Below are 56,923 nucleotides of genomic sequence, written 5' to 3' on the forward strand. Positions count from 1 at the left end.
TTCCGGCCCGGGCCACCGGGTCACGCTGTCCGAATCCAGGCCGCCTGAGCGGCCAGGAGGGGGCGTTGCGCCTGAAACGAGGCGCTTTCTGAAAGGCGGTTTCACATGCAAACAAGCAGACGCATTCTTTTGCAAGGACTGATGGCCGGACTGGCCTGCGCCAGCCCCGGCTTGCGGGCCCAGGACAAGGCCCTGCGTCTGGTGGTGCCCTTTGGTACCGGAGGCGGCTCGGACAACCTGGCCCGCATCCTGCAGCCCAGGCTGGCGGACCTGCTGAAGCAAACCGTCATCGTCGACAACCGCCCGGGGGCCGGCGGCGCTGTCGGAGCGGCCTACGTGGCCAAATCGGCCCCAGACGGACAGACCCTGCTGTTGGCAGATGCCAGTGTGCTCACCATCAGCCCGGCGTTGTTTCCCAAGCTGCCCTACGGCAGCAACGATCTGCAGCCCGTCATCAACCTGGCGCAGTTTCCACTGGTGCTGGTAGCCCCGACCCGCCTGCCCGCCCAATCGCTGGCCGATCTGCTGGCGCTGGACAAGGCCCGGCCCGGCTCGCTGTCGATTGCTTCATCAGGCAACGGCGCCACGCCGCATCTCGCGGCCGAGCTGCTGAAGCTGGCCACGGGCCTGCAACTCAACCACATTCCGTACAAGGGCTCGGGCCCGGCCATCAACGACACCGTGGGCGGCCAAGTGAGCCTGGTGTTCACCGGCTACGCCACCGTGGCCAGTCTGATCAAGGCAGGCAAGCTCAAGCCCCTGGCCGTCACCTCACCCCAGCGCATGGCCGAACTGCCGCAGGTGCCCACCGTGGCCGAGGCTGGCTTTGCCGGCTTCGAGGCCTGGATCTCACAAGGCGTTTTCACGGCCGCGGGCACACCGGCCGACACCCTGCGCCGGATCAACCAGGCCGTGGCAGGCGTTCTGCGCCAGCCCGAGGTGCGCGAGCTGCTGCGCCAGCAAGGCCTGGAGCCACTGGACAACAGCCCTCAGGACTACGCCCTCTGGCTCCAACAGCAAAGCACCCAGTGGGGCCGTGTGATCCGCGAGGCCGGCGTGAAACCCGATGCCTGAGCCCTGCCCCACCCTGCCAGCCTGCATGCCCATTTCCCCCAACCACAACGGAGACCTTTGAAATGAAAAAAACCTTTGTCGCCCTGGCGGCCATGAGCGCCTGCGGCCTCAGCCTGGCCCAGTCCTCGGTCACGCTGTTCGGCGTGCTCGACCTCGCCTACGAAAACGTCAAGACCAACGCCGGCCGCGTCTCCGGCGTCTCCCCCTCCGGCAACAGCGCCAGCCGCCTCGGCTTTCGCGGTGTCGAAGACCTCGGCGGTGGCCTGAGCGCCGGCTTCTGGCTCGAAGGCGCCATCAACCCCGCCAGCGGCATCGGCAGCAGCGGCACCACCTCCAACAACCAAAAATCCGACATCGCCGCCGGCGGCCTCACCTTCAACCGCCGCTCCACCGTCAGCCTCGCCGGATCCTTCGGCGAGCTGCGCATCGGCCGCGACACCACCCCCAGCTGGCAGAACTACCTCAACGCCGACCCCTTCGCCGCCGCCGGCGTCGGCACCCTCATCCTCGACTACACCGGCTCCGCCGCCACCAACACCTTTGTGCGCGCCTCCAACTCGGTGGGCTACTTCCTGCCCGCCAACCTCGGCGGCATCTACGGCCAGGCCATGCTCGCCTTCGGCAACCAGCCCAGCAACGCCACCATCAACACCATCGACACCTCCAGCAACGGCCGCTACGCCGGCGCACGCCTGGGCTACCGCCAAGGCCCGCTCGATGTCGCCGCCGCCTACACCCGCACCACCTTTGCCGGCCTCACCCAGTCCTTGGGCAACAACGGCCTGGCCGGCCCCGGCACCTCGGGCGCAGCGGCCCCCCTGGCCGGTGACATGGCCGACACCAGCATCTACGGCGCCTACGACTTTGGCCCTGCCAAGGTCATGGGCATCGTGGCTCAGCAAAAGCTCTCCAACGTGGCCACCACCGGCAACGACCTCAGCACCAAGGGCTGGAGCCTGGGCGTGAACGCCCCCGTGGGGGCCTTCAACGTGCTGGCCTCCCTTGGCCAGGTCAAGCTCGGCTCGGCCAAGGCCCAGAAGTTCGCCATCGGCGGCATCTACAACCTCTCCAAGCGCACCGCCGCCTACGCCACCCTGGCCCGCGTCAGCAACTCCGGCGGCGCCTCCATGGCCGCCAACTCCTACGGCTCCGGCGCCCTCGGCCCCGTCACCGGCGCCAACAACGTCAATGGCAACTCCACCGGCTTTGACATCGGCCTGCGCCTGGCGTTCTGACCCCTGGCCAGCACCGAGGGTGCTGTTGACCGCCCTTCGAGGGCGGCTGGCAGCTTCATTCATTCCATCCAAGGTTTGAGCCTCGCCGCCGGCGGGGCTCTTTTTTTAGCGTCTTTTCACCCCTCATCTCAGCACATCCCTGGCTGGCTTGAAAGTTCAAATACGGCTAATCTCGGCGAAGCTGCATGCCTCAGCTTCGGGCGAAGATCCGGACTGATCCATGCATCCCGCCAATCAACGCCTTAAGGGAGGTGTTACATGTCGCCCCGATTGCCCCATGTGAATGGCCCTGGACCGGGCCCCGAAGCATGCTGCGTTTGACCATGACCCCTCACCCGGAACTGCAAGGGGGGTTCAATGCCAAGGTATTGCTGGCCTTTGCCGCTGCCGCCCTGGTGGTCACCGCCCTCTTGGGACTGACCTGGAAGTTGGCCCGTGATGCGGCCATTGCCACCCAGAGCGTGCACCACACCCAGGAGGTGCTGAATTCGCTGGCCATCACCCGTGGCGACATGCTGCAGGTCGAGCTGAGCACGCAGAACTTCCGAATGACGGGCGACAACAGCTATCTGCTTGAGAGAGAAAAGGCCTCCCGCTCACGCGAAGCGGCCCTGGGCAGCCTGGCCCAACTCACCACCGACAACCCCGAGCAACAGAACCGCTGGCAGCAACTGCGCGAGGTGGTGGACCAGCGCATCGCCATTGCCCGCCAGGTCGAGTTGCTGCGCAAGACCCAGGGCGTCGAGGCGGCCACGGCCTATGTGGCCCAGGCGCCCTTGCGCGAAACCCGAGACAAGGTCTATGGTCTGCTGGACCAGATGCGCGACGAAGAACTGCGCCTGCTCAGTGCCCGGGACACCGAGCAACTGCGCAGCCGCCAATGGCTGTTGGGCGGGGGCTTGCTGGTATCGGCCCTGCTGTTGGGCTTGCTGGCGGCCACCTACAAATTGATCCAGCGTCAGTTGCAACAGCTGGCGCGCAATCGCGAGGCCCTGGCAGAGCGCGAGGAAGACCTGGCCATCACCCTTCGGTCCATCGGTGACGGTGTTCTGGCCACCGATCTCAAGGGCTGCATCACGCGCCTCAACCCCGTGGCAGAGCGACTGACCGGGTGGAGCGAAGCCGAGGCCCGCGGCCGCCCGGCCGAAGAGGTGTTCGTGATCGTCCACGAGAGCACCCGTGCGTCTGTCGAGGTGCCGATTGTCCGCGTGCTACAGACCGGCCAGCAACAGGATCTGGCCAACCACACCAGCCTGATCGCCCGTGATGGCAGCGAATGCCCCATTGCCGACAGCGCGGCACCGATCCGCGATGCCGCGGGCAAGATGCGCGGCACGGTGCTGGTGTTTCGCGACGTGACCCAACAGTACAAGGCCGAATTGCAGATCGAACGCCAGAACGCCTTGCTGGAACAGCATGTGCGGGAGCGAACCCAGCAATTGCATGAAAGCGAAGAACACCTGCGCAGCGTGATGGCGGCGGTCCCGGCCTTGATCGGCTATGTCGACGCCCAGCAACGCTACGTGTATGTCAACGATCTATACCGGCGCCGGTTCGCACCCGAGCGGGCCGACATCACCGGATGCAGCGTGATCGAGATCCTGGGCCCGGATCGCTATGCCATCGCCGCACCCATGATTCAAAAGGCGCTGCAAGGCCAGGCACAGAGCTTTGACTGGCAGCCTGAACCCGACCTGTGGCACGCGGTGAATTATTTCCCGAAGCGCGACGAGCAGGGCCATGTGCTGGGCTATTACCTGCTGGGCAGCGACATCACCGAGCGCAAACGCAGCGAGGCCGCCATCCAGGACCTGAACGCCGAGTTGGCCCAACGCGTGCAAGAGCTGGAGCACCTGGGCCGGGCACTGCGCACCCTGAGCGCCGTCAACCGGACCATGCTGCGCGCCAATACGGAGGACGAGTTGCTGCAACACATGTGCCAAGCGATCGTCAGCACCGGCGGCTATGGCATGGCCGCCGTGTGGTATCGGCTCGACGACGCAGCCCAGACCTTGAAGCTGATGGCCCAAAGCGGCAACCAGCATGGCCTCGAATTCCTGAGCCGTCTGCCCCTGACCTGGGCCGATACCGAAAATGGGCAGGGGGCCACGGCCCAATCGGTGCGAACCGGCCAGACCACCGTGATCGCCAATGTGCTGGATAGCCCGGGCTACGTGCCCTGGCTGGAGTACCTGGACGGCAACCGATCCGCCCTGGCCTGCCCCTTGCGCGTCGGCCAGAAGGTCATTGGCGCACTGGCGCTCTATGACCGTGAACCCAACACCTTCAACCCCGACGAGGTGAGGTTGCTCAGTGAATCGGCCGACGATCTGGCCTTTGGCATCGCCACGCTGCGCAGCCAGGTCGAGCAGGCGCAGATCGAACAGGCCATGCAGCACCTGACCCGCCACGATGCCCTGACAGGCCTGCCCAACGAGACCCAGTTCACCGAAAGCCTCAGCATGGCGCTGGCGTTGGCGGAGCATCAGGGCCCGTCCAAGTTTGCGGTCTTGCAGATCAACATCGAGCGCATCGGCGAAATCAACGACGCCCTTGGCTTCAGTTTTGGCGATCAGCTGTTGTGCGAATTCGGCCAGAGACTGAGTCAGAGTGTGCCGCCTGACGCCAGTGTGGCCCGCCTGCGCGGCGACGAATTCGCCATCCTGCTGCCCGATGGCAATGCCCAGGCCGCGCGGGCTCAGGTGGAGAGACTGAACGCCGCCCTGACCCGCCCCATGCCCCTGGACGACATCGAGATCGACATTTCGGCCCGCACCGGCATCGCGCTGTACCCCCAACACGGGACGACCCCGCACGATCTGTATCGGCACATGGACATTGCCTTGCAGATGGCGCGCAAGAAAGGGCTGCGGCAGGTGATCTTCGACCCGGCCAAAGGCGCCCGGCAGCCGCATCAGCTCAACCTGGCCGGCCAACTTCGCCGCGCCATCGAGGGCGGCGATCTGCTGCTGCACTTGCAGCCCAAGATCGACATGCGCAGTGGCGCCGTCTGCGGTGCCGAAGGCCTGGTGCGTTGGCAGCACAGCCAGCGCGGCCTGGTGCCCCCCATGGAGTTCATCGGCCTGGCCGAGCAGACCGGCCTGATCACCCCCCTGACCGATTGGGTGATCGAGGCCGCTCTGCGCCTGAACCACCACTGGGCCCTGCAGGGTTGCGCGGTGCCCATCGCCGTCAACCTCTCGGCCCGCAATCTGCGCGATGAGAACCTGCTGACACGGCTGCGCCATCTGCGCAGCACCTGGAACGGTGCGCCCCACCTGCTGGAGATGGAAATCACCGAATCCGCGGTGATGGAAGACGCCGAGTACGCGCTGGGCGTCTTGCAAAGCCTGCGTGCCGAGGGCATTGCCCTGTACATCGATGACTTTGGCACCGGCTATTCAGCGCTCAGTTACCTGCAGAAGCTGCCGGTCGACTACATCAAGATCGACCAGTCTTTTGTGCGCGACATGTGCAACAACAAGGATTCGGCCGCCATCGTGCGCTCGACCATCGATCTGGTGCACGACCTGGGCCGCAAGACCGTGGCCGAGGGCGTCGAAACCCAGGCCCACTGGGACCAACTGGCCAGCCTGGGTTGCGATTTTGCCCAGGGCTACCTCATGGCCCGGCCGATGCCGCCGGAAGCCTTTCAGGCCTGGCGGCAGGCCCATGAAGGCACCCATCAGGCCAAGAACCCACACCCCAAGGATTGAAACGCCACCTCGCCCCCGATCGGGCAGGCGCCCCTCTAGGCAACGATCAGTGCTTTGGATAGGCAGGGTGACGCGGCCCCGGAATCAATGCCCCAGGGCTTTGTGCGGACAGCAGGCGCTGCGTTGTCATTCCGGCAATGGGGAAGCTCTGATCCAGGGCAGTGGCCATCACCTGCTTGACCAGCGCCGTGATCAACATCCCGGCAATGCCGCCACTGCTTTGAGATTGCTCTTCGGAAGATGCCCGCGCCACACCACTCCAAAGCACCTCGCCCGTTCGAAGGTCGACCAAGCGGCCCTCGGCCGCCACCACCGTGTTGCTGCCGATCACATAATATTTGGAGCCATACTCTTTCACATCGATGTACAGAACTGCGTCCGCTCCAAACACCTCTCTCAATTTTCCGATGTCAATTGCGTGAATATCATCAGCAATGGTCAGGCCTTGCGCTTTGAAATGCTCATCGACCAATGAGATTGGCAGCACATAAAAGCCGGCTTCTGCGACCGGCTGAGATGTTTGAGCGTAAACACCATAAGTCGCTTTGACATCAGGACTGCTGTTTTTAGGCGGCAGAATCAAGATCGTCTTGGGATCAGCAGCGCGAAATGCAGAGTAGTCTTTGGCTTGAGGTGCTGCGCACCCTACCAGCACCGTCGACCCAAGCAAAGCGGCATACAAGACATATTTATTTTTTGACATCGGAAGCCCCCACTTTCGATTGACCGATCAGACGATCGATGTAATTTTTTGACTCTGGAAAATTGTCTTTCTCCTTCTGCAAAGCCGACATCTGATCAGCATCACGACCGACCTGGCCATAGAGAACGGCCAGATGCGCCATGTAGCCCGGCGGCAGGGATTTCCCAGAATCCCGCACGATCTGGGCATGCTTCTCCATGACATCAATCTGGGCCTGAGGTGATTCACTTTTGAAATGTGAATACAGCTGAGATTCATAGGGCCCCCACTGGTACAAGGTAGGTGGCCCCGCACAAGCCGCCAACGCCATCGACACAGTGATCACCGAAAATAATGTATAGGACCGCATGGGCATCACCTTGTCGCTGGCATTTGGAATGCACCTGAATCAGCGGCAGCAGCCAACTTATCAACTGCCTGACGGATGGCCAGATCAAGAACTTTCCCGTTCAGGGTAGCGTCATAGCCTGCAGTGCCACCGAAACCGATCACCTCACGATTGGACAAAGAGAATTCACCCGCCCCCTGGGCCGAGTAAATCACCTCAGAGCTTGATGCATCGACCACATTCAAAACAACTTTGGCATATGCGATCTGCTCTTTGGCGCGACCCAAGATGCCAAAAAGCTGATGATCGCCAACCTCTTTGCGCCCAAACTCAGTCACATCGCCCGCGATCAAAAAGTCAGCCCCTTTTATTTTCTGGGCTTGACCTTTTATCTTGGCTTCCTGGCTCGATTCACTCATGTTTTCGCGATCGAGCACAGAAAATCGATTGGACTGCTGCAAGTGGGAAATCAATATTGTTTTGGACTGATTACCCAGACGATCCACACCATCGCTGAAGATCCCACGCTGGAATGGCGATCTATTTTCGAACTTGCCAACCGATATGGGCAACTTCTGGCCCGCAAAGTGACTCGACGCGGCAGCGACAGTCTTGGTCTCAAGCACCCTGGAATTTTCCGTTGCGCAACCTGCCATGCTTGCAAGCACACACGCACCAGCCAACAGAGGAATCCATTTCATATTCAACGCTCCTTGCACATCACGACCAACTTGACTTTCGAATCGTGAATAGAAAATAAATCTCTCTTTCTCGCGATCCAAAAATCGGCAGCTCGTGAGTACAGCATCGGCGCCCACTCTCCAGAACGGGAAATGTAAGAAACCCCGCAGCTCACGCCGGCCATGGACCTGAAGCGGCGCCCCCAAAAACGGATGATGAGCCCGTTCAAAACGCAGAACAGGCCGCTCAATCTGCAAGCCGCAAAATCCTGAAACAAAAATAGTTTCAGCCTGTATTGATCAAAATACTGATATGGCTTTTTGTTGCACTCTATCGGCCGCCAAGATAGCCCTTGGCATTGCCTGCGGCAGCGGCCACGCGCTTGCTCAAGACCATGTGCCAAACCCGCTTGGATGGGGCCTGCTGCGCAGCAAATTGGCCTTGATCGGCAGATCCGCCTGCTCAAGGCCAGACCAAGGCCATGCGCACTTCACTGCAGACGGCAATCACTGGCGCCACTGTTGACGTGGCCCGCCAACGACGTGCGCGCCTTGCTCAAGCGGCTTGCCGAGGTGCCAGCCACGGCATCGATGAACATCGCGGGTTTGGGCACCCGCTGTTCGGCATGCCCCCTTGCAGGGGCTGCCGGGGCGCCGCGCCAAGATCAAGCCGCCAGGCCTGACGCCTGGCCTCAACCCTGCGGCATGCCCCACGCATCCATGATCAGCTTGAGCGACACCAGCAGCAGGCCGACCTGCACCAGGCGGTAGAACCAGGCGTCCGCCAGGCGGCGGGTCAGCCAGGCGCCGGCCACTGTGCCGGCCAGCGCAAAAGGCAGCAGGGCTGCGGCCCCCCACAGCGCCTGGGCCGAGTAGGGGCGTAGAAACTGGTAGGGCACGATCTTGGCCAGATTGATGGCTGCAAACAACAGTGTGGCGGTGCCGGCAAACTGCGCCTTGGGCAGCTTCTGAGGCAACACATAAACCTGGAATGGCGGCGCTCCGGCGTGTGAAATGAAGCTGGTGAAGCCGGTCACCGTGCCCCAGAAGCACCCCTTGAACAGGTGGGCCGGCTGAGGTGGGGCATCGCTTTGCCGACGCAGCCAGGCATACAGGCAAAAACCCAGCCCCATCAAACCGATCAAGAAGGTGACCACCCGGTCTGACACCCAGGCCGCGGTGGCCCAGCCCAGCAAGACGCCGCCCAGCCCGGCCGGCACCAGGATGCGCAGATTGGGCGCGCTGAAGTCGCGCCGGTACAGCCACAGGCCCGCCATGTCAGACACCACATAGATCGGCAACAGCAGCACGGCGGCCTGCACGGGCGACATGGACAAGGCCATCAGGGGCACGGCCAGCATGCCAATGGCCGGCAGCCCCCCTTTGGACAGCCCCACCAGCAGGGCAGCCAAGGCAGCCACCCACGAGAAATGTTGCAGCAGTTCAGACACTCGGTACACCCGCAAAAACAAGTTCAGCCCCAACATCCCGCAGGCGCCACGGCAAGACATTGTGCCCCGGTCACCTACCAGCGCAGGCAGCACGCCCCATGAAACCTGCCCAGGCAAGGACATTGGGGAGTGCACCGGCGCGAAAGCCGCCGGCAAGGCACACTCCGGCCCCGCGATGAACGGAACCTTCCGACCGCCGCCGGGTCAAGCCCTCTGCCCCATGACACATCCGACCGAATCCCACCGCCTGATCCAGCTGCTGGAACGCATCGCCCAGGGCGAGCGCCTGGCCTTGACCGAACTGCACGATGCCACCGCCAACCGCCTGTATGTTCTGGCCTTGATGCTGGTGGCCACGCCGCCCTGGGCCGAGCAGGTGCTGCAAGCCTGTTACGTGCGGGTTTGGCAGCAGGCACGGCAGTACCGCCGCAACACCGGCCCGGCCATTGACTGGATGGCCATGCTGTTGCGCCAGTGCGCCCAGCACCTGCTGCAGGGGCGAGCCGGTGAGCAGGCCCGCCAGGCCCGGGCACTGGACCAGTTGCTGGAAGCCCCCCGCGACCCCGCCCCATCGGCGGCGCCGGCCGCCGCGCGATCGACCACCACGCTGCCCGCCCCGGAAAGCCGCGAGGCCGAGCCCAAAGCCCCCCCGAAACGCCCGCGCCGCCTTCGCCTGAGCCGCCCAGCCTGAGACTGTGCTGCAGCACGCCCCCCCGCAGTGGAAGGGGTTTGGCCTCTTTTGCCTGTTTTTTCACGGCATTCAGTGCATCGATTGCAATGGCTTGCACTCTTTGCACACCTTGCTTGATCCAGGTGCTGCCGCCTGCGGCTGGCCCGGCGCAGACGGGGCTATCATGGCCCTGGCCTGGGTGCCTGCACCCGCCACGGCCTGTGATGGATGCCTTGCCGCCCCCCTACTTTCCCCCGCCCAATTCAGGACCGGTGCCTGACTGGCACCTGATCACCCCGTGCCCAGTCTTGCCGAACTGCTTGTTCTGACCGCCTGCCTGCTGGCCATCGTGGCCCTGGTGCAGGTCGCCTCCGCCCGCATGGGCGCCCCCGAATCCACCTTGCTGTCGCTGGTCGGCATCACCTTGGGGGCCAGCTATGTGGCCATCGACTCGGTGGCCCCTGAGTTTGCTGCCTTCTTTTTTGCCCCCCTGATCAGCCCCGACTTTCCGGCCGAGGCCTATCTGTGGCTGTTTCTGCCGCCGCTGCTGTTTCAGGTGGCGCTGACCGTGGACGTGCGCAACATGCTGCAGGATGCCGCGCCCATCCTCTTGCTGGCCGTGGTGGCCGTGTTTGTGGCCACCGGGGCCATCGGCCTGGGCCTGGCACTGGTCGCGCCGCAAAGCCTGGTGGTGTGCCTGCTGCTGGGCGCCATCGTGGCCACCACCGACCCCTCGGCCGTGGTCGGCATCTTCCGTGACGTGGGCGCGCCCGGACGTCTGATCCGCCTGGTGGAGGGCGAAAGCCTGCTCAACGATGCCGCCGCCATTGCCCTGGCCGCCGTGCTCATGAGCATGCTGACCCGGCACGGGGCCTCGGTCAGTTGGGTAGACGGTCTGGCCAGCCTGGGCTATTCATTTGGCGGCGGGGTGGTGCTGGGCCTGGTGGTGGGCCGGGCCGTGGCCTTTGTGTTGCCGCTGATGAACAACATCGCCTCGGCCGAAACGGCTTTGACCATGGCGGTGCCCTACGCGCTGTACCTGCTGGGGGGCGAATGGCTGGATGTGTCGGGCGTGGTGGCGGTGGTCTGCGCCGGGCTGGTCATCAACGGCCTGGCCAAGACCCGGTTGGCGCCGCGCAATTGGGACCACGTGCAACTGGTGTGGGAACAGATCGCCGTGCTGGCCGGCGCCATCGTCTTTTTGCTGGCCGCGGTGCGGGTGCCCCATCTGTTGCAGGATGTGGCCTGGCACGACGTAGGGTACCTGCTCGCCACCGTGGTTGCCGCGTTTGTGGGGCGGCTGGCCGTGCTGTACCTGATGCTGCCCGCCCTCAGCAGGCTGCACTTGAGCGCCCCTATCTCTTCGGCCTACAAGCTGGCCATGGCCTGGGGTGGGCTTCGGGGCGCCGTCACCCTGGTACTGGCCATGGGCGTGGCCGAAAACACCGCCCTGCCCGCGGCCACCCGGCATTTTGTGTCGGTGATTGCCACCGGCTTTGTGCTGTTCAGCCTGCTGGTCAATGGCAGCTCGCTGCGCTGGGTGATCCGGCAACTGGGGCTGGACCGACTCTCCGCCCAGGATCAGGCCCTGCAGCAGCAGGCTATCAACCTGTCCACCGAAGAGGTCGAGGCCACGGTCAAACGCATCGCCGCCACCTTTCACTTTCAGCCCGAGGCTGCCGCCGAGGTCAACCAGCTGTACCGCAATGGCCTGGCCCTGGGCCAGGCCCCGCTGGCCACCGACCTGACCGAACGCGAGCGCCTCGCCATCGGCCTGACCACCTTGGCCACGCGCGAGCGTGACCTGATCCCCGAGTACGGCAACGGCATTTTGAGTGTGCGCAACCTTGACGCCATGATGAGCAACACCGGCCACATGATCGATGCCGCCCGCAACGAGGGGCGCCTGGGTTACAACCGCGCCGCACGCCGCATCCTGGAGCCACACATCAGCTACCAGTTGGCCCTGTGGCTGCACCGCCACCTGCACCTCGACCGCCCCCTGGCAGCCGCCCTGGCCGACCGCTTCGAGCTGCTGATCTGCCGCCGCGCCGTGCTGGAGCGCCTGCACCGCTACAACCAGAGCCGCCTCAAACCCCTGCTGGGCGAGCGCATGGCCGGCTTGCTCGACACCGTGCTGCTGGCCCGCAGCCAATCAGCCGAACAAGCCATCCAGGCCCTGCGCGACGCCCACCCCGACTTCACCCAGGCCCTGGAACGCCGCCTGCTGCTGCTGTTTGCCCTGCGCCAGGGCCGCACCGCCCTGGAAGCCATGGTGTCAGAAAGCATGATTTCCAAAGAGGTCTACACCTGGGTCGATCAGGAGCTGGGGCGTGCCTGGCAGTTGGGGGTGGCGCGACCGACGTTGAAGAGACGCCATGGGCCAGAAGCCACTCAGACGGGGGCCGAGGGGCCGCAAGGCTGAAGGGGACGTTGATTCGTGGGGGGATTGATTTGGGATGGGCTAGACTTTCCGCAAACGTCAGGCCTCAGCAACAAAGCCCTCACATCCGATCCCCATGCCATGGCCTCCTGAGTACCAGCGCGCCTCCATTGACTTCGAAAAATTCATGGTGACTGCGCGTGATCGCGCTGGTCTTGCGACGACGAACATGGCCTGGAACATGGTCGTAGGCGTACTCCATGCGTTCCGTCGTAGGCTTACGCTTCACCAAGCACTTCGCTTTGCAGATCAGTTACCACCAGCAATTCGTGGCCTCTTCATTGAAGGATGGAACCCTGGCGAGCAACCCGCAACGATTGGCAATCGGGATGACATCCTGAAAGAGGTTCGCTCGCTGCGTCACAAACACAACTTCTCGCCGGATAACGCCATTGAGGCCGTTGGCTTAGCATTGTTCTCGGTTGTTCCATCGGACGCTTTCGCCCGCGCGCTAGACGCCCTGCCACCCGAAATGCGCAAGCTTTGGAGTAGCGTTAGCTCGCACAACTGACCCCTGCCAGTCACTCCAGACGATGCCTCACCCCTTGCTCGGGCCGACTGCTCAGTTTCAATGGAGAACGGCAGTATTGGGGCGTCTGCAGAGGGCAGGTCAACGATAAAGGTCTTTCCCGTTTGATCGGGTACATCCGCGTTGGTGAATCCGCTCATGGCGCGAGCCTTGCCGAGAGGTTGTTGCGTCAATGATTAGCGATACCTGGTGCGGCACGCAAGAACTCCTCGTCGGTCACTTGGTCAACCAGGAACTTCGCAAGATTGCCTCTGGAGAGCTTCATGCTGAGTTTGGTCTTTCCATACCAACCCACATCCAAGCGGCCCTCGGCGGGGCCATCCTTGAGGTTCGGGATGCGGACCAGTGTCCAGTCCAGGTCTGAATTGGCGATCAATTCGCCGGTCGCCTTGATGTCCTCATACCCCTTGCGCGCGACTATCTTGAACAACAGCACGAATGCCTGGGTTTGGAAAGCAAAGCCATCCTTGGGATCACGATAAGCAGCGGTAGAAATCTGGACAAGGCGATGCACGCCCGCATGCTTCATCGCGGCGATGACGTGGCTTAAGCCGTTCATGACCGGTTTATCGCCTTGAACCTTGAGACTATTGGGGCCAAGGGCGCTGACGACCGCATCGGCGCCCAGGACGCATTTCGCAATGGCGCTTTGGTTTTGCAGGTCGCCGACCACAATTTCGATTCTTCCTGCGAACGATGCGAGTTTTTTCTCGTCGCGCGCATAGACCGTCAGGTGGTAACCCTGCTTCAAGGCTTCTTCGATGATGTGCCTTCCGGTCGGCCCCGTCGCACCGAACAGCGCGATTGATTTTTTTCCGGCCATTCGATTACGCGACCTTCGCCAATAAGGCTGTGATGGCCGTCTCGGTGCTGACGATCGCGGCCTTCACTGCCTCGGGGCCGAGAACCGTGCCTTCGACACGCACCACTTCGACGTCGGTCAGGCCGATGAAACCGAGCAGGTGCAGCAAATAGTTGGTCTGAAAGTCGAACGGTGCCCAGGAGCCCTCCGAGAACACGCCTCCCGCAGCGGTCACGAGATAGACCTTCTTGCCGGTGAGCAGCCCTTTCGGTCCGGTGTCGCCATAGCCGAATGTAACGCGTGGCCAGGTGACGTGATCGAACCACGCCTTGAGTTGTGAGGGCAGGCCGAAGTTGATCATGCCCGACCCGAGCACGATCACATCGGCAACTTTCAACTCATCGACCAACTCTTGCGCGACCTTCACAGCCTCGACTTGTTCCGGCGCGCGTTCTTCGGGCGAGGTGATCCGGCCTTGGATATAGGCCGGCGTGATGTGCGGCGGTGGATTCTCGGCGAGGTCGCGCACGGTCAGTGGGCCGCCCGAGCGGGCCCGGATGCCCTCGGCGATTTCGGTGGCAAAGCGAGTGGAAAGGCTGTCAGCCCCGCGCGGGCTGGAAGTGACAAGCAGGGTGTGGCTCATGGCGGCTCCTAGGTATAAATTAATAACTAAGTCATGTATTTATTCTGACTTACCAATTCATACAAAGGATGCTATGGTTTCCGCCGTTTCCTCACAAGAAGGCACACGCGTGTCACTTAGTCACACCGAATTGCTGGCCGATATGCCCGCACCTGACGCTGGCGGCTGTCTTGCTACCCGTGAAATCCTGGATCGCATCGGCGACAAGTGGAGCCTCTACATTGTCGCCATGCTGGCCAATGGCCCGCGGCGATTCAACGAGTTGAAGCGCAGCATCGACGGCATTTCCCAGCGGATGCTGACCCTGACATTGCGCGGGCTTGAACGCGATGGGCTGATCACGCGAACGATGTTTGCGACCATTCCTCCACGCGTTGATTACGAACTCACTGAAATGGGAAGAACGCTGTTGGAGCCTGTTATGGCACTGGTCAACTGGGCCAACAAGAACCAACTCGCCATTGCCGAGGCGCATCAACGTTTTGATGAGGAACCGGAGCCGGATCAGGTCTTGGTTCAGGGCGTTGTCTACCAGCGGCGATAAACGAGCCTGGACCGAAGGCTTGTGCAAACACAGCGGCAACATCCAAATGCCGGCTCGCGTTGGGGCCTCTGTCCCAATTCGGATCTTTCTTGGGGTGTCAAGGCGCAATACATTCACCGATCTATCCAAGCAAGAGTTGGTCACGACTGATCGAAAAAATCGCGTGCACCACACGCCGGTTGCCGGTCGCGGCCCCAGCAGCAGGTGATCGCAACCTGCCGCGGCACCGTCGATGCAGACTTCCACGTCGGCAGCACTTCGCGGATCAGCAGCACGGCGGCGGCTGGAGGAACGAAGGGGCGAACGAAGGGGCGAAAGAAGGGGCGTACGGTGACACGTCACGAGCCCGCAGTGCCCGAAAGCCCAGGCGGACTGCCGTACTTGTCGAGCGGGGCTTTGATCCCGAGGCTCAAGTTGCCGGCCGTCAGGCGTGACGGGGTGCATCCAGGGGTACGAGTCAGTCCCACTTCGGGGCCAGACCTGCCGGATCGACTTCGCGACCGTTGCGCTCCAGCGTGGCGATCCTCGCCATGTCGTCAGCGTCGAGTTGCAGATCACGGGCTCGCAGGTTGGAAGCAAGGTTCTCGCGTTGGGTCGACGACGGGATCACGGCATAGCCCAGCTGCAAGGCCCAGGCCAATGCGACCTGCGCGACGGTGGCGTGATGCTTGGCCGCGATGTCAACCAGCACCGGGTCGTTGAGCACCTTGCCATAAGCCAACGTCATGTATGAAGTCACAGCGATGCCTTGCGCCTCCAGGAAGGCGGTGAGCTTGCGGCTCTGCAAGTAGGGGCTCAGCTCGATCTGGTTGGTGGCGATCACACCGGGGCCCACTGTGGCGACAGCCTGCCGGGTCAGCTCGATGTTGAAATTCGAGATACCGATCTCACGCGTCAAACCCTGCTCCCTGGCCGCCATCAATGCGCCGAGGGTTTCAGCAAGCGGCACGGCGCCACCCGGGGAAGGCCAGTGGATCAAGGTGAGGTCCACGTAGTCCGTGCGCAGCTTGGCAAGGCTCTCATCCAGGCTGGTCAGGAGGCGTTGAGGGCCGAGGTTCTCGGTCCAGATCTTGGTGGTCAGGAACAGCTGCGAGCGCGCAACGCTGGACTCGGCGATCGCCAGGCCAAGCTCGGCCTCGTTGCCGTAGATCTGGGCGGTGTCAATCGCGCGGTAGCCAAGCTCCAGTGCGTTGCGCACCGAATCGATGACAGTCTGGCCGGTGAGGCGGAAGGTGCCAAGTCCGAAGTCGGGGATGCGGGGTTCGTTCATGAGGGTCCTTGGGTTCGAGGTTGTTGGGGGCGGTGCAGGTCAGTGCCCCGCCGGGCGGGCGCCATTGAAGCGCAGAGGCACGCCGCTGCGACGATCCAGCGCGCCGCTCCATGAGGTGAGTGCCAGCGACACCAGCACCACCAGCGCGCCGATCCAGGGCGTATGCATCAGCCCCAGATGGGTGACGATCAGGCCGCCGGCCCAGGCGGCGCCGGCAATGCCGAGGTTGAAGGCCGCGATGTTCAGGCCCGAGGCGACATCGACCGCCTGGGGGGCGACGCGCTCGGCCTGCTGCACCACGTAGACCTGCAGACCCGGCACGTTGCCGAAGGCGACCGCGCCCCACAGCAACACCGTCGTGACGGCCAGCCAGGGGTGCGGCGCGGTAAAGGTCAGCATCAGGAGCACGGCGGCGAGCAGCGCGAAGATGATCTGCAGTGCGGGAATCGCCCCCTTGCGGTCGGCCAGCTTGCCGCCCCACAAATTGCCGACGGCCACCGAGACGCCGTAGACCAGCATCACCCAACCGACCGCGCCCGGCGCGAAGCCTGAGATGTCCTGCAAGATCGGAGCGAGGAAGGTGAAAGGGATGAACGATCCCCCATAGCCGATCGCGGTCTTGGCGTAGACAAGCAGCAGGCGTGGCTCGGCAAGCACACGCGCCTGCTGGAGCAGCGACGCCGGCGGCGCATGGCGCAAGTGGCCGGGCACGAACAGGGCACTGCCGACAAAGGCGATCACGCCCAGCGAGGACACCGCAAGAAAGGTCGCGCGCCAACCGAAATGCTGGCCGATGAAGGTCCCCAGCGGCACCCCGGTGACCAGCGCGACCGTCAGTCCGGTGAACATGATGGCAATGGCGCTAGCGGCCTTCTCCTTGGACACCAGGCTGGTCGCCAGGGTCGAGCCGATAGAGAAGAACACACCGTGTGCCAGGCCGGTCAGCACGCGCGCCACGACCAAGGACTCGTAGCCCGGCGCTTGCCAGGCCATCAGGTTGCCGAGCGTGAACAAGGCCATCAGTGAAAGCAATAGCGCCTTGCGCGGCAGCTTGCCGGTCAGCGCGGTGAGCACCGGCGCGCCAATGGCGACGCCGAGCGCATAGAGGCTGACCAGCAAGCCGGCCGAAGGCAAGCCGACGCCGAGGTCGGCGGCGACGGTGGGAATCAGACCGACGATGACAAACTCAGTCGTTCCGATCGCAAAAGCGCTGAGGGTCAGCGCAAACAGGGCAAGTGGCATGGGGGGCTCCGGACAAAATGTCGAGGTCGCAGTGTCCCAACCTTATTGATTCCCAAAAAGCCGCTATCAGGCAGAATTCTCTTGACTAGGAGTCAAGAATGAAAATCAGCCTCGACGAACTGCTCGCCTTCACCACGGTGATCGACAGCGGCTCGATCACCGCCGCAGCCGAGCAACTCGAACAGACGGTTTCTGGCACCAGCCGCGCCTTGGGCCGGCTGGAGAGCAAGCTCGGCACCACGCTGTTGAGACGCACGACGCGCAAGCTCGAACTGACCGAGGAAGGGGTGGTGTTTCTGACGCATGCGCGCGCCATCCTTGGTGCCGTGGAGATGGCCGAAGACCAGATGGCCACGCGCCACCAGCGCCCGGCAGGGCGGTTGCGCGTCAACGCGGCTTCGCCCTTCATGCTGCACGTCGTCGTGCCGCTGATCGGGGAGTTCTGCGAGCGCTTCCCCGAGATCGAAATCGAACTGCACAGCAGCGACAGCATCATCGATCTGATCGAACAGCGCACCGACGTGGCCCTTCGCATCGGCCACCTGCGCGATTCCACCTTGCATGCTCGCCCGCTCGGCAGTTTCCGATTGCGTGTGCTGGCGACGCCCGCCTACCTCGAAGCGAATGGGCGCCCCAAGCGCGTGGCTGATTTGCGAAAGCACCGCCTGATCGGCTTCACGCAACCAGAGAGCCTCAACCATTGGCCCTTGCGCAGCAAACACGGGCAAGCCTACGAGGTCATGCCGAACATCAAGGCCTCAAGCGGCGAGACAGTGAGGCAGTTGGCGCTGGCCGGTCAGGGCATCGCCTGCCTGGCTGACTTCATGACCCGTGATGACCGCATGCGCGGTGACCTCGTCCAGTTGCTGGCAAAGGACACGGTTGAGGTCCTGCAGCCGGTGCATGCCGTGTATTACCGCAACACGCCACTCACGGCACGGATTCGATGCTTTCTCGACTACCTCGCGACGCGGATGCCCACGCCATCGGCACTCGAACAGGATGCCAGCTCATCGTTGCAGGCGCCGGCTGGCTCTTGCGTCAAGTCGTCATGCGGATGACCCCAACAACAGGGGGCAGCCGCTGATGGCCTCTCAGCGTTGTCGCCGGGTGGCGTCGCCCGCAAAGTGGCCGGCCTGAATGGTCACCCAATCAGCGTGGCAAAGCCCAAGGTCTTTGATGACCTCGGCGGGTAGACTGGGCTGGTCGAGGCGCCGTGGGCGCGGCTTCCAGCGGGCTTTGAGCGCGGCCCACGTGCCAGACCAGCGGGCCAAGGCTTGCGCGATCATGGTGCGGGCCCTGGGGCTTGGCGGGCTGGCAGGCGCTTGGCAAAACGCTGATTCAGTTCAGAATTCGGAATCGCTTGATCCGCATAGCTGAAGCGGCCCTGGTGCTGCATGTCTTCGATGGCGCGGCACATGGCGGCCAGCGCGGTTCGAGCCAGCGAGCCGCCGAGGCTGATGCGCCGCACACCGAGCTCGCTCAGCGCCTGGAGACCAAACTCGGGCGAGGCAAACCCCATCATCACGTTCACCGGTCGGTCGACCGATTGCGTCAAGGTGGCGATGTGCTGAAGTGAACGCATGCCCGGCGCAAACAAGACGTCGGCGCCCGCTTTGTCGTAGGCCTGCAGCCTGCAGAGCGCATCATCGAGGTCTGGGTGGGTACAGCAGACGAAGTTCTCAGCACGTGCCGTGAGTGTGAATGGAAAGCTCAGACTTCGAGCGGCCTCAGCCGCCGCCTGAATGCGCTCCACGGCCAATGACAGTGGGTACAAAGGCGCACCGGGGTGGCCGGTCGAGTCTTCGATCGAGCCCCCCACCACCCCGGCCTCGGCGGCACGGACAATGGTGCGGGCGACCTCCTCGGGCGAATGTCCGAAGCCGTTTTCCAGATCGGCACTGACGGGCAGGTGCGTCGCCGATGTCAGCGCCTTCAGATGTTGCAGCGTTCGCTCCAGGCCCACCTGGTTGTCAGGCAGACCGCATGAGAATGCCAGGCCTGCACCGGTGCTGGCCAGGGCCTGAAAGCCCATCTGCTCCAGCAGGATGGCCGAGCCGGCATCCCAGGGGTTGGGGGTGACAAAGGTCTGAGCTTGGGCATGCAAGGCCTTGAACCTGGCCGCCTTTTGGTATTGAGATGTCATGGCAGATCCTTGAAACGTCATGGGCAAAATGTGCTGAGCGCCGCCAGCTTGCGGGCCAGTTCGGGCACCGACCAGGCCTTGAACACCACAACCAGGGCACAGGCCAGGCCGCAAAGCTGAAGCACGCGGGCGGGCCTCATGCGGGCACCTCAGAAGCACTTGGCAGGGCCCGGTCATCGATCGGAAAGTGCAGGCAGGCCGCCGCCAGACCCAAAGCCATGCTGATCACCCACAGCGGCAGGTACGAGTGGGTGGCTTCGAAAACGTAACCACCCAACCAGACCCCGAAAAACGCACCGAGTTGATGACCGAAAAACACAAAGCCGAACAAGGTGCTGAGGTAGCGCAGGCCAAACACCTGCGAGATCAGCCCCGTGGTCAAAGGCACGGTGCCCAGCCATAAAAAGCCCATCACCGCACAAAACGCATACAGGCTCCAGGTGCTGAGGGGCAGCAGCACAAACAAGGCCATGGCGGCAGACCGGATCAGGTAGAGGCTGCTGAGCAGGTGCTTGCGCCGGCCCTGTCCGCCCAGCCAGCCGCACGCATAGGTACCGGCCACATTGGCCAGGGCAATGATGGCCAGGCCAGTGACGGCCTCCGACGCCCGCAAGCCCTGGTCCATCACATAGGCCGGCAGGTGCGAGGCGATGAAGGCCAGTTGAAAGCCGCAGGCCAGAAACCCGAGGCTGAGCAACCAGAACCCACGGTGCGAAAACGCCTCGGCCAGCGCGGCCTTCAGGCTTTGCTGCCGCTGGCCCCCGGCCTGAGGCCGGTCCTGGATGGGCAGCACACAGGGCAGCAGCATGACGCAGCCGGCTGCCAGGGCCGCCAAAGCCCCGGCCCATCCCAGGCTCTGGATCAAGCCCTGCGACAAGGGCACGAGCACAAACTGCCCCAAGCCGCCGACCGCGCCAGCCACACCCAAACCCCAACTGCGACTTTCCGCGGGCAGCATGCGGCTGAGCGCACCGTACACCACCCCGAAGGCCGTGCCAGACAAGCCCAGCCCCACCCCCAGACCAGCACAGAACAGGAAACCAGAGGGCGTCGCCGCCACCGACATGCCCAGCAAGCCCAGGGCATACAAGAAAAGCCCCCCCACCAGCACAGGGCGCGAACCATGTCGGTCCGCCCACATGCCGGTGAAAGGTTGCGCCAGGCCCCACAGCAGGTTTTGCAAGGCGATGGCCAAACCGAAATCTTCGCGCGACCAGCCCCGGTCCAGGGTGATGGGCAACAGAAAAATGCCTTGCGCGTGGCGCACCCCCAGCGACAAACCCATGATCAAGCCGGCGGACAAGACCAGGGGCCAAAGGCTGGAGGAGCTTGGCGATGAAAGTGGTTGACGAGACTGCATGTGTTTTTACATTCTTTTTGAGAATGTGAAAATGAAAGAACAGCCTCATTAAAATCTTCAAGCTTCTTCTATTCAAACGACTTCTAGTCCCCACTTACATTCATATTGAGAATGTCAAAACCCCTGGTCAGCTTGCCCTCCCTCGACGGTATCAAAGGCTTTGTCGCCGTGGGCCGGCGCATGAGCATCACCTTGGCGGCCCAAGACCTTTGTTTGACGCAATCTGCCGTCAGTCGCCAGATCCAGACGCTGGAAGAGGCCCTGGGCATGAAACTTCTGGAGCGCGGCCATCGCCGCATCGCCTTCACCCCGGAGGGTGAACGGCTGTTCCGCAGCGCCGATACGGCGGTGCAGCAGATTCAGGACGTGGTGGAAGCCCTTCAGCCAAGCCGAGGTGCCAAGCTGGTCACACTGACCACCACCGTGGGCTTTGCCGGGCTGTGGTTGCTGCCTCGGCTGGGCCGGTTCATCGAGGCCCATCCCGACATCGATGTGCGCATGTCGGCGGGCAATCGCCTGGCCGATCTGCAGGCCGAGGGGGTGGACCTGGCCATCCGCTACGGCAACCACCACTCGGTGCCGGCCGGTGCCCATCGCCTGTTCAGCGAGACGGTGGTGCCGGTTGCGCACCCCTCGCTGAGCGCGGGTGCGCTGATCAAGCCCGAGCAATTGGCCCAACAGGTGCTGCTGGAGTTCGACGGCCCCTACCGCCCCTGGCTGCAGTGGGGCGAGTGGCTGGCCGCACGAGGCTGGGCAGGAGTTCGGCCCAGAGGCATGCTGCGATTCAACCAATACGACCAGATCATCCATGCCACCGTGGCCGGGCAAGGCATTGCACTCGGTCGCCAACCGCTGGTGAATGACATGCTGGCCGATGGCCGTCTGGTGGAACTGCCCTGCCGCCCCCCCCTGACCGGGTCGGAGCCCCTGCAGGACGATGGCCACGCGTTCTGGTTGATCCAGGCCGACGCCCTGCCCCGCCCTGAAGTCAGGAAGGTGATCGATTGGGTACTGGCCCAGTCTGCAGGGCTGGCGAGCTAGCTCGCTACATTTGGCCAGGCTCGCCCCTGGCGTGTCTGCTCGCCCTTCAGGCCGGGGTGCAGTCGAGCGTGGCCCAACCAATCCAGGGCCAAGGGCCAGAGGCTGTGCTCAAAACGTTGGTGAAAGAACGCGAAATGCCCCACCCCCGCGGCACCCGCCTCGCCCAGGGCCCGGGGGTCAAGGTGCAGATGAACCCGCTCGCAACCCGAAAAATAGGCCAACAGGCGATCGATGGCGGCCACGGTTCCAAATTCGTCGTCGCTCAGGCTCAGTGCCAGCAGATCGGCCTGCAGGGCTGCAAACCGGCTGACCAGCGCTTGCCGCTCCGCCACACTCAGTGCCGCCTCGCCGCGGCGCCAAAGGTCTTCAAACCGCGGGGCTGGCGAGGTCCAGTCACGCACCACGCCCTTGGGCGTGTCTTCCAGCCAGCCAAGGCGCTTGCCTGGAAAGTAGCCGAACACCGCCGTCAATGCCGGCATCACCACATGCCATTTGAGCCACATGCGCCAGCGCTTGTCGCGGGCATAGTCCCGCCAGTGCGCGTACTGGGCCCCCACGGTGAACGCGCGCGAAACCAGCGCGCTGGAGGGCGCCAACCCGATCAGAAAGCCCCCCACGCTGTGACCCACCACCTGGATCGGCTGGCCCGCAAACCGGTGCCTTGCCCACTGCAGCACGGCCTCGAAATCCAGCCGCCCCCAGTCGATCCACCCGGCCCGAAAGCCGCGCAGACTGGGGGGACGCGACTCGCCAATGCCCCGGTAGTCGTAGGTCAGCACATCCCATCCGTGTTGATGCAGATACGCCGCAAACCGCGCGTAATACCGGCAACACACGGAGGTTGCAGGGTTGATCACCACCACAGGCCGCGGTGTGGTGCCGCAGGCGCTGCCGCCATGGCGCCAGCATTGGCCCTTCAGCCGATAGCCATCGCTTGCCGTGATCTCGATGGCCTGAGGCAAAGCGGTGCGTCTGGGGTGGTTCATCGTTCGATCCGGGACGGGTTCAGTGAAAAAGAGTCCATGGGTCGAATCTAGCGATGCAGAAAACGGCTTCAAGCGAAAAAATGGACGCCCACGCATGAGGCGCATGCATGGGTGACAGTGGCGCCTGGGCCTTGGGGACTGCAATGCCGACGCGACGTCGATGAAGGGGCTCAAAAGCCATCCAAACTCAGCCCAGGCGATCGCGCCCCGCCAATCCGGCCCATTTCAAAGACCCAGACCCGAGCGGATGCCCTGCGGCACTGCCGGTACTGGCTGCGGTGCGGCCAAGAGGCCGTGCCCTGGCAAGGCAGGCCTTCAAAGCCCCGTCAACGCGTCGCCCCAATCAAGCACCAGGGCCTCGATCTGGACCCGGTCCAGCCCAGGCTCCAGTTCGGCCGCCGTCGCAGGCTCGCCGGTCGGTACGGCACGGAGCCCGTGTGCCGTGTCGGCCCAGGCAAAGCGCGCCGTGCAGGCCGGACAACCCAAGTGGTCGCCCGCGCGCGCACTGCGTGTGCGGACAAGGGTGGGCCCACAGACCGGACAATGCTGCAACGGCATGGCCTCGTCGCTGTGGCCCACGATGGCGTCGAAAGCGCCGCGACGGCCCATCTGCACGAACGTGCTGCCCAGCGCCAGATCAAACTGCTGGCCGAGCTCGGATTCGATGATGTCCAGGGCTTTGGCGATGGACATGCCGGTGCGGTAGGGCCGAGTGCTGGTCATGGCATCGAAGGCATCGCAGATCCCCACCAGGCGGGCGTCGTGCGGGATCTCCGTATCGACCAGCCCCATGGGGTAGCCCCGGCCGTTGGGCATTTCGTGGTGGTGGTGAATCACCTCGACGACCAGCGCCGCCAGGGGATGGCCAGCCAACATGCGAGCTCCGACCCTGGGGTGCGTCTTGATCGTGGCGAACTCTTCATCGCTGAGTCGGCCCGGCTTGCGCAGGATGGCATCTGGAATGCCCACTTTGCCCAGGTCGTGCAAAAACCCGGCCACGGCGACGCGACTGGCCTCACGCGGCGTGCTGCCCGACGCCAGCGCCAGTGCATGGGCCATGCGAGCCACCCGCCAGAGGTGACCACCGGTATAAGGGTCACGCGCCTCGACCATCCAGGCAGAGACCAGGAGGCTGGCCAGCAAAGCCTGGCGCAGCGCCCCTGCTTCATGATTCGGTGCTTGCATTTCGGAATTTCTCATGTCTCGTCTGCGGGGGCGCCATGGCGCGAGCCAAAGCCATGGGCCGCCCCCTTCCCCGCTGCACGGGTCTTCAGCGCTGGGGATGTCGTGCCGCCCGGTCGCGGGGCGCCCGACGCCAAGAAGGTGCTTCGGGTCGCGATGGCGGGGTGCAAGGTGCCAGCGTGTGAGCCAGAAGCTCAGGCCGCCTGCCGGGCGCTGACCCGCGGAAAGTCAATGTCGGTCTGCGCCACGTTGTTGACGTAGTTGGTCAACACGTTGAGCGCGACGTTCAAGACAATCTCCAGCACAGCGGCTTCGTCGAAGCCGGCGGCACGCAGCGTGGCCAGGTCAGCGTCAGACACCTGGCCCCGCGTTTCGGCCACCCGGCGGGCAAAATGCAACGCGGCGGCGGCGCGCGCATCCTCAGAGCGGCCATCGCGGGCCGCGTCGATTTCGCCGGCACTGAGCTTGGCGACGTTCGTGCTCAGGTAGCTGTGCACCGACAGGCAGTAGTCGCAGCCATTGAACTCGGCGATGGCCAAGGCAATGCGCTCGCGCAGCGGATGGCTCAAATGGCCCTTGTTCAGGGCACCGTTGAGCGCCAGATAGCCCTCCAGCGCGGCAGGGCTGTGGCCCACCAGTTTCATCAGGTTGGGCACCACACCCAGTTGCTTTTCGACGGCGGCCAGCAGCGGCTTGCTGGCGGCGAGGGATTGGTCAACGGTAGGGATGCTGAGTCGGGACATGTTCAATCTCCAAAGTGGATCAAAGGGGTTTCAGGTTTCGCATCCGCTGCGTATTCAGCGAATGGATGAACTGTCGTTGAATCGGCAGACGATTAGAATCACATAAAAACCCAATTCACCATTACGAATGGAGGAACAATTGGATCGACTGCATCTCATCAATGTCTTTGTGGCGGTGGTTGATGTGGGTGGCTTTGCCGGGGCAGCCCGCAAGCTGGGCATTTCCCCTCCAGCCGTGACCCGGGCCATCGGCGAGCTGGAAACCCACTTGGGGGCCCGGCTGCTGACGCGCACGACGCGGGTTGTGCGGGTGACCGAGGCCGGGGCCCGTTATGTGGAGGACTGCAGGCGCATCCTGGCGGAACTGGCCGAGGCCGACGAGTCGGTCAGCGGCCTGCACGGGGCGCCCCGGGGGCGCCTGACGGTCACTGCGCCCATGTTGTTTGGCGCGCTGCATGTGACGCCCGTGGTGACTGAGTTTTTACAGCGCTACCCCGAGGTCACGGCCTCGTGCTGGTTTCTGGACCGGGTGGTGAACCTGACGGACGAAGGCGTGGATGTGGCCGTGCGCATTGGCGAACTGCCGGATTCCTCGCTGCAGGCGGTTCGGGTGGGCAGCGTGCGCCGCGTGATCTGTGGCGCCCCCAGCTACCTGGCAGAGCACGGTGAGCCGCAGCGGCCCGAAGACCTGCTTGGCCACACGCTGATTTCGGCAAATGCGGTCACGCCGGCACCCGAGTGGCGCTTCAAGGTGGCCGACGGGATCAGCGCAGTCAAGGTCACGCCACGCCTGCTGACCACCACCAACGATGCGGCCGTTGCAGCCACCGTGGGCGGGTTTGGCTTGACCCGATTGATGTCCTACCAGGTTGACGAGTTGGTACGCAAGGGACAACTGCGGCGGGTGCTGGAGCCATTTGAATTGGCGCCGCTTCCGGTGCACCTGGTGCACCGGGAGGGCCGCCATGCCTCACTCAAGGCACGGGCCTTCCTCGACCTGGCGCTGGAGAGGCTGCGCGAGCGCCTGGGCGCCCTCGCCTGAAGCGATGGCGGCAGGGCTCTCAGGCCGTCTTGCTGACGATCAGGTTGCAGACCTGCTCGTGAAGGTCTTGCAGATCTTGGGGTGCCTGCGAGAAGTTCATCTTCTGGTCCATGCGCATGCGCGCATCGGCCAGCGCGGCCTTGCTCGGGCGATCCCATTGGGGCCCGAGCAAGCCTTTCATGACGACGGTGGCATGGTGCTCGGCCTGCTCATCGCTGAGGGGCCTGCCCAGCAAGGCCGCGCCGCGCTTGAGTGTCTCGCCATGGATGGTGACAAAACAACCGAGCATCGCGTCGCGCGCTTCGACCGGGGTGATGGCGGCGTCAGAACGGGCCTTGCTGAGCATTTGCTTGATGTGCATGAGAGAACTCCTTGGGTTGAGGCGGGATGGGCAGGCCAGCCCCGGTGGCCTCGCACCGGGACTGAGGTAACAAAGGCGCGACGGCTCAGGTCTGGAGCGACGGAGCGGCCTGCAAGCTGGCCCGAAGGCGGGCCACTTCGCCTCGCAGTTGTTCGAGTTCGGTGCGCAAGGGCTGCACGGCCTGCTCGACCTCGGCCTCAGTGAAGCGCGGCGTGATGTGCTGCGGGCAGTTCCAGTCGAAGGCCTCGACAGCGATGACGACTGCCCGTTCGACCTGGGCGCGGTAAGACGGCAGCCTGAGCTGCGCCAGTACTGCGGGGGCTTCGGCCTCACTCAGCAAGCGCACGCGGCCAAGGATCTTCAGGCGCTGCCGGCTCGCGTAGTCCATCAGCATCAGCGAGACGCGCTCGTTGCCGCCCAGATTGCCCACGCTGATGTACTGCCGATTGCCGCGAAAGTCGCCATAGGCCAGGGTCTTGGCATCCAGCACCTTGAGAAAGCCAGCCGGGCCCCCTCTGAACTGCACGTAGGGCCAGCCAGTTTCGCTGACAGTGGCCTGGTAGAAGCCGTCACGCTCACGGATGAAGTCAGCCTCCAACTCGGTCAGCACGTCGCGCCTGTCGTCAGTGCGGTCCAGTTGGGCGTAAGCCGATCGGCTGCCCATGCGGGTCTGCATGGCACGCACCGCAGGCGTGAAGGCAAGATCAGAGTAGGCGCGGCTCATGGTTCGGTCCCTCAGGGTTGACGCCGTCGCGATGGGTGCAACAGGCGATGCAACTATCGTCGGGCCCCGCCAAAAACAGAACGCCTACCGGCCCGAATGCAGTGTTCCGCCGAGCGGAATGACGGCATCCGGGGTCCGGCCTACAGCCGCCACAACAGGCTGGCGGTCCAGCGGCTGAGGCGCCGGTACTGGCCCCAGAAGGTGTCCGGTTGCCCAGCAATGGCCACAGCCCCCAAGGTCAGCTCCAGCTGGTTGTTGAGGCGCCGCTGCGCCTCCAGCCGGATGAAGCGCTGGCGCTCACCCGGCTTCCAGCTGCCTTCCAGGCTCAGGCGCCAGGCCTCGGGGTCATCGGTCTGTTGCTGCGCACGGGCCAGCATCTGGTGGTTGAACAGCCGCCTGAAGTCCCACCACCCTTCGGGGATCTCGGGGGAGCGGCGCACGGCGTATTCGCCCTGCCACTGCAGAACCAGGTGCCAGTCCTCATTGCCCGGGCCATTCAGCGTCTGTTCAATGCCCGCCACCCATTGACTGAAGCTGTCGCTGCGCCGGGCCTGGTGCAGCCCCCACTCCAGACGCAGCAGAGACTGTGACCCCAACTCACGGACATGCCCCAGCGCCACGGCATTGAGCCGGTCTTGCAGCGGCTGCAAGGCGGGCAGACCAGCGTCGGTCTGCGCCCAGACCGCGGTGGGCGCATGGCTGTGGCCGTGGTAAAGAACCAGGCTGGTGTCGCCACCCAGCGCCTGCCCGGTCCAGCGCAAACCGAGCTGGGCCTGTTGCGCTGGGTGTTGCACCGGCAACAGGCTGATGCCCACGGGCAACGCGGGCGCCCAGACGCCGTCGGGCAGGCGCGAGGCCGTGGCCCCAGGGCTGAAGACCAGCTCCAACTGATGGCCAGCCTGGGCATGGCGCAGGCTCAACGAGGGCAGCGCGATCTTGCGCGAGCGGGTCGGGTCACGCCAGTCGCGGGGGTTCAGCAGGTCGCTGGGCGAAACCGTGTCGGTGACGCCCCAGTCGTGGACCTGTCGGCCCAAGGTCCATTGCCAGTGCCCCTGTCGATGCCGGTAAAAGGCCTGCCCCAGGCGAGCCTCCTGCACACCCCGGGCACGCCACAGGCCCTCCAGCTCCAGGTGCCATTGCTGCTCGTCGGCCTGCTTCCAGTTCAGGTGCTGTTGCCAGCGTGTCTCGGCTTCATCGCTTTCATGGCCCTGCCAGCCCAGACCGAGCCGGGTTTCACTGCGGGCATCGCTCGACCTTTGCCACGGCCCTGGGTCGGCGACAGCCGCAGCACCTGATGCGCCGGCCCAGACCCCCAGGGCCAGCCACCACACCGCTTGCTTGCTGAGGTTCATGTCAGTCGTTGCTCAGGTCGTCTGGGTTGAAGCGGTTGGCGATGGTACCGGGGTCAAATTGACGCTGGGTGATCTCGATCACCGTGCGGCGGTCCTCCTGCAGGTTGTCGATCACCACCTGCAGGGGGCGCCAGCGGCCCGATCCCTCCAGTTGCAGCTGCGGGTGGCGCTGCACCTTCAAGAGCCGGCCCTGGGTGTCGTGGTAGTCGATGCGCTCCACCGCCAAAGCGGGCGTCAGCTGGATGATCCGTTTGCCGTACGCGCTGAGCACGCCCGGCTTGGGACGGGCTTCGATGCGCCAGCCGGTAGGGTCGGCGGCCAGCAACTGGTAGTCAAAATCGGCCACCGCCTCACCCAGCAACTGGCGGTTGTCCTCGAACGTGAGGTCGGTACCGCCAAAGTAGCGGCTCTCGCGATCACCACTCAGGCGCCGGGCCTGGGTCCAGCTGGGCATGCGCAGCCACATCTGGGTGCCGTTGCCGGCGGCCTGGGCCTGCCTGACCACCAACAGGCCCAGGCCTTTGTCCAGCGCAGGTTCAGTGAATTGCACCCGAACCTTGTCGCCCTCGCTGGAGAACCGGGTCCACCGGACCAGGGATTTCAGTTCAGGCTGGCGCTGGGGCCGCTCCACACGCACCCGGATCTGCTCCAGCTCGGTCTGGACACCGCTGCGGTACAGACTCCAGCTGCGGGCGATCAACTGCGCGGGATCGGGGGGCGCCCCCCAGGCGCTCCAGGCCCCGCAGGCCAGCCCGGCGAGGCAAAAAAGGCTGAGAGCCCGCCGCCCGATGCAGCGCGGTGCTGGGTTGTGCATCATGTCAGGGCCTCCGGGGCCAGGGTGGTGTCTGCCTCCACGCAACTGCGCAGCACACCGGTCATGAGAAACAGCGCACCAAAGGCGCAGGCAAACAGAAGCACCATCATCATCAGGCCCAGTCGCTGGATGGGCAGGAAGGGCGAGCACAGCAAAAAGCTGAAACACACCGCGTTGAGTTGGGCATCGATCAGCGTGACCCGCCCGCGGTCATGCAAGGCGTAATGCAGGGCCGCATCCGGCGAATCACCCTGGCCCAGCCGGCTGGCAAAGTCATCCACCACATAGATGTCAAAGTCGATGGCGGCATTGATGCCCAGCGCCGTGGCACACGCGGTGGCCTGGTCCAAGGGGATCTGGCAAAGCGCCATCATCATCACCACCAGCGAATAGGCAAACACGAAGGGCAGGCTGATGGCCAGGGCGCTGCGCAACGGGGCCAGCGTCCGGGCGCCCACCGCGCGGCTTTTGCGCTGGGCGACCTGCCGCCAACCCAGCCAGATCAGGCACACGCCCAGCACCAGCGGGAACGACGTCAGGACGTTCAGAGGCTTGCCCTGGCTGATGTACTGGTCGGTCTGATGGTAGGTGTGCAAGCGGCCAAAGGGCAGCACCTGCAGGCCCGGAAAATCGTGTTCGGCCAGCGCCATCGTCGCATCGGCGAAATCACGCAAATCGCGCGAGTTGTCTGCCGCGTGGGCGGCATACAGCACCAGGCCCTGGTCCGACCAGAAGTAGCCGGCCAGCTTGTCGTCATCCAGATCCCAGCGGATCATCTGCAGCAGCTCGTGGGCCTGGGCCCGGTCGTGTGGCAAGGCCGCGTGCACGTCGGGGCTGCGCTCGGCCAGCTGGCCCAGCTTGTCGAGCACCGAGCGCACCGGCATCGCCCCCGGCAGGGCCGCCACCCGCTTCTGAAATTCAAAGGCCTGGGCCAGAAAGGCAGGGTCTTCGATGGCGGCCTGCCCGGCCTGGGCGTGGCGCGGCAGCACCAGGTAGGACAGGCGCGCGAAGCCCGCGCCACCGGGCCGGTTGAGCATGGCACGCGCACGGTCGACAATGGTGTGGGGCAGGTAGTCGATCGGCCGTTCCTGCACCTTGACCCAGGCGTTGGCGGGGTGCCCGACATCGTGCAACACGATGCCCAGTGCGCCGCCCAGGGCCAGCCCGGTCAGGACCAGCGAGGCCAACAGACTCTGCTGTGGTCGCAGGGCGGCGATCAAGCGCCAGGCGGCCCGGGGCGGCCCATCGATCACCTGCAGGTATCGCGCATGCAGGCGGCTCAGCCGACCCGACCGATGTGGTCCCAGCTCGTCGGGCAGCCCACCCACGCACAGATGCAAGGCCGGCAGCACATGGCCTGCCAGCAGGCGCTGCAAGGCAATGCCCAGAGCAGACAGCACGCCCACCTCCATGATGCCGCGAATGCCAATCTGGGGCAGCGTGGCAAAGTTCAGGAAGGCGATCAGGGCCACCACATTGAACTTGCCGCGCAAGCCTGCGCCCACCTGGCGCCACCGCTCGGCCGGCGGGGTGGCCGGGTGCTCGCGCCAGGCGTCGTTGTAGGCCTCGAAGGCGCGCACATTGAAAGAGATGCCCGACACGATCAAGGCTGACAACACCAACAGAAAATACACCCGCTCATGCACCGGCAGGCCCTGAAAGCGAAGCCCCAGCCAGTCCATCACCGGGATGGCGGCGCGCACCAGCACGAAGGACATGAGGATCAAGGCGCTGACCTGCAAGGCCTGGCGCCACGACCCGAGCGAGAACACCGCCGCCAGGGTTGCAATGAGCAGGCCCAGGGTCGAGTAGAACAGCACATCCGAGATCAGCGCGTAATGCATCAGGCCCCGGGCCACGGCCCACCCGCCCAGGCTGACGTTGGCATAGGCGGGGGCTGGCCGGATGTCCCCTTTGAACAGCATCCACTGCCAGGTGGGGGTGTCGCGCTGCTCAAGGTAGCGCGCGCAGCGCTCAAGAATGCCTTGCTCGCTGTAGTCGGGCGGCAAAAAGACCACGATCTGGGCGTGATCAAAGCCAGGGCCGATCAGCACCGGATACACCGAGCGGTCCTGCTGCACCTGCTGCTTCCAGGCGGCCAGGTCGAAATCGGCCGCAACATGGCCATGGAGGTCCAGCAGAGCCTGGGACAGGTGGGGGCGACTCTCCAGGGTGGCCCTGCCCTGCTGCGCATCGACCCGGTAGTCGGCGCTGTTGCTGGCCAGGCTCCAGACCACCCCCTCAGGAAACTGCGCGCGAAGCTCCTGGCTCATGCGGATGATCTGGCCCAGACCCTCAGCGCCGATGCCCTGCGGAAAATCCAGGACAAAGGACAGCGTGTCGCCCTGCGTGAGGTCGGGGTGGGCGGCCGCCTCGCGCTGCCAGCGCTCGTAGCGGTTGTCGCCATCCAGCAGCGCGTCCTGAACAATGCCAGCGCTTTGCACATGCAGGTTGAGCCAGGCCCCTGCCAGGGTGATCAGCAGCGCAAACGCAACCAGCCACCGCGCTCTTGTCGGGTTGAGCATCAGGTTCATGATCGGCGCCGGATTCAGGTGGAAGATGCCGCACCCAGGCCCGCGTCGCTCATGCACGCGCCGCCTGCGGGCATCTGCTCCAGCCCGAAGTCGGTCACCAGGCGACCGAAGCAATGGGGCGCTGGCAGACCCAGATCCAGGGACTGGAAGGCCTCGCGCACCAGGGCCATGTTGCCGTCTGTGACCTCGAACCAGTCACGGGTGAGCGCGCTGGGGTTGTGCTCCCGGTACACCGCGTGGAACAAGGACATGGCCTCGGCGAAGCAGCCAAAGACCGTGCCTTGCGACAGGTGAAGCTTGTTCCAGCTGAGTGGGCCCAGCACGTATTTCAGGTGGGGCGAGTGGCCATTGCCGGCGTCCTGGCGCACCACCTTGCCTGCACAACGGGCCAGTGTTTCCGCGTCCAGGTTGGCCGGTTCGGCCACATCCACCACCAGCAGACGCCGGTGGGGCCGGCGCAGGTGATCGACGGCGGCGGGGTCCAGCTTCGATTCTTCGCTGTGGGTGCAGGCCACCACCACATCGAAATGGCCGGCATGCTCAAGGTCACTGGTCACCTGGATACCCGTCTCGGCCCAGAACCGGGACAAAAGGCCGGCGTTGACCCCATAGCCCACCACATCGTGGCGTTGGCGCTGCAGCTCGCGCGAGACCGCCGAACCCAGGATGCCATAAGCCCCGATCACCAGAATGCGGGGCCGCAGCAGACCCGCCCGGCGAATCGCGCGGGCCACGTCGTGGCAAAGCAGGTGGGCCGTGCCGTTGTCGCCGATGGTGAAAAGCAGCTCCGGAAAGCGCTCGCGCAGCTCGGCACCGTCGCGACCGAACAGGCGCTTGGTCGAGGCGGCCAGCAGCACCACCCGGGCGCCCTGGTCTTGCGACCAGGCCACGGCATCGATGAAGACCTTCTTGGCGCGTTTGCGCTCCTCGCGGTCGACCATCTGCGCCGCGGTGAACGGGATTCCCCGCACCTGACCCGCCACATCCCCCAGGTAGATGCGGGGCCCGCTGGCATGGCGGTGCGCCGGCGAGCCGGCCGGAAAAAAGCGCCGTCGCTCGGCTTCGTCGCGGATGTTGGTGATGAAGGCCACATCGAGGCCGGGGCGGTCGGTCAACAGGCGCATGGCCTTGCGGTGGTCTGCGGCGGCAAGCGCTGCGCGCCAGAGTGTGCTGAGCATGGGCGGGGTTCCTCCGGGCCCGTCGATTCCCGTTGGGAATGTGTCGGCTGACCCATGGCGTCCATGCTAGAAAAGGCCCGAGGGCCTTCCCATACGGTACTGACCGTAGTTTTCAGCGCGGCCCGGGCAGCGGGCGCACGGGTGCGTCGGGCACCAGGATGCCAAAACAGCTGCCCTGCCTGAGGCGGGAGCTGACCCGCAGCACATAGCCGCTTCGCTCACACAGCGATCGCACGATGAACAACCCCAGGCCATGGCCTTCGGGGGCCGCATGGTGGCCCTGACGAAACGGCGCCTGCAGCCCCTGGATATCGGCGGGCAGCAGGCCCGGCCCCGTGTCGAGGACCTGGATCTCGAAGCCCCCCTGCCGGCGTCGCACCCCCAGCATCACGCGCCCCTTGGGCGGCGTGTAACGCAAGGCGTTGCTGATCAGATTGCCGAGAATGCGGCGCAGCACCGTGCGTGACGCATCGATGTCGACGCGATTGTCGACATAGCTCAGCTGCAGATCGCGCGCCCGGGCCTGATCGCGGTGGTCGCGCACCAGCTCGGCCAGCAGGGTGCCCAGTTCGATGCGCTCAGGCGGTTCGGGCAGGCCGTCACGGGTTTCCTCGATGATGCCGCGCAGCAGTGACTCGGCATAGTCCAGGCTGCGATGCAGGTGCTGTGCAATGCCTTCGGCCTGGCCTTGGTTTTGCAGGGCGCCGATGGCCAGGCGCAAAGCCCCCAGGGGCTGTGAAATATCGTGGCTGGCACTGGCCAGTTGCAGGCCCTGGCGCTGGGCGTGCTGCAGAGCGGTGCGGCGCTCAGTCTCGGCATGCAGCAGTTCATCGGCCTCGGCCATGCGACGCACCCGGGCTTCGGCCTGGTGCCGTTGGGCCAACCGCACCTGGTTGACCAGGGCGACCGAAAAGAACGTGCATTCCAGCAGCAGCCCCAACTTGGGGTAGTGGAAAAAGTTCACGCCGGGCAAGGGGTTGAGGCCCAGGATGCCCATGAGAAACAGCGCAAAGCCAAACAGGACCAGGCAGGCCGACCCGAGCAGGTACAGGCGCGCCCCAGGCAGGCGGTCGCGCAATGCCAGGGTCGCAGTGATCAAGGCCAGCACCCCATAGGCGCTGGCCCAGGCCATCAGCATGGGTTCGATCTGAGGGCGGTTGATCCAGGGCAGTGTGCAGGCCATCAGGATCAGCCCGCCCAGATGCACGATGTACAGGCGGGGGTAGCGTTCGCGCACCCTCAGAAAGTGCATGGCAAACAAAGCATGGCTGGCCAGGCAGAACAGCGCGAACAACGAGGGCGCCGCATTGTTCCAGCGGGGCGATTCTGGCCACAGGTAGGCAAAACCATAGCCGCTGGTTTGCGAGACCAGGCACATCTCGCTGAACACCAGTGCGGCGTAGGCCAGATAGGCCCGCGGCCCACCCACAAAGCGGTAGACAAACACCACGGCGAGCAGGGTCAGCATGATGCCCAGCACCATGCCGTGCAGCAGGTGCTCCAGGGTGTTCTGGCGCTGGGCTGTGGCCGGGTCCATCAGCTGCAGCTGCAGGCGTCCGTTGACGTGAAGCCTGTAATCCAGTTCGATGACCTGGTGCCCGGGCGCCAGCGTCAGCGGCAGCTGCCATTGGGGCTGCAGCAACGGGCGGTCGGCAAACCCCGCCGCCGGGCCCTGGTTCACCAAGGTTTGCTGGGTGGCGGCATCGCGCTGCGTGACCCGCAAGGCCAACACATCCGGCACCCCCAGATGCAGCACCGCGCTTTGCGGCTGGCTCTGATCGTTGTACAGCCACACCCGCTCGTGACGCAGGCCGTCTGTGGTGGGCAAGTCCTGCAGGCAGCCGGTCAGCATCAGCACCTGCGCGCCGATGGCTGGGCGGCATGCCGTCTGCGCGGGGCTGATCAGCCCCGAGGGGGCGACCTGGGCCCCGGTGGCCGACTTGTAGAATCCAGCACATCCCAAGATCAGCGCCGCGCTCAAGGCGAGCCAAGTCATTTGAATCCAACGTCGTGCCATGTCTGCAACCGTTCCCAAGACACTCCTGCTCGCCGATGACCACACCTTGTTCCGCGAGGGTTTGAAATTGTTGCTGGGCACCATGCCCGGCGTGCGCATTGTCGCGGAGACGGGCACGCTGACCGAGCTCAAGGCGCTGGTACAGCAACATCAGCCTGATCTTTTGCTGTTGGATTACCACATGCCCGGCGGCGACACCACCGCGCTGGCCATGTACTTGCGCCAGCGCCATCCTGCCATGCGCCTCGTGATGCTGACGGGCGCCGCCAGCCCCTGGGTGCTGGGGCAACTGGTGGATCTGGGCGCCGATGCCGTGCTGCTCAAAGAACTGGACGCCCGGACCCTGCAGCACTGCCTGGCCGAAGTTCTGGCCGGCCGACAGGTGTTGCCGCCCGAGGTCAAGGCCTTGATCGGGCAGCATGACGTCGACCTGACCCGGCGCGAAATGCAGATCCTGAAACTGGTTTACGACGGCTTGTCCAACGCGGCAATCGCCGATCTGCTGTCACTCTCGCCCAAGACGGTGGACAAACATCGAGAGAACCTGATGCGAAAAATGGGCGTCAGCAGCGCCGCGCAGCTGATTCGGAAAGTGCATGAGATGCAGCTGTTTGAATTGCAAGCTCAGCCGGCACCACTGGCTGGCAGCGGCGCGTGAGCTGGGGTGCGGGCCTGGACGATGTCCAAGGGATCTCGCCCATGATCAGGCCTGATCTCCTCCCACCCCACGCACTTCACTCACTTCACCCACTTCTCCCAACTGCACCGCCAGCGCCAGTGCCCCCCCGCAGCCGGCTCAGCCAGAAGGGAACTGCGCTGAAAGCCAGGCCAGCAAGGTTTCGTAGAGCAGTGGGGGATCCACGGGCTTGGCAATGAAGTCGCTCATGCCAGCGTCCAGGCAGCGGGCCTTGTCCTCTGCGAAGGCATTGGCGGTCATGGCCACGATGGGCGTGTGCTGGTAGCCAGGAATCTGCCTGATCTGGCGGGTGGCCTGCAGACCGTCCAGAACGGGCATCTGCATGTCCATCAAAATCAGGTCATAGGCCTTGGCCTGGGCCATTCGCACGGCGATCTCACCGTTTTCGGCCTGATCAGCCCGCAGGCCCACGTCACTGAGCAGCATGTCCGCAATATCGCGGTTGATGGGTTCGTCCTCCACCAGCAGGACGCTCTTGTGCGCGTGCTCATTCTTCACCAGTGTCTCGACCTCGCCGCTGGGCCGCGCATGCGCCTGGTACACCGCCTGCTCGTCCTTGCGCAAACGTGCCGTGAACCAGAAGGTGCTGCCCTGCCCCGGCACACTGCTGACGCCTGCCGAGCCTCCCATCAATTCAGCGATCTTCTTGGTGATGGCCAGGCCCAGACCTGTGCCGCCATACTTGCGGGACATCGAGCTGTCGGCCTGCTCAAAGGCGCCGAACAACTTGGGCGTGACCTCAGGCGTGATGCCAATGCCCGAGTCCTCGACCTCAAAGCGCAGGAGCACGGTAGCCGCATCCTCATGCACTGACCGGGCGCGAAACGTCACCCGGCCGCGCTCGGTGAATTTGATGGCATTCGACGCGTAGTTGAGCAAGGCCTGCTGCAAGCGGGTGGCGTCACCACGCAGCCTCTGCGACAGCCAGGTGTTGTCGATGCGCAGGTCCAGCCCCTTTTCCTTGGCCTTCTCACCCAGCATCGAGGCCACATTGCCAAGCAGGCTCTGCACATGGACAGCGCCATCCTCCAGGGTGAGCTTGCCCGCCTCGATCTTGGACAGGTCCAGCACATCGTTGATGACTTCCAGCAGGTGTTTGCCGGAGGCGTCAATGACCGCCAGTTTGGCGTCCTGCTCGGCGCTCACGCCCGTTCGGCGCAGCAAATAGACCATGCCGCAAATGGCATTCATCGGGGTGCGGATCTCATGGCTCATGTTGGCCAGGAAGGCACTCTTGGCCACATTGGCCGTTTCAGCGGCCTCTTTGGCCAGCATCAGATCGGCAGTCTGTTGATCGACAAGCTTTTGCAGATGGCCGCGATGCTGCTCCAGTTCGTTCTCGACATGGCGCCGCGCGGTGATGTCGTGCCCGATGCCCAACACACCGATCAATTGCCCCCCGACATCGCGCATGGGCACCTTGGTGGTTTCCAACAATTCACGATGGCCATCCGAGGCAAACGTGACCTCTTCTTCATTGACCGAGGCGCTGTTCCTCTCCATCGCGTTCTTGTCGTTGGCACGGAAGAAATTGGCCAACTCGGCGGGCACGAAATCGAAGTCGGTCTTGCCGAGAATGGCTTCTTCGCTGGCGCCGAAAAACGCCTCGAAACGGCGGTTGCAACGCAGGTAGACGCCCGCGGCGTCCTTCAGCCAAATCATGTCGGGCAGGGTGTCGATCAAGGTGCGGTACATGGCCCGCTCACGCTCCAGTGCCGCCTCGATGCGTTTGCGTTGCGTGATGTCTCGGGCGATCTTGGAGATACCGATCACCCGACCTTCGCTGTCATGAATCGGTGAAATGGTGACCGAAACATCAATCAGCGCGCCGTTCTGATGCAGCCGCACCGTTTCATGGTGATTGAACGAGTGATCCATGGCCAGCCGCTCCAGGATGTCGCGCTCTTCGTCGACCCGGTCGGGCGGAAAGATCCGCAAAAGCGATTGACCAATCATCTCGGCCGCGCTGTAACCAAAAATGGCCTCGGCCCCCGGGTTCCAACTCGTGACCTGCCCCTTCAGAGTCTTGCTGATGATGGCATCGTCGGAGGACTGGACGATCTGGCCAAAATGCTGCAAAGCAAGCTCTGACTTCTTGATCGCGGTGATATCGACGAAGGTCTCCAGGAACAGCGCCGAAGTGCTGGAGGGCAGGGGTGAGCCCGCCAGCAGGACGGTCATCGTCTCGCCCATTCGGGTGTGGACTTCCGCTTCAATGGGCTCAAACCGGCCGGCTCCGGCCTGCGAAGCCGCCAGGTGCGATTGCCAACGCGCCTGCACCCGGCGGCGGTACTCGGGGTCAGGAAAGGCGTTCTCCAGCCAGTGCTGGACCGTGGGGATGTCTGCACAGTCGTAACCAAAGGTCTGAACAAACGACTGGTTCAGGTAGGTGATCTGATGCTGGGCATCAATCAAGGCCATGGGAATGGGCGCGGCATCAATCACGCCCTTGAACTGAGCGCCTGACTCACGCAACTCATTTTGCAGTCGAACATGGTCGGTGATGTCTTGCACGGTGCCGCGCAAGGCCACGATGCGGCCTTGGCCGTCCACGTCGGCCTCACCTCTCACCGTCACCCACAACGGACTGCCACTGTCGTTGTGGATGCGGGCATCGCAGGCAAAGGCCAATCCATCACGGCGACAGGCTTCGATGGACCTGGCCAGGGGCTCCCAGTCGTCTGCGGCAAAGAGGCCCTGGATGTCCGGAAACGAGATCGGTGCTCCCCCGGGCTGCAGCCCATAGAACCGATACACATCGGCCGACCATTCATAGCGGTCGTTCACCAGATCCCAGCGCCAGTGGCCCAGTTTGGCCAAATGGCTGGCCGCCCGCAGAGAGGCCTCACTGGTACGCAAGCGGGCCTGGGCTGCTTGGCGCTCGCTGATGTCACGGCAGGCCATGTACAACAGATCCGTCCCGTCGGACACCATGGGTTTGATGCTGACTTCAGCGCTGAACTCGCTGCCATCCTTGCGCCGGTATCGAGCTTCAAACTGGTCTGGCTGGCCTGTGGCCAGCGCCGCCTGCACCGCACGGCGGATGGGGCCCTGCCCGGTCCCGGCCTCCCATTGGTCGAGCCCCATGCCCAGCAGGTCCTGCCGGGTGTAGCCCAACAGCGCACAGAAGGCATCACTGACCTCGATCAGGGTGCCATCGCGGTCCAGGATATGAACCCCATCGCTCGCGTTCTTGAGCAGGGCCAGCGCGTGGTTGCCTTCGCGACGCAAACCCGCCAGCATTTTCAACAGCACCCAGCTCATCGCCAGCGTGGTGACCAGGAACACCCCGTTCCCGATCACGGTCTGTTGCACCCGGCTTTGCCAGGGCTGCAGATAATCAGCGTGCGCCAAGCCGACAATCAGGTGGAAGGGCATCGACTTCAGGCGCTGGTAGGTGATCAGGCGCGGGTAACCATCGGGCGTCGTCTGAGTGTGGTACGAAAAGCTGCCCTGGCCGGCGGCGATGCCGGCGATCAGCGTCTTGTTGTATATCGGGGCACCCAACTGGCCTTCGGGCTGCTGGAGCGCAGGATGGCGGGTGATCAGCTTGAGGTCGGCATCTCGCAAGATGACGTTGCCATGAGCGCCATACTCGAGTCTGGCCAATTGCTCATGCAGGTATGACACCGGGAGCGCCATCGAAACCACCCCCGCAAAGGCGCCCCCCGCATCGCGATAGCGACGGGAAACGGGAATGACGGGCACTTTGGCGATCTGCCCCAGCACAGGGTCGCTGATCAAGGTTGCGGCATCGGGCTTGTCCCTCAGGACGGAAAAGAAGCCACGCTCAGCCCAGGAAGCCTGACCCGCGATCACCCCTTGGCCCAACACCAACTGGCCGTGCGCATCGGATACCCGGATTCGCGCTCCGGGAACCAGGCGGCCCTCCTGACGCTCCAGAAAAGAGGCCAAGCTCGCCAAATCCAATGGCCGGTGGCGCGCGGCCTCTTCTTCGAGTCGGTCAACCACCGCGGCCAGCGTGATGTCCACCTTGCCCATGCTGACCGCCAGATTTTCGTCCAGTGCGCGGGCCAGACTACGCCCCTGCATCTCAGCCCGCTGATGGTAGAGATCGCGCTGCTCAGACAGCGTGTAGGCATTGAACAGGATGGCTAACGCGTTGACCAATGCGACCAGCGCCAGCAAGGTGCGCCGAAACACCTTTTCTTGACCGACCGACAGCGGATTGAAGGCAGCGCGCATACCGAAAGTCCTGAGGTTGGCGGTACATGGGAGCATGCAACGCCTTTGACTGTATCCCAGAGGCCGCTCCCATGTGTTGACTCAACACGGGCCGGGTGCAAATGAATGTGCTGGTGAACTTTCACCCTCCCAGCCGTACCAACCTGAAGTTGGTGAAATCCCTCAACCAACCGGAGAATGACGGATATAGAGAGGAACAGATTCAGCGAGGAACAGACCATCGGGCTGCTTCAGCAGGCACCGACTTGCCAATCGATCACCTCGCAAGAATCGCTCAGAGTGACCGCTGCAGAATTCGATGCAATCGCGCAAGGGCGATGCCGAGCAGATGAGTCGCGACGAGAACGATTCCTTGCCGACAAAGGCAAGCGATGGAGCTTGCGCAAATAACGATATGGTGTTGCGCCAACGCTGCCCTGATGTCGTGTCGTGCCATAGAACGGAAAACACGCCACAAGACAGTCTTGGGATACCTTTCGTTCGCAATGATGACTCTGGTGTCGATAACCCCAACAATCGTAGAGACTGGATATTTGCCGACAGGGAGGTACGTACCAGGGTATTCGCTCTGCGCACGAATCAGGCGGTTGGACCCATCCACCTGAACCCCGGTGGGGTCCAAGACGGATCGATCATCCAGAAGAAGCGCCCAATGCTGCCTGTACTTGGCATCGCCTCGCACATCCCAGCACAGAAAGCGAACCCTGTCAGCCAATCCCAATTGGCTGGCATAGCGCGCCAACACAATCGCTTCATGAAAGCACAGGCCCTCGCAGGCCTCGGCACTGACGTGCTTCTTGGCTTCTGCAAAACGGATCAAGGTACACCATGCGGACGCGGGTTCAACTGACCGCACATGACCGGGCAGTTCGCTCACCAGCGCACGATGGAGAGGCTCGTCAGTGCTTGCGCTCTCGGGTATACCCTTGTGGTTTTGCATTTGTGCAAATATAGAATCAACCCTGCCCTTTGAGACAGGGTTCTTCAAATCTGGACAGTTTTTCAATGCCCCTCCGGGGGCATCTTTTCTTGGGCGGGCCGCAACGGCTGAGGCAGGCGCAACAGCTGCAGCTCGGCGAGAGCCGCATAGAGTGGTGCACTGATGAGCCTGGAAACGCCGCTGGCAACCAGCGCGCTGGCCATCAAGCTCAGCACCAATCCGTGTCCGTCAACCATCTCCATCACGATGATGAAAGAGGTCAGGGGCGCTTGAGTCACGGCGGCCAGAAACCCAGCCATGCCCAGTGCTATCAATGTGGAGGCTTGACTCGCATCCATCAATGAGGCGAGGTCGTTGCCAATGGACGCCCCAATGGCCAATGAAGGCGCAAAAATTCCGCCGGGGACGCCGGACCAACTCGTGATCCATGTGGCCATGAACTTCAACAGGACATACAACTGCCGCTGTTCACCGCTTCCCTCCAACATATGACGGGTGTAAAGGTAGCCACTGCCAAATGTCGCGCCCTCCGTGACCACGCCGAAAACAGCCACGATCAGCCCACACCCAGCGGCAAAGCGGACCGGGTGCGATGCGCGGACCCGCGTAAACCAATCGTTTGAACGGCCTGCCAGCGACGCCACCATCAAACGTGAGAACAGCCCCCCGGCGGCCCCTGACACCAAAGCAACCAAGAGCGCGGGAAGGAACAAAGCCGTGTTGACCGCACCGGCCTTGATCACCCCGAAATAGGTGGAGTTGCCATAGATCGAAACGGCCATCAGTCCAGAAACCACAATGGCCGCCATGATCAAGCCGTTGCTGCGTTGCTCAGGTTTACGGGACAACTCTTCAATGGCAAACATGATGCCGCCAAGGGGCGTGTTGAAGGCCGCAGCAATTCCCGCAGCGCCCCCTGCAATCAAGAGTCCGTGCTCAGAAACAGGTCCCGACTTGTGCAAAAAGCGCTTCGCGCTGTGCATGATGCCCGCCGCAATTTGGACAGAGGGGCCTTCCCGCCCCAAGGAGAGCCCGCAAAGCAGACCACCTGCCGTCAAAACCATTTTCGCGGCGCTTAGCTTCAAGGACACAAACCACGAACTTGCCGACTGCTCCAGGCCTGGGGTCAATGCCGCCATCACCTGGGGTATCCCAGAACCAGCACTTCCAGCAGCCAAACGGCGAGTCAGCCACACAATGGCGCCGGTTCCGATGGGGGTCCAAATCAAGGGCATCCACCACGCGCCTCGAACCATCATCTGAAACAGGGACAGCGCTTGCTCGGTCATCCAGGTGAACAGCACCACAGTCAATCCAGACAAGACCGCGAAGGCAATGACGACGAATCGCGTTGACCATAGTCGCCAATCAGAAAGTTCTCGCTGAACGGCGTGGGCGAAGTGAGGGTGGCGTTTCATGCAGGAAATTGAAGGACCAAGGGCGAAAGCGAAGCGAACCAATCATCGATTCAACGGCAGGCCTTACAAATTTAAATTTGTACAAATGTAAACCAACACGAAGACCAAAACACATCAACGCGTTGTCACACAAAGTGCGACGCTGGATCCGACCACGCCGCTATCATCATGCGCATGGTCAGCTCTCCACGTACCGGTGCCCAGAAAAGGGGTGCTTCTTCTTTGCACCACGTCAAAGCCACATTGGTGCTTCGCCGCTTTCGAGTGGTCTTCAATGCTGTGAGAACTCATTTTCAACAGGTGGAAGCCATCGCGGGTGTCGGAGGTGCGCAGGTGTGGGCGCTGAGCGTCATTCGCTCCAACCCGGGACTCGGCGTGACTGATTTGGCTACTGCGATGGATGTTCATCAGTCAACTGCCAGTAACTTGGTCAAATCGATGATCACTCGTGGGCTGATTGCGACCAGCAAAGGACTGCAAGACAAGCGCAGCGTTGCTTTGGCCATCTTGCCCGCCGGCGAAGATGTCTTGAGGCAGGCCCCAGGGCCATTTGAGGGTGTTTTGCCGGGGGCATTGATGCGTTTAGATCCCGAGCAACTGGATCGCCTCGACTTGGATCTGGCCGCGTTGATCAACCTACTGCAAGCTGACGAGACCGCTGAGCAAAAACCACTTGCACAGCTTTGATGAACAAATTTTCTCAGTTTCATGCTTGGTCGCACCGACGCTGTTTCGCTGCGATTTGACGGGCTTGAAGCGCCTGCAGGCGGATCGATTGGAGTCTGGATTCCAACTCGGTTGGAAATGCCAGCAGAGAGTCATTGAGGTGGGTAATCACCCTCTCTATCCAGTCTTCCTCATGGCTCGTGAGCCCGTGCTCAATCAAAGGGTCCAACTTCGGGGCCTCAGGGCGCTTCATGCAGATGGAATGTCGTGGGCGCACAAACATCCTCCTACTGGTGACGGCTTCGGGCAGGTGTAAGCCTTTAACCTGACTGCTGGATAGCACTGGTCGGACGCAACACGCTTGTGCATCGCGGCGTTCGCCACGCCGGCCTTTCCCGGGAAAACGTCCGAGACATCCGCACTGGCAACCACGCCAAAACTGACGCCCGACATCCGTTTCCCATACATGAGTGCTCGCATCGTGCTGCGCTGCCTTTGGCGCTCAATTTCGACTCAACATTTGTACAAATGTAACTTACGGCTTGGCATCCTTTCGCGACGAAGTCGCAAAAGATCTTAGGGATTGCCCGCGGAACCGTTGCCGAGTAGCCCGTACAGGTGCTCTATGCATTTGTGCAAATGCTAGTATCTCGCAGCCACAAGGCTGCGTTTGGCCAACTGAGAATCCCGAGCATCTTCACTTCAACAACTATCCAGATTTCAATGAAGACCTATCAACACCTCGCATGCATCGGTGCAGTTGCGCTGCTTTTGTCTGCTTGCGGCAGTTCCCCAAAGTCCAAAGCTGAAATCGCACCGACCCCGACGGCAAGCAGTCCGGCACCACCTCAACCCCCGCCTGCGGTTGCCCAATCGACGGTCGCCAAGGTGGTCGTACCGGACTACCTGGACCCCAACAACCCCATCTCCAAGGACCGAAGCGTCTTCTTCGGCTTTGATCAATACAGTGTGGACAAAAGTGCCCTGGGGATGATCGAGCGTCATGGCAAGTACCTCAGTAAAAATGCGAGCCTGAAGGTCCATGTCGAAGGCAACACCGACGAGCGCGGTGGCGCAGAATACAACTTGGCGCTAGGACAAAAGCGTGCTGAAGCCGTCGTCAAAGCGCTTCGTGTGTACGGAGTCAAGGACGAACAGATGGAAGCTGTGAGTTGGGGTAGAGAAAAGCCCCGCGCAGCAGGTCATGACGAAGCCTCCTGGTCACAAAACCGCCGTGTGGATCTGACCTACCCGAACAAATAAGGCATCAGCGCCCAGCGCTTGAGCAAGTGGTCGGCCCATCAGTTGGAGATGTGCGTGAAAAAGTTGATGTCACTTTGCACGGTCTTTTGCTTGCTCAACGCGCTGCCTGTTGTCGGCTTTGCCCAAATAGCACAGCCGATGCGGATCATTGATCAGACCGGGATTGAATTCGTTCACATACCGGCGGGCAATTTTGAGATGGGGACATCAGAACCGATTGAAGTTCTGATGCTAAATTACCCGAAGTTGGAGGGGCTCAGAGCTAGGCAACTTCTCGATGAAACACCCTCTCATGAAGTTCGCATCAGCAAGGATTTCTATTTGGGAAAATATGAAATCACCGTCGATCAATTCACTAAATTCGTAAAAGAATCTGGATACATTCCTGAATCGATTGATGATAAGACAGGTGGATATGGTTTCAACCCGGCATATGATCGCACTCGACCTGAATCAGCAGATGCCTTTGAAGGTCGCAATCCCAAATACAGTTGGATGAATCCAGGCTTTCCGCAGCAACCCAACAGTCCTGTGACGAACGTAACTTGGAATGATGCGGTGGCCATGGCCAAATGGCTCAGCAGAAAAGAAGGCGTACCTTACCGACTGCCCACAGAAGCTGAATGGGAGTACGCCTGCAAGGCAGGACGCGATACCCGGTACCCCAATGGCAACTCGCCTGAAGGTCTTATTCAGATTGCCAACACATTCGATCAAGATGCCCTCCCATACTGGATGCGCTGGCATGACATGGCGCTCAAAGGATCTGATGGCTTTGCATTCACAGCACCTGTAGGAAAATTCCCTCCAAACCAGTTTGGATTGCATGACATGCTCGGTAACGTTTGGGAGTGGGTCTCTGATTGGTACGATGAAGCAACCTATGCCAAATCAGAGAGAAAAAATCCAATGGGGCCAGAAACAGGCACCGAACACGTGCGTCGTGGTGGTTCTTGGCACACTTGGTCACTTTATGCGCGCTGCGGATTTCGCAACTGGAATACGCCCTCAAGCCGTTATCCTCTATTAGGATTCAGGTTACTCAGAGAACGATGAAATCGCCATTCAACAAATAGATCCTCACATTTTATATTAATATATCAAACTCGAACATCCACATCCAGGACGTGTCAAATTGGCCATTCCACAAATCGTCATAGACGAAGCCAGATGTCAAAAATGATGATGGAAATTCTTCCGGTCAAATTTCACACCGCCTTTGTTACAACGAGTCAGAAACATCGACGAGGCATTATAAACTGAACCATTGACATGGATGGATCTTATTTTTTACCAAGAACTCTTGAAAATCTCATCCGGAATATTAAAAAAATCCCTAAAGATACCCAGAAAATTCCCTCATGAGTAATGAGGCCTCAAGCAAGCACCCTCAGGCCAAGTCAAAGGCCCATGCCTCGGTGTGATCAAAAAGCCATCAGAGACACCCACTGATTAAAAATGATGTCCAGCAAAAAAAGCCAAATGATCAGTTGGGCCCTCGTCTTGCTCTCCACGGCAGGCGCGACGTTTTGGGGGGTATCGTTGATTTCAACCAATGCACAAGAGACTGACTGGACCCATCTTTCCTGCGTCATCAAACCAGGGAAGATAATAAATTATAGTTACAGCAGAAATCTAAATGCTGTTGACATTGACGGGGAACTCGTCAGAGATGCTGTTTTTCAAAATCGTCAAATTATTTTTGACGCGCAACTCCAAGACGGGGTGATATATCACCACATCTTGAATTTAGAAGATCGGACTTTGCGCATACAAACAAAAAATCGCCACCGCACCATGCCATTGATCAAGTGTAATCTGGCGACAACGGCTGATCCCCCATCCAAAATTCACCGTCATGCCCCAAGAGATTGAATCAAGCAGATTTGATGCATAGATCGATCTATGATTTCTCAACGATCGACCCTCTGCCTATTCAATTTACGGAGCAGCCGTGCTTCAAAATGGCAAGCTCAAATATCAGCCACCAAGCCTTCCCTCACCCGTTTCATGATCAGGTCATCGAAGCTATAAAATCCATTATCGCAGTGCTTCAATACCTCAAGTGCAAAAGCAGCACCAGTTCCAAAAGCTTCCCGTCGAATTGAATCATGTATCAAGCGCACAGTTTGATGCGGGAACCCAAAGACAACTTCATGATGTCCAACAATACCGCCAATCCTTAGAGAAGTAATGCTGTCGTGATTCACTCCGAGTTGCTCGGCAATGATTTTTGCCGTCCCTGATATTTCGGGTTTTTCGCGAAAATGCTGCTCAATTATTTCAACATCTGCGAAAGGCGCAATATTTCTTAAAAGTCTCGCGGCAATCAGTAGAAAGTTGATCCCCAAAGTAATATTAGGTGAACTCATGACTCGCGCATGATCAGCCATGGCACGCAAATATTGCAGGTGACTTTCTGTGTAGCTTGATATGGCACTGACCAGAGTCAACCCTCGGGCCTTGATTTCCTCACCATAAAGGTACACGGTATCTGCTTGTGAAAAGTCAACTACAGCATCAACAGGGTGTTCCTCGAACCAGGCGGAGATATCCAAGCGTGACAACCCCATGATAGGAACTTCTCGATGACCTTCAATGTGATCCCCCTCAGACGAGGACCTGCGAAGCACCCAACATAACTCGAATCGAGAGTCGCTCATAAGGGCGTCAGCAACAGCCTTGCCGGCCCGGCCATACCCAACAAGCCCAACCTTCTGAGTGTGGTTCTTTGGCTGAAGTTCAAATTTTGTCGAATCATCAATTTGCATTTGTACAAATGTAGATGAAAATTCACATTCATGCAAAAGATGACCACACCAAGCGACACAGCAATGCCCACACACGCCCAAGTCAAGTACAGGTTCTCTGACGGACGATCTGAAATCGACCTCGGAAAGCTCGTACAGCCCAACACCACCAACGCTTGGTTTGGCTTGCCGTCAGATTCAGACCAGGCGCAGGCTCGCCATCGCAATGCGCGACCACCGATTGATGATCGCGCTCCGTCTTTTCACCAGTGAAACGACCATGACCAGCCGGCTATTGATGATTGATGACGACGTTCGACTCGTCCAAATGATCGGCAAATTCCTGGGTCAATCCGGCTTTTCATTGGTCCATGCGGCCACTGGCCGCGCCGGGATGGATTGTCTAGCCATGGAGAGCACCCGCTACGATCTGGTTCTTCTGGAGTTGGTGCTGCCCGACATCGACGGCCTGGAGGTTTGTCGCACCCTGCGCTCGTCGCCGAAGGGATCTCGCGCAGAAACTCCGATTCTCATGCTGACTGCCAAGGCTGAGCCCATGGATCGCATCATTGGCCTGGAATCAGGCGCAGATGATTACTTGACCAAACCGTTTAATCCTCACGAATTACTTGCTCGGATTCGAGCGATCCTACGTCGCGTGGGGCCCGTTCCTGACGAGCCCTCACCAAAAATGCGATTCGGTTCATTGGCAATTGACCAAGTCATGCGCACAGTCAGCGTGGATGACCGGCTCTGTAAGCTGACTCAAAGCCAATTTGACCTGCTGCTGACTCTCGCTCATCAGGCAGGCAAAGTGTTGACTCGCGGCTATCTCATGAAGTCTTCGAAGCATCGACCCTCGCTGCTTTCAGTCCGGGCGATCGACGTTCAAATATGGCGGATCCGCCAAGCCATCGAGTCAGATGCCAAGATGCCCAAACGCATCATCACGGTCAGTGGAGCAGGTTACTTGTTTGCCAAACAACAAGATTGACGATGTCTCCAATCCAAGACAACACCGGTTGGGCCACCCCATTTGCAAGCGCATTGCAGTTCAACCAGATCCGCCGTTTATACGTCCGGATTTGGTTGGCAGTTTTATGCACAACGGCGAGGTGCTCAATGTGCACCTGCCGCGCCCGTCGCGCAATTTTTGGAGCCGCCCGCCTTTCGGCTTTTTCTGGACCCTGGGCCTGGCTGCGGTGGCGGTGGCCCTGGCCACCTACCCCATCATCCGCAAGCTGACCCGGCGCCTGGAGCAATTGCTGCGCGGCGTGGGCCTGGGGCTGGTCAAGTCGATTGCCGAGCGCCACGGCGGCACCGTGCACTGCGAAGACCGCGAGGGAAGTGGGGCTCGCTTCATATGGCGAATACCGACCTGGTATGGCGCCTAACGACCAGACTCTGTCGTTGTTCGTGTTTGCCTACTGAGGTCCTTGGGCTGGACCTTGCCTAGCCCGTTCAGGCCGCCAATGCGCCTTCAGGCCTTGGGCGCGCGAGCCAGCACGGGCGCCCGAAAAACCACATCTGGGTAATTTTCAAACATCGATTTGATCAGTTCGCGAAGCCAGACGATAGCCGGGTCTTTGTGAAACCGCGGGTGCCAGTGCTGATGAAGGGCAAACGGGGGCAATGAAAAGGGTACCTCGATCGTGCGCAGGAACCCGTACTCCTCAAAGGCATGGGCCAGTTCTTGGGGCACGGTGGCCACCAATTCCGGGTTGTGCTTGATCAAGAAGGGCACCGTCAGGAAATGCGGTGTGGTGACAGCGATCTTGCGTTGCAGGCCTTGCTGCTCGACCACGTTATCGTAAGCCTCGGCGGTATGGCCCGTCAGGGAGACGGCGATCTGCGGCAAGGCTTCGAAGGCTTGCGGGCTTAGCCTGGGGCCGGGCACCGGGTTGTCGCGGTGCAACACGGTCACAAAGGAATGCAAAAACAGGCGCTGCTGAAACAGGCCCTCCGGCACGGTGCGGATCGAGCCGATGGCCAGATCAGCCTCGCCCGAACCCAGCAAAGATTCGATCTGCTCGACGGGCACTTGCAAGGTTCGAACAGAACAGTCTGGCGCCAATGTTCTGAGTTGCTTGAGCAACGGCGGCAGAAAGACCAGTTCGCCCATGTCAGTCATGCACAGGGTGAACACCCGCCGGGCGGCCATCGGGTCGAATCGGGCCGCCGCCAGGATGTCCTGGCGCACGGTGGCCATCACGTCCAGGACCGAGGCCCGCAATGACTCAGCCTTGCGGGTAGGGCTCATGCCCTCCTTGGTCTTGACGAACAGGGGGTCGTCAAAAAAGGCACGCAGGCGGTTCACCGCATGGCTGGTCGCACTCTGGGTCATACCCAAGGCTTGGGCCGCCCTGGTCACGCTGCGCTCATGGAACAGTGCGTCGAACACCGCCAGCAGATTCAGGTCCAGCTCTTCCATATGAATTTGGTGCATTCCTTGAATTATTGACATGCGGTTTACGCATTTTCAGGTCGATTCTAGGATTGATGAACATCAAGTCGAGAGGCGCTTGATCAACAACGGAGACAAGCAATGTTCATCAAAAATCTTTGGTATGTGGCCGCCTGGGACCATGAAGTCACCCAGGAAGGCCTGTTCAGCCGCACCATCATTGGAGTTCCAGTCCTGATGTATCGCACACAGGCGGGTCAGGTGGTGGCCATGGAAGACCGCTGCTGCCACCGCGGCGCGCCCCTGTCGGTGGGCCGGCGCGAGGGCGACTGTGTGCGCTGCATGTACCACGGCATCAAGTTTGATGCGGCCGGGCAATGCGTGGAGGCACCGGCTCAATCCCGCATCCCGCCTCAGGCCAAGGTGCGCACGCTGCCGGTGGTACAGCGGCATCGCTGGGTTTGGGTCTGGATGGGCGCCCCGGATCGGGCCGACCCCGACCTGATCCCCGACACCCAATGGCTGGACCACCCGGATTGGCGCAGCCAGGACGGCTACATCCACTACGACGTCAACTACCTGCTGATCTGCGACAACCTGCTGGATTTTTCACACCTGCCTTTTGTGCATCCGTCAACGCTCGGGGGCAGCCCGGATTACGCCTCTGCCCCGGCCAAGGTCGAGCGTCTGGACACCGGCGTGCGCATCACCCGCTGGGCCATCGACACCGAGCCCCCTCCTTTTGCGGCCGCGGTCAAGGAATGGGGCGGCAAGGTCGATCGCTGGAACATCTACAACTTCACTCTGCCGGCCACCTTGCTGATGGATTCGGGCATGGCGCCCACAGGTACGGGCGCTCCGGAGGGGCAGCGCGTGGGGGCGATCGAATTCAGGGGCTGCCAAGCCATCACGCCCGAGACCGAGAACTCGACCCACTACTTCTTTGCCCACCCGCACAACTTCTTGCTCGACCAGCCTGAGGTGACCCGCTCGATTCACGAGGCCGTGGTGACCGCCTTCGACGAAGATCGCGACATCATCACAGCACAGCAGCGCAGCCTGGCGCTGGCGCCTGACTTCAAGATGGTGCCCTTTGGCATCGATGCAGCGCTCAACCAGTTCCGTTGGGTGGTGGCACGCCGGCTGGAAGAAGAAACCCGTGAACGGGCGGCCGGCCAGTCAATCGCCATGGCGAAGGACTGAGGCGGCCATGCAACTGATCGTCAGCCAAATCACCCATGAAGCCCAGGACGTGCTGGGGTTGGAACTCAGGGATCCTTCGGGTGGGCCCCTGCCTGCTTTCACGGCGGGCGCCCATGTCGACGTGCACCTGCCCCATGGGCTGTGCCGGCAGTACTCCGTCGCCAACGGCCCGGCGGAACGGCATCGCTACGTGTTGGGGGTGGGGCTGGCCCCCGACAGCCGTGGCGGGTCGGCCTTCATCCACCACCAACTCAGGGTGGGGCAGTTGCTGGAGGTGGGGGCACCTCGGTCCTTGTTTGGCTTGTCAGACGCGGCCCACCAACATCTGTTGGTGGCGGGCGGCATTGGCATCACGCCGATCCTCAGCATGATGGAGGCCTGCCAGGCACGGGGGCAAGCCTGGCGCCTGCTGTACTGCGTGCGCTCCAGGGCTCGCGCCGCCTATGCCTGGCCGCTGGGGCGCTTCGGCAGCCAGCGAGTCACCTTGCACGTGGACGAGGAAGCCGGTGGACAGCCCCCGGACCTGCGCAGCTTCCTGGGCCAACCCGACCCAGGTGTGCATGTGTACTGCTGTGGCCCAGCGGGCTTGATGAGGGCAGTTGAACAATGCGCTCTCGGGGCCGAATTCCAGGCCGAGCAGATTCATTTCGAACGTTTCCACGCCGAGACCACGGCGGCCGGTGCGATGCATGCCCGCCAGGCCTTCACCGCGGTGCTGCATCGTTCGGGCCTGCGTGTGCCCGTGCCCCATAACGTGAGCCTGCTCGACGCGCTGGAGCAGCACGGGGTGTGCATCCCCAACGCCTGTCGCGAAGGCTTGTGCCGCAGTTGCGAGGTGGGGCTGGTCAGTGGCCAGGCCCAGCACCTGGACCACGTTCTGAGCGAACCCGAGCGCCAGGCCCAGCGCAGCCTGCTGCCCTGTGTTTCCCGATCCCTTGGCCCCGAATTGGTCTTGGACCTTTGAGGCCGCCCCAAAAACAGACATCCCAAATGGAGACAAACCCATGACCCACCAGAAAAACCTGAAGGCCCCGAAAGCCTTCTGCCTCATCGGCAGCATCACCGCGCTGCTGTCATCCCTGGCAGCCCCCGCGCTGGCCCAGGACAGCTATCCTTCTCGGCCGATTCGCATCGTGGTGCCCTACGCGGCCGGTGGTGCCACCGACTTCGTGGCGCGCAAGGTGGGTGACGGGCTCGCCAAATCGATGGGACAGCCGGTGGTGGTCGACAACAAAAGCGGGGCGGGCGGTGCCATTGGCGCCGCCGAGGTGGCGCGCGCCAGGGCCGACGGCTACACCTTGCTCATGACCATCACCGACTCGCAGGTCAACAACACGGCGCTGTTCAAGAACCTGAGCTACGACCCGTTGAAAGACTTCATCCCCATCACCCAACTGGTGCGCAGCCCGACCCTGCTCTCGACCCATCCCGGCTCGGGCATCAAGAGCCTGGCTGATTTGAAGACCAAGGTGAACAATGGAGGCCTGTCACTGAGCTATGCGTCGTGGGGAATCGGCGGCCTGGGCCATTTGCAGGGCGAAACGCTGAACCGCAGCCTCAAGGCGGGCATGGTGCATGTGGCTCAACGGGGCGAGGCACCTGTGATCTCGGACCTGCTCGCTGGCACGGTGGAACTGGGCTACTCATCGGTGGGCAGTGCTATGCAGCATGTCCCGACCGGCAAGCTGATCCCGCTGGCCGTGATGGGGCATCAACGATCCACCTCGCTGCCTCAGGTGCCCAGCCTGCGCGAACTGGGCATGGCCGACCCGATCTACGACACCAGCATCTGGATCGGTCTGCTGAGCCCGGCCAAGACACCGGCCCCCATCGTTGACCGCCTGGCGCGCGAGGTGCGGGCCATCGTCGGCGCCCCCGAGATGAGCCAGTTGCTCAATGGCCGAGGCTTTGAAGTCATGAACTCGACGCCCGAGCAGTTTGCAGATGATTTCAAGCCTGAGTTCGAAGTGGTGACCCGCAAGATCCGGGAGCTGGGCATTCAGCCCCAGTGAGGCTATGGCAGGGCCCAAGGGCTGAAACTCAAAACCAGCCCTTGACCAGCCACCCACCCAGTTCGGACACCGCCTGTTGGGAAGCTCAGCTTGAGACCGGAATGCATGCCAACCGCCGGGCGATCCGAACTGGGTTCAGCCCAGAAGCCAGTAGAGGTCGTCTGTGAGGCGTGCACTGAAATCAAAGGGTCAATGGCGTTCACAGTTCGTGCTGTCTGAACGAAAGACCAGGCTTGCGCGCCCATTGACAGTGACGGCGGCAGCTCTGGTCAATGTCAATCGCATCCCTTCGTTCAGATTTCCTTCATGTCATCTTGAAACAATCCCCCAATCGTCCGGAGTTGCCCTAGGCTCTAATTTCATCAAGACGGCTACTTGCGGGAAAAGGGCTTCCTTGAATTGATGATGATCAATGATATCGCCCATGAACTCTCTCAATAAGCAGATTGCCATTCGAATCGGACTGGTCAGTTTGCTACTGGCCTCCATCACGAGTCCGATCGCATGGATCGTTGCTCGCGAGTACGCAGAAGACAGCATTGTTTCTCTCGCCTACGAAGAAACCGGTCGACTGATCAATCACCTGGAGTTATCTCAGCTCAATGGATCCGGGGCAGCAGAGCAGGCCGCAGATGCAGCCAACTCCATCATTGGAGGCATGTTCGATATTGCCGAGATTTATGATGATAGAAGTAATAAAATTGCTGAAGCGCTCACCTCCCAGGGCAAGGCGGTTGAGCAACTCCTGGCCAAACACGATAGACCAGGTTCTGTGACGGCGGTTTACGAAACATTGGAAACCACGACCAAACACTGGGTGTTGCGCGTCTTTGTCCCACTCAGGTCGAATGCGCTTGACACAAAATCGCCAATCACCGGCTATTTTGAAGGTGTCAGGGTCGTACCACAATGGCAGCAGGATCAAGTATTCAGGGCATCATGGATTTCAGTGTTGATGGTGTGTTTGGCATCCTTGGCATGTGGGGCCATGCTTTACCCCGTGATGGTTCACTTATCGACTGACAATGTTCGCAAGGCCCGCGAAGTGCTTGACTCACACATTGCCATGATGGAGGCGCTGGGGCGTGCCATCGCCAGGCGTGATTCCGACACAGGTGCCCACAATTATCGCGTGGCATGGCTTGCAGCGAGGGTCGGCACGCAAATGGGCCTGTCCAAGACCGTCATGCAGGAATTGATTGTAGGTAGCTTCCTGCACGATGTAGGCAAAATAGGCATTCCTGACAAAATATTGCTGAAGCCCGGCAAACTGGACCCAGAAGAAATCGAGATCATGCGCACCCACGTGCATCATGGCGAAAACATATTGCACGGCATTGGCTGGCTTGGCGGTGCCAGCGAAGTCGTTGCAGCGCATCACGAAAAATGGAATGGCACGGGTTACCCCAGAGGCCTGGCAGGTGCCATCATTCCATTGCCTGCCCGCATCTTTGCAGTCGTTGATGTTTTTGATGCCTTGTGCTCCAAAAGACCTTACAAAGAAGCCATGGGGTTTGAAAATTCCATGAAAATCCTTGAAAAAGACACAGGATCACATTTCGACCCAGAAGTCATGGCGGCTTTTTCTCCCATCGCCAACGGGCTTTATGAGAGGCTGGAGAATACGAGTGAGGATGAGGTCCGAGTTCTGATGGAAGAGCAGGTGAGAAACTATTTCGGCGAAGAAACCAACTGACTCACGAAGCATTGACAACCAAGACGCACATGGCCTGCCGATCGGCTGCTGCTGATAAATCAAGCGGAAGCGAGGCGTCGATGAATACCACGTTTCTTTCACCCGAATAAGCGATGAAATACTCTGGCAATGGCCAAACTGCCCAGAGCGATCAGCACGCCAATCAACAAGACCCCCAGCCAACCAATCCTGGATGATTTTTCAGGTGTATTTTCATGACGCTTGGCCTCTTCATCCGAGAACAACTTGGATGGAATCGTATCTGGTTGCAATGGGTCGTCTCGCCTGTATCAATTCAACGCCCGCGACAGCTCGCACTCTTGAAATGATGTTGTCGGCGCATTGATGCAAAACTCCCTGATCACATCGTGCCGGGCCAATATGAAGCGGACATGAATTGAAACCGCGACGCGCGCCATCCCTGTGAGCCCACCCGCCAGAAGGGAATGCCGTGCTCGTCAGTTCGCGATGCGCCCTCCAACCATCAAGAAATGACCGTCCCGATCCTGGGTTGATCGAATTTTGGAGCGAAACGAAGCTGAAACACCTCGCCGCGGCAAAGCCAATGAAGCCGCCCCAGGTGGACCAATGACGCAGAGCCCCAAGCCGTCGTGCTGACGCCCAAAGGAGGCGACATCGGTGCCCGGCCCCTGGCTCATCATCGGGCTGCTGCCGATGGATCGCTCAAAAGGGCCGTGGAGGCTTCTTTCGGCCTCCCGGGCGTGGCCTCCCCGGCGCGATCCTCCCAGTCCTCCCACGCCACAGACTCAGCCACGAGATAGCGCTTCACAGCTTCTCCGAGCGTCGAAAAAAAGCGTTGCTCGCCGAGTCTGGAAAACAGCCCAAAGCGCTTGAGCTTGTCTTTGACGGGGCCCTTCATTTCTGCAAAGCACAGCTCAATGCCCGCCTGGTGCAGCGTCTGGTCGAGTTCGTCAAGCACATCGGCTGAGGTCACGTCCACACTGGTCATCGGCTCGGCACCGACAACCACCCAACGAACCGGCGTGGGGGAGTTGGCGACCACCTCCAGCACGCGGTCTCGAAACAACTCGGCGTTGGCGAAGAACAGCGGCGCATCCCACCGGAACAGCACCAGCCCTGGCACCACCCGGGCCTCTGGGTGGCGAATGATGTCGTGATACCCCTTGACGCCGTCTACCCTGCCCAGCACGGCTGAGTAGGGGCGCCAGCCATCCCACAGGAATTCGATGACCGCAGCGACAATCGCCAAACCAATGCCCGGTATGGCTCCCAGCAGTGCCACGCCGAGCAGGCAGCCAATGGACAACCAGAACTCCCAGCGCTGGATTCGCCAGATGCGGCGCAGGTCACTGATTTCGATGAGTCCGATGGCAGAGGCGATCACCACGGCAGACAGCGCAGCGACCGGCACGTTGCGCACCAGACCGGGTGCCAGCAACAACAGGGCACCCACAGCACAGGCCCCGACCACACCGGCCAGTTGCGTTCTCGCCCCCGCGGCCTCGGCCACCGGTGTGCGAGAGGCACTGGCACTGATCGGAAAGCCCTGGAACAGCCCCGCAGCCAGATTGGCGGCCCCCAGGCCAACCATCTCCTGATTGGGATCGACATGGGTGCCCGAACGACCGGCATAGGTTCGCGACAACACGCTGGTGTCGGCGAACGAGATCAGCGCCACCGCCAGCCCACCCAGCAGCACCGGCGCGACGTCGTTGGAGCCGATCCATGGCAGCGAGAAGTGGGGGAGTCCCTGGGGCAATGCGCCGAGTACAGGCACACCTGCCTGGCCGCCGGTCAACGCCAAGTCCTGCAGGGTGACAACCAGAGTGGCCCCCAGTACGCCGATCAAGACACCTGGCGCGCGTGGATACCGCCTGAGCAGAAGAAGCGCCAGCAAGGTACCCGCACCAATGACCAGCGCTCTGGGGTTCGACTGGCCGGCCGCCAGGGCCCATCCGAATTGCCAGGCCTCGCCCAACAGCCCGCGGGCATCGACACTGAAGCCGAACAGTCCCGGCAACTGACTGACGATCACGGTCAGTGCGATACCGTTCATGTAACCGTACCGGATCGGCTTGGACAACAGCTCGGTGACAAAGCCCAATCGCAGGGCGCCGGCACCGATGCACAGCGCGCCCGACACCAGCGCCATCATGCTGGCCAGCGCGACCGCCCGTTGGGGATCGCCCGCCGCAAGCGGCAACACCACGGCCAGGATCAGGGCGGCCAGCGAGGAATCCGGGCCCAACACCAGGATGCGACTCGGCCCGAACAAGGCATACGCCAGCAGGCCAGCCAGAGTGGCATACAAGCCGCAGATGCCGGGCAGCCCAGAGGCGACCGCGTAAGCAATGCCCACCGGAACCAACACCGCGGTCAGCGCCAGACCGGCCACGAGGTCATGCCCCAGCCATCCGATCTGGTAGTGGCGGACCTTCTGAAGGCACGGAAGCCAGCGCGCCCAGCCCGCAGCAGGCCGCACGGACCTTGGGCCAGGCACTCGCTGCGCTGGCAGCGTTTTGGTCTGAGTTGGTTGCTGATTCACCCTGGCAATTTACCCCGAACTCAGGTGGCTCAAATCGACCTGATGTGCACCCCACCCTCGCGTCAGCCGCGCCACGCAGGGCTTACCCCAGAAGCTCGGGGGCCAAGGAAGCTGCGCCGCACTTGAGGCCTTGTTCGCCGCAGGGTCTTCAAAAATCGGTCGACAGAAACGGCAAGCCACATATGATTCACAAAAAATACATTTTACAGAGAAGCCTTGTTGACTCCCCACTGGCAAAGGTCTCGAACCTGCTCCGAGGTCCAGGCATCCAAGCCTGCACCTCAGCCAGCAGACCGGACGCCTGCGCCAGTGACTGAACCGCGTGTTTCGC

General features: G+C 62.0%; 48 protein-coding genes. 22 read left to right on the plus strand and 26 right to left on the minus strand.

Going from position 1 to position 56,923, the window contains the following annotated elements:
• The first annotated feature begins 105 nt into the window (after positions 1 to 105).
• The 3 genes from AC3WUT_RS04695 to AC3WUT_RS04705 all read left to right on the plus strand — a co-directional run bounded on the left by AC3WUT_RS04695 (position 106) and on the right by AC3WUT_RS04705 (position 6,025).
• Positions 106 to 1,074: a Bug family tripartite tricarboxylate transporter substrate binding protein gene (locus tag AC3WUT_RS04695; RefSeq protein ID WP_492345912.1), complete on the plus strand. Its 969-nt coding sequence runs from the start codon at positions 106 to 108 to the stop codon at positions 1,072 to 1,074.
• Positions 1,075 to 1,136: 62 nt separating this feature from the next.
• Complete coding sequence (locus AC3WUT_RS04700; RefSeq protein ID WP_492345913.1) at positions 1,137 to 2,309, plus strand: porin; 1,173 nt, start codon at positions 1,137 to 1,139, stop codon at positions 2,307 to 2,309.
• A 323-nt stretch (positions 2,310 to 2,632) separates the two neighbouring features.
• On the plus strand, positions 2,633 to 6,025 hold the full coding sequence (locus AC3WUT_RS04705) for an EAL domain-containing protein (RefSeq protein WP_492345914.1): 3,393 nt from the start codon (positions 2,633 to 2,635) through the stop codon (positions 6,023 to 6,025).
• 46 nt (positions 6,026 to 6,071) lie between these two features.
• On the opposite strand, the gene AC3WUT_RS04710 is transcribed toward AC3WUT_RS04705, so the two are convergent.
• The 4 genes from AC3WUT_RS04710 to AC3WUT_RS04725 form a co-directional block, all read right to left on the minus strand.
• A complete protein-coding gene (locus AC3WUT_RS04710; protein WP_492345915.1) occupies positions 6,072 to 6,728 on the minus strand; it encodes a DUF799 domain-containing protein in 657 nt (218 codons plus the stop codon).
• On the minus strand, positions 6,715 to 7,077 hold the full coding sequence (locus AC3WUT_RS04715; protein ID WP_492345916.1) for a DUF4810 domain-containing protein: 363 nt from the start codon (positions 7,075 to 7,077) through the stop codon (positions 6,715 to 6,717). Before AC3WUT_RS04715 ends, AC3WUT_RS04710 begins: the two co-directional genes overlap by 14 nt.
• Positions 7,078 to 7,082: 5 nt before the next feature.
• On the minus strand, positions 7,083 to 7,757 hold the full coding sequence (locus AC3WUT_RS04720; protein WP_492346161.1) for a CsgG/HfaB family protein: 675 nt from the start codon (positions 7,755 to 7,757) through the stop codon (positions 7,083 to 7,085).
• Between the two features lie 671 nt (positions 7,758 to 8,428).
• Positions 8,429 to 9,223, minus strand: coding sequence for a sulfite exporter TauE/SafE family protein (locus AC3WUT_RS04725; protein ID WP_492345917.1), 795 nt, complete (start codon positions 9,221 to 9,223; stop codon positions 8,429 to 8,431).
• A 184-nt stretch (positions 9,224 to 9,407) separates the two neighbouring features.
• Here AC3WUT_RS04725 and AC3WUT_RS04730 point away from each other — a divergent pair, with 184 nt between their 5' ends.
• The 3 genes from AC3WUT_RS04730 (at position 9,408) to AC3WUT_RS04740 (ending at position 12,811) form a co-directional block, all read left to right on the plus strand.
• On the plus strand, positions 9,408 to 9,878 hold the full coding sequence (locus AC3WUT_RS04730) for a sigma-70 family RNA polymerase sigma factor (RefSeq protein ID WP_492345918.1): 471 nt from the start codon (positions 9,408 to 9,410) through the stop codon (positions 9,876 to 9,878).
• Between the two features lie 277 nt (positions 9,879 to 10,155).
• Positions 10,156 to 12,282, plus strand: coding sequence for a cation:proton antiporter (locus AC3WUT_RS04735; protein ID WP_492345919.1), 2,127 nt, complete (start codon positions 10,156 to 10,158; stop codon positions 12,280 to 12,282).
• A gap of 94 nt (positions 12,283 to 12,376) precedes the next feature.
• Positions 12,377 to 12,811, plus strand: coding sequence for a DUF2267 domain-containing protein (locus tag AC3WUT_RS04740; protein ID WP_492345920.1), 435 nt, complete (start codon positions 12,377 to 12,379; stop codon positions 12,809 to 12,811).
• A gap of 187 nt (positions 12,812 to 12,998) precedes the next feature.
• Here the strand turns inward: AC3WUT_RS04740 and AC3WUT_RS04745 are convergent, their stop codons facing one another.
• Together AC3WUT_RS04745 and AC3WUT_RS04750 are read right to left on the minus strand one after the other, a co-directional pair.
• A complete protein-coding gene (locus tag AC3WUT_RS04745; RefSeq protein WP_492345921.1) occupies positions 12,999 to 13,652 on the minus strand; it encodes an NAD(P)-dependent oxidoreductase in 654 nt (217 codons plus the stop codon).
• A gap of 4 nt (positions 13,653 to 13,656) precedes the next feature.
• Positions 13,657 to 14,274, minus strand: coding sequence for an FMN-dependent NADH-azoreductase (locus AC3WUT_RS04750; RefSeq protein ID WP_492345922.1), 618 nt, complete (start codon positions 14,272 to 14,274; stop codon positions 13,657 to 13,659).
• A 109-nt stretch (positions 14,275 to 14,383) separates the two neighbouring features.
• Here AC3WUT_RS04750 and AC3WUT_RS04755 point away from each other — a divergent pair, with 109 nt between their 5' ends.
• Positions 14,384 to 14,818 carry a winged helix-turn-helix transcriptional regulator gene (locus AC3WUT_RS04755; protein ID WP_492346162.1) on the plus strand — a complete coding sequence of 145 codons (435 nt, stop codon included), beginning with the start codon at positions 14,384 to 14,386 and terminating at the stop codon, positions 14,816 to 14,818.
• 457 nt (positions 14,819 to 15,275) lie between these two features.
• Here AC3WUT_RS04755 and dkgB read toward each other — a convergent pair whose 3' ends face one another.
• Positions 15,276 to 16,088: a 2,5-didehydrogluconate reductase DkgB gene (gene dkgB, locus AC3WUT_RS04760; RefSeq protein ID WP_492345923.1), complete on the minus strand. Its 813-nt coding sequence runs from the start codon at positions 16,086 to 16,088 to the stop codon at positions 15,276 to 15,278.
• 39 nt (positions 16,089 to 16,127) lie between these two features.
• Positions 16,128 to 17,330 carry an MFS transporter gene (locus tag AC3WUT_RS04765; protein ID WP_492345924.1) on the minus strand — a complete coding sequence of 401 codons (1,203 nt, stop codon included), beginning with the start codon at positions 17,328 to 17,330 and terminating at the stop codon, positions 16,128 to 16,130.
• A gap of 98 nt (positions 17,331 to 17,428) precedes the next feature.
• Here AC3WUT_RS04765 and AC3WUT_RS04770 point away from each other — a divergent pair, with 98 nt between their 5' ends.
• The gene (locus AC3WUT_RS04770) at positions 17,429 to 18,391 is read left to right on the plus strand and encodes a LysR substrate-binding domain-containing protein (protein ID WP_492345925.1); all 963 of its coding nucleotides are present in this window, start codon (positions 17,429 to 17,431) and stop codon (positions 18,389 to 18,391) included.
• A gap of 224 nt (positions 18,392 to 18,615) precedes the next feature.
• On the opposite strand, the gene AC3WUT_RS04775 is transcribed toward AC3WUT_RS04770, so the two are convergent.
• From AC3WUT_RS04775 to AC3WUT_RS04785, 3 genes are read right to left on the minus strand one after another with little or no spacing between them, the layout of a single operon-like run.
• Complete coding sequence (locus AC3WUT_RS04775) at positions 18,616 to 19,476, minus strand: isocitrate lyase/PEP mutase family protein (RefSeq protein ID WP_492345926.1); 861 nt, start codon at positions 19,474 to 19,476, stop codon at positions 18,616 to 18,618.
• A gap of 17 nt (positions 19,477 to 19,493) precedes the next feature.
• Positions 19,494 to 19,616: a hypothetical protein gene (locus AC3WUT_RS04780; RefSeq protein WP_492345927.1), complete on the minus strand. Its 123-nt coding sequence runs from the start codon at positions 19,614 to 19,616 to the stop codon at positions 19,494 to 19,496.
• Entirely contained in the window at positions 19,613 to 20,836 is a 1,224-nt protein-coding gene (locus AC3WUT_RS04785) for an MFS transporter (protein WP_492345928.1), read from the minus strand. The genes AC3WUT_RS04780 and AC3WUT_RS04785 overlap by 4 nt, the downstream gene beginning before the upstream one ends.
• A 111-nt stretch (positions 20,837 to 20,947) precedes the next feature.
• Between AC3WUT_RS04785 and AC3WUT_RS04790 the strand changes: the two genes are divergently transcribed.
• Positions 20,948 to 21,877 carry a LysR substrate-binding domain-containing protein gene (locus AC3WUT_RS04790; protein WP_492345929.1) on the plus strand — a complete coding sequence of 310 codons (930 nt, stop codon included), beginning with the start codon at positions 20,948 to 20,950 and terminating at the stop codon, positions 21,875 to 21,877.
• On the opposite strand, the gene AC3WUT_RS04795 is transcribed toward AC3WUT_RS04790, so the two are convergent.
• The 3 genes from AC3WUT_RS04795 to AC3WUT_RS04805 all read right to left on the minus strand — a co-directional run bounded on the left by AC3WUT_RS04795 (position 21,874) and on the right by AC3WUT_RS04805 (position 24,788).
• The gene (locus AC3WUT_RS04795; protein ID WP_492345930.1) at positions 21,874 to 22,863 is read right to left on the minus strand and encodes an alpha/beta hydrolase family protein; all 990 of its coding nucleotides are present in this window, start codon (positions 22,861 to 22,863) and stop codon (positions 21,874 to 21,876) included. The genes AC3WUT_RS04790 and AC3WUT_RS04795 overlap by 4 nt on opposite strands.
• A 315-nt stretch (positions 22,864 to 23,178) precedes the next feature.
• The gene (locus AC3WUT_RS04800) at positions 23,179 to 24,048 is read right to left on the minus strand and encodes an HD-GYP domain-containing protein (protein ID WP_492345931.1); all 870 of its coding nucleotides are present in this window, start codon (positions 24,046 to 24,048) and stop codon (positions 23,179 to 23,181) included.
• Between the two features lie 191 nt (positions 24,049 to 24,239).
• The gene (locus tag AC3WUT_RS04805; RefSeq protein ID WP_492345932.1) at positions 24,240 to 24,788 is read right to left on the minus strand and encodes a carboxymuconolactone decarboxylase family protein; all 549 of its coding nucleotides are present in this window, start codon (positions 24,786 to 24,788) and stop codon (positions 24,240 to 24,242) included.
• A 139-nt stretch (positions 24,789 to 24,927) separates the two neighbouring features.
• On the opposite strand from AC3WUT_RS04805, the gene AC3WUT_RS04810 reads away from it, so the two are divergent.
• On the plus strand, positions 24,928 to 25,830 hold the full coding sequence (locus AC3WUT_RS04810; protein ID WP_492345933.1) for a LysR family transcriptional regulator: 903 nt from the start codon (positions 24,928 to 24,930) through the stop codon (positions 25,828 to 25,830).
• A 19-nt stretch (positions 25,831 to 25,849) separates the two neighbouring features.
• Here AC3WUT_RS04810 and AC3WUT_RS04815 read toward each other — a convergent pair whose 3' ends face one another.
• From AC3WUT_RS04815 to AC3WUT_RS04845, 7 genes are all read right to left on the minus strand, one after another.
• On the minus strand, positions 25,850 to 26,191 hold the full coding sequence (locus tag AC3WUT_RS04815; RefSeq protein WP_492345934.1) for a hypothetical protein: 342 nt from the start codon (positions 26,189 to 26,191) through the stop codon (positions 25,850 to 25,852).
• An 85-nt stretch (positions 26,192 to 26,276) separates the two neighbouring features.
• A complete protein-coding gene (locus AC3WUT_RS04820) occupies positions 26,277 to 26,915 on the minus strand; it encodes a pyridoxamine 5'-phosphate oxidase family protein (RefSeq protein ID WP_492345935.1) in 639 nt (212 codons plus the stop codon).
• 140 nt (positions 26,916 to 27,055) lie between these two features.
• Positions 27,056 to 28,267 carry a hypothetical protein gene (locus AC3WUT_RS04825; protein ID WP_492345936.1) on the minus strand — a complete coding sequence of 404 codons (1,212 nt, stop codon included), beginning with the start codon at positions 28,265 to 28,267 and terminating at the stop codon, positions 27,056 to 27,058.
• 1 nt (position 28,268) lies between these two features.
• Positions 28,269 to 29,084 (minus strand): outer membrane lipoprotein-sorting protein, encoded by an 816-nt coding sequence (locus tag AC3WUT_RS04830; protein WP_492345937.1) that lies wholly within the window; start codon positions 29,082 to 29,084, stop codon positions 28,269 to 28,271.
• Positions 29,081 to 31,615, minus strand: a complete 2,535-nt coding sequence (locus tag AC3WUT_RS04835) for an RND transporter family protein (protein WP_492345938.1) — start codon at positions 31,613 to 31,615, stop codon at positions 29,081 to 29,083. The genes AC3WUT_RS04830 and AC3WUT_RS04835 overlap by 4 nt, the downstream gene beginning before the upstream one ends.
• A gap of 14 nt (positions 31,616 to 31,629) precedes the next feature.
• Positions 31,630 to 32,793, minus strand: a complete 1,164-nt coding sequence (locus AC3WUT_RS04840) for a hypothetical protein (protein ID WP_492345939.1) — start codon at positions 32,791 to 32,793, stop codon at positions 31,630 to 31,632.
• A 112-nt stretch (positions 32,794 to 32,905) separates the two neighbouring features.
• Positions 32,906 to 34,789 (minus strand): sensor histidine kinase, encoded by a 1,884-nt coding sequence (locus tag AC3WUT_RS04845; protein WP_492345940.1) that lies wholly within the window; start codon positions 34,787 to 34,789, stop codon positions 32,906 to 32,908.
• Positions 34,790 to 34,808: 19 nt separating this feature from the next.
• Here AC3WUT_RS04845 and AC3WUT_RS04850 point away from each other — a divergent pair, with 19 nt between their 5' ends.
• Positions 34,809 to 35,468, plus strand: coding sequence for a LuxR C-terminal-related transcriptional regulator (locus tag AC3WUT_RS04850; RefSeq protein WP_492345941.1), 660 nt, complete (start codon positions 34,809 to 34,811; stop codon positions 35,466 to 35,468).
• A gap of 138 nt (positions 35,469 to 35,606) precedes the next feature.
• On the opposite strand, the gene AC3WUT_RS04855 is transcribed toward AC3WUT_RS04850, so the two are convergent.
• Positions 35,607 to 39,713 carry a PAS domain S-box protein gene (locus tag AC3WUT_RS04855; protein WP_492345942.1) on the minus strand — a complete coding sequence of 1,369 codons (4,107 nt, stop codon included), beginning with the start codon at positions 39,711 to 39,713 and terminating at the stop codon, positions 35,607 to 35,609.
• A 298-nt stretch (positions 39,714 to 40,011) separates the two neighbouring features.
• Here AC3WUT_RS04855 and AC3WUT_RS04860 point away from each other — a divergent pair, with 298 nt between their 5' ends.
• Positions 40,012 to 40,563 carry a hypothetical protein gene (locus tag AC3WUT_RS04860; protein WP_492345943.1) on the plus strand — a complete coding sequence of 184 codons (552 nt, stop codon included), beginning with the start codon at positions 40,012 to 40,014 and terminating at the stop codon, positions 40,561 to 40,563.
• Positions 40,564 to 40,715: 152 nt separating this feature from the next.
• Here AC3WUT_RS04860 and AC3WUT_RS04865 read toward each other — a convergent pair whose 3' ends face one another.
• Positions 40,716 to 42,071 (minus strand): chloride channel protein, encoded by a 1,356-nt coding sequence (locus AC3WUT_RS04865; protein ID WP_492345944.1) that lies wholly within the window; start codon positions 42,069 to 42,071, stop codon positions 40,716 to 40,718.
• A gap of 168 nt (positions 42,072 to 42,239) precedes the next feature.
• Here AC3WUT_RS04865 and AC3WUT_RS04870 point away from each other — a divergent pair, with 168 nt between their 5' ends.
• The 4 genes from AC3WUT_RS04870 (at position 42,240) to AC3WUT_RS04885 (ending at position 45,875) form a co-directional block, all read left to right on the plus strand.
• Positions 42,240 to 42,758 (plus strand): MarR family winged helix-turn-helix transcriptional regulator, encoded by a 519-nt coding sequence (locus tag AC3WUT_RS04870; RefSeq protein WP_492345945.1) that lies wholly within the window; start codon positions 42,240 to 42,242, stop codon positions 42,756 to 42,758.
• A gap of 702 nt (positions 42,759 to 43,460) precedes the next feature.
• Positions 43,461 to 44,000: a peptidoglycan-associated lipoprotein Pal gene (gene pal, locus AC3WUT_RS04875; protein WP_492345946.1), complete on the plus strand. Its 540-nt coding sequence runs from the start codon at positions 43,461 to 43,463 to the stop codon at positions 43,998 to 44,000.
• 66 nt (positions 44,001 to 44,066) lie between these two features.
• A complete protein-coding gene (locus AC3WUT_RS04880; RefSeq protein ID WP_492346163.1) occupies positions 44,067 to 45,056 on the plus strand; it encodes a formylglycine-generating enzyme family protein in 990 nt (329 codons plus the stop codon).
• A gap of 405 nt (positions 45,057 to 45,461) precedes the next feature.
• A complete protein-coding gene (locus AC3WUT_RS04885; RefSeq protein WP_492345947.1) occupies positions 45,462 to 45,875 on the plus strand; it encodes a hypothetical protein in 414 nt (137 codons plus the stop codon).
• Positions 45,876 to 45,973: 98 nt separating this feature from the next.
• On the opposite strand, the gene AC3WUT_RS04890 is transcribed toward AC3WUT_RS04885, so the two are convergent.
• Positions 45,974 to 46,771 carry a 4-hydroxy-tetrahydrodipicolinate reductase gene (locus AC3WUT_RS04890; RefSeq protein WP_492345948.1) on the minus strand — a complete coding sequence of 266 codons (798 nt, stop codon included), beginning with the start codon at positions 46,769 to 46,771 and terminating at the stop codon, positions 45,974 to 45,976.
• A gap of 259 nt (positions 46,772 to 47,030) precedes the next feature.
• On the opposite strand from AC3WUT_RS04890, the gene AC3WUT_RS04895 reads away from it, so the two are divergent.
• Together AC3WUT_RS04895 and AC3WUT_RS04900 are read left to right on the plus strand one after the other, a co-directional pair.
• Entirely contained in the window at positions 47,031 to 47,744 is a 714-nt protein-coding gene (locus AC3WUT_RS04895; protein ID WP_492346164.1) for a response regulator, read from the plus strand.
• Positions 47,745 to 47,850: 106 nt separating this feature from the next.
• Entirely contained in the window at positions 47,851 to 48,144 is a 294-nt protein-coding gene (locus AC3WUT_RS04900) for an ATP-binding protein (RefSeq protein ID WP_492345949.1), read from the plus strand.
• An 86-nt stretch (positions 48,145 to 48,230) separates the two neighbouring features.
• Here the strand turns inward: AC3WUT_RS04900 and AC3WUT_RS04905 are convergent, their stop codons facing one another.
• Positions 48,231 to 49,196, minus strand: coding sequence for a LysR family transcriptional regulator (locus AC3WUT_RS04905; protein WP_492345950.1), 966 nt, complete (start codon positions 49,194 to 49,196; stop codon positions 48,231 to 48,233).
• 99 nt (positions 49,197 to 49,295) lie between these two features.
• Here AC3WUT_RS04905 and AC3WUT_RS04910 point away from each other — a divergent pair, with 99 nt between their 5' ends.
• From AC3WUT_RS04910 to AC3WUT_RS04925, 4 genes are all read left to right on the plus strand, one after another.
• The gene (locus tag AC3WUT_RS04910; protein ID WP_492345951.1) at positions 49,296 to 50,357 is read left to right on the plus strand and encodes an aromatic ring-hydroxylating dioxygenase subunit alpha; all 1,062 of its coding nucleotides are present in this window, start codon (positions 49,296 to 49,298) and stop codon (positions 50,355 to 50,357) included.
• Between the two features lie 7 nt (positions 50,358 to 50,364).
• Entirely contained in the window at positions 50,365 to 51,321 is a 957-nt protein-coding gene (locus tag AC3WUT_RS04915) for a PDR/VanB family oxidoreductase (protein ID WP_492345952.1), read from the plus strand.
• 40 nt (positions 51,322 to 51,361) lie between these two features.
• On the plus strand, positions 51,362 to 52,369 hold the full coding sequence (locus AC3WUT_RS04920; protein WP_492345953.1) for a Bug family tripartite tricarboxylate transporter substrate binding protein: 1,008 nt from the start codon (positions 51,362 to 51,364) through the stop codon (positions 52,367 to 52,369).
• 424 nt (positions 52,370 to 52,793) lie between these two features.
• Positions 52,794 to 54,065 (plus strand): HD-GYP domain-containing protein, encoded by a 1,272-nt coding sequence (locus AC3WUT_RS04925; RefSeq protein WP_492345954.1) that lies wholly within the window; start codon positions 52,794 to 52,796, stop codon positions 54,063 to 54,065.
• Between the two features lie 658 nt (positions 54,066 to 54,723).
• Here the strand turns inward: AC3WUT_RS04925 and AC3WUT_RS04930 are convergent.
• Positions 54,724 to 56,529: a SulP family inorganic anion transporter gene (locus AC3WUT_RS04930; protein ID WP_492345955.1), complete on the minus strand. Its 1,806-nt coding sequence runs from the start codon at positions 56,527 to 56,529 to the stop codon at positions 54,724 to 54,726.
• Positions 56,530 to 56,923: the final 394 nt, after the last annotated feature.

The sequence above is a fragment of the Curvibacter sp. EU05-FHT14A10 genome (assembly GCF_058791075.1).

Bases quoted from the DNA above. Each gene is read 5' to 3' on its own strand.
- AC3WUT_RS04830 (WP_492345937.1), bottom strand. From the start codon at position 29,084: ATGATGCACAACCCAGCACCGCGCTGCATCGGGCGGCGGGCTCTCAGC.
- AC3WUT_RS04890 (WP_492345948.1), bottom strand. From the start codon at position 46,771: ATGCAAATTGATGATTCGACAAAATTTGAACTTCAGCCAAAGAACCAC.
- AC3WUT_RS04905 (WP_492345950.1), bottom strand. From the start codon at position 49,196: ATGCACCAAATTCATATGGAAGAGCTGGACCTGAATCTGCTGGCGGTG.
- AC3WUT_RS04695 (WP_492345912.1), top strand. From the start codon at position 106: ATGCAAACAAGCAGACGCATTCTTTTGCAAGGACTGATGGCCGGACTG.
- AC3WUT_RS04820 (WP_492345935.1), bottom strand. From the start codon at position 26,915: ATGAGCCGCGCCTACTCTGATCTTGCCTTCACGCCTGCGGTGCGTGCC.
- AC3WUT_RS04720 (WP_492346161.1), bottom strand. From the start codon at position 7,757: ATGAAATGGATTCCTCTGTTGGCTGGTGCGTGTGTGCTTGCAAGCATG.
- AC3WUT_RS04805 (WP_492345932.1), bottom strand. From the start codon at position 24,788: ATGTCCCGACTCAGCATCCCTACCGTTGACCAATCCCTCGCCGCCAGC.
- AC3WUT_RS04915 (WP_492345952.1), top strand. From the start codon at position 50,365: ATGCAACTGATCGTCAGCCAAATCACCCATGAAGCCCAGGACGTGCTG.
- AC3WUT_RS04840 (WP_492345939.1), bottom strand. From the start codon at position 32,793: ATGCTCAGCACACTCTGGCGCGCAGCGCTTGCCGCCGCAGACCACCGC.
- AC3WUT_RS04815 (WP_492345934.1), bottom strand. From the start codon at position 26,191: ATGCACATCAAGCAAATGCTCAGCAAGGCCCGTTCTGACGCCGCCATC.
- AC3WUT_RS04885 (WP_492345947.1), top strand. From the start codon at position 45,462: ATGTCCAGCAAAAAAAGCCAAATGATCAGTTGGGCCCTCGTCTTGCTC.
- AC3WUT_RS04835 (WP_492345938.1), bottom strand. From the start codon at position 31,615: ATGAACCTGATGCTCAACCCGACAAGAGCGCGGTGGCTGGTTGCGTTT.
- AC3WUT_RS04825 (WP_492345936.1), bottom strand. From the start codon at position 28,267: ATGAACCTCAGCAAGCAAGCGGTGTGGTGGCTGGCCCTGGGGGTCTGG.
- AC3WUT_RS04865 (WP_492345944.1), bottom strand. From the start codon at position 42,071: ATGAAACGCCACCCTCACTTCGCCCACGCCGTTCAGCGAGAACTTTCT.
- AC3WUT_RS04775 (WP_492345926.1), bottom strand. From the start codon at position 19,476: ATGACATCTCAATACCAAAAGGCGGCCAGGTTCAAGGCCTTGCATGCC.
- pal (WP_492345946.1), top strand. From the start codon at position 43,461: ATGAAGACCTATCAACACCTCGCATGCATCGGTGCAGTTGCGCTGCTT.
- AC3WUT_RS04910 (WP_492345951.1), top strand. From the start codon at position 49,296: ATGTTCATCAAAAATCTTTGGTATGTGGCCGCCTGGGACCATGAAGTC.
- AC3WUT_RS04855 (WP_492345942.1), bottom strand. From the start codon at position 39,713: ATGCGCGCTGCCTTCAATCCGCTGTCGGTCGGTCAAGAAAAGGTGTTT.
- dkgB (WP_492345923.1), bottom strand. From the start codon at position 16,088: ATGAACGAACCCCGCATCCCCGACTTCGGACTTGGCACCTTCCGCCTC.
- AC3WUT_RS04850 (WP_492345941.1), top strand. From the start codon at position 34,809: ATGTCTGCAACCGTTCCCAAGACACTCCTGCTCGCCGATGACCACACC.
- AC3WUT_RS04750 (WP_492345922.1), bottom strand. From the start codon at position 14,274: ATGAGCCACACCCTGCTTGTCACTTCCAGCCCGCGCGGGGCTGACAGC.
- AC3WUT_RS04785 (WP_492345928.1), bottom strand. From the start codon at position 20,836: ATGCAGTCTCGTCAACCACTTTCATCGCCAAGCTCCTCCAGCCTTTGG.
- AC3WUT_RS04925 (WP_492345954.1), top strand. From the start codon at position 52,794: ATGAACTCTCTCAATAAGCAGATTGCCATTCGAATCGGACTGGTCAGT.
- AC3WUT_RS04900 (WP_492345949.1), top strand. From the start codon at position 47,851: ATGCACAACGGCGAGGTGCTCAATGTGCACCTGCCGCGCCCGTCGCGC.
- AC3WUT_RS04710 (WP_492345915.1), bottom strand. From the start codon at position 6,728: ATGTCAAAAAATAAATATGTCTTGTATGCCGCTTTGCTTGGGTCGACG.
- AC3WUT_RS04880 (WP_492346163.1), top strand. From the start codon at position 44,067: ATGTCACTTTGCACGGTCTTTTGCTTGCTCAACGCGCTGCCTGTTGTC.
- AC3WUT_RS04870 (WP_492345945.1), top strand. From the start codon at position 42,240: ATGCGCATGGTCAGCTCTCCACGTACCGGTGCCCAGAAAAGGGGTGCT.
- AC3WUT_RS04845 (WP_492345940.1), bottom strand. From the start codon at position 34,789: ATGACTTGGCTCGCCTTGAGCGCGGCGCTGATCTTGGGATGTGCTGGA.
- AC3WUT_RS04790 (WP_492345929.1), top strand. From the start codon at position 20,948: ATGTCAAAACCCCTGGTCAGCTTGCCCTCCCTCGACGGTATCAAAGGC.
- AC3WUT_RS04725 (WP_492345917.1), bottom strand. From the start codon at position 9,223: ATGTTGGGGCTGAACTTGTTTTTGCGGGTGTACCGAGTGTCTGAACTG.
- AC3WUT_RS04770 (WP_492345925.1), top strand. From the start codon at position 17,429: ATGAAAATCAGCCTCGACGAACTGCTCGCCTTCACCACGGTGATCGAC.
- AC3WUT_RS04895 (WP_492346164.1), top strand. From the start codon at position 47,031: ATGACCAGCCGGCTATTGATGATTGATGACGACGTTCGACTCGTCCAA.
- AC3WUT_RS04780 (WP_492345927.1), bottom strand. From the start codon at position 19,616: ATGAGGCCCGCCCGCGTGCTTCAGCTTTGCGGCCTGGCCTGTGCCCTG.
- AC3WUT_RS04700 (WP_492345913.1), top strand. From the start codon at position 1,137: ATGAAAAAAACCTTTGTCGCCCTGGCGGCCATGAGCGCCTGCGGCCTC.
- AC3WUT_RS04920 (WP_492345953.1), top strand. From the start codon at position 51,362: ATGACCCACCAGAAAAACCTGAAGGCCCCGAAAGCCTTCTGCCTCATC.
- AC3WUT_RS04730 (WP_492345918.1), top strand. From the start codon at position 9,408: ATGACACATCCGACCGAATCCCACCGCCTGATCCAGCTGCTGGAACGC.
- AC3WUT_RS04715 (WP_492345916.1), bottom strand. From the start codon at position 7,077: ATGCGGTCCTATACATTATTTTCGGTGATCACTGTGTCGATGGCGTTG.
- AC3WUT_RS04740 (WP_492345920.1), top strand. From the start codon at position 12,377: ATGCCATGGCCTCCTGAGTACCAGCGCGCCTCCATTGACTTCGAAAAA.
- AC3WUT_RS04795 (WP_492345930.1), bottom strand. From the start codon at position 22,863: ATGAACCACCCCAGACGCACCGCTTTGCCTCAGGCCATCGAGATCACG.
- AC3WUT_RS04745 (WP_492345921.1), bottom strand. From the start codon at position 13,652: ATGGCCGGAAAAAAATCAATCGCGCTGTTCGGTGCGACGGGGCCGACC.
- AC3WUT_RS04860 (WP_492345943.1), top strand. From the start codon at position 40,012: ATGCAATCGCGCAAGGGCGATGCCGAGCAGATGAGTCGCGACGAGAAC.
- AC3WUT_RS04800 (WP_492345931.1), bottom strand. From the start codon at position 24,048: ATGCAAGCACCGAATCATGAAGCAGGGGCGCTGCGCCAGGCTTTGCTG.
- AC3WUT_RS04705 (WP_492345914.1), top strand. From the start codon at position 2,633: ATGACCCCTCACCCGGAACTGCAAGGGGGGTTCAATGCCAAGGTATTG.
- AC3WUT_RS04765 (WP_492345924.1), bottom strand. From the start codon at position 17,330: ATGCCACTTGCCCTGTTTGCGCTGACCCTCAGCGCTTTTGCGATCGGA.